We start from the raw sequence: 43,518 nt of genomic DNA on the forward strand, positions 1-43,518 counted from the left end.
CACCGAATTCCACATCCTGCTCGCCCACATGACGAACAGTCCGATCCTGGTACGCTATGTCAGCGAGGTCGCCTATCGCTGCTGTCTGACGCTGTCGCTTTACAGCCGGCCGCATTCTACCGAATGCGCCATCAATGAGCATCGCGCCATCATCGCAGCGCTCGGCAAGGGCGATGCCGCCAAGGTGATGGAATTGATGCATCATCACCTGGATTCCGTGGCCAATCGCGCATTGGTCGCTCCTACTCCGCAGCGTGGCCGCGACCTGCTCGACATCCTCGCGCCCTATGCTGACGAAGTGACGGGCGAGCGCATGGTCAAACTGACGAAGGTCGCTCGAAGAGGTTAGGCTTCGATGCCGCGCTGAACCAGGATGCGCTCGGCGCTGTCATTCCAGACGTCCATCTTCACGATCTGGCCGCCCTTGACGACGAAACGATCGACATAGCGATTACCCTCGAACGGCGTGCCGTCCATCCACTCGCCGTAGAGCGTACCGACGCTGTAGACCACGGTCTCGTCCTCGCCGGGGCAGACGTCAAACCGATCCATCCTCTTCTTGACCCAGCGATAGCGCTTGGCGTTGAAGCCCGTCGGCCCGCGCGGATGATCGAACTCGCGCCCACCGGTGAAGGTGATCACCGTACCCGGCTTCATGTAGGCCGCCGCCGCGTCGGGATCGGGAATCATCGAGGCGGTCAGGTAAGCCTCAACGATCTCGGCGTCGGTCATCGGGTGATCGGCTTTGGCGGGAGCTGACATGGCGGTTCTCCAGAGTACCTGCACTCTACAATTCAGAGCCCAAAGTGCATGCACATTTTTTGCACAATCTGATAGATCGATTGCACACAATCTGGTGCTGCCCGCGCTCACGGCTTCCGGTACGCTGCTTCAGCTGAATCCAATACCATGATCACGCCCGCCGCCTTCGACCTGATCCTCCGCAACGCGCTGTTGCGATCGTCCGCCGTACCCGTCGATATCGGCGTGAAGGGCGGCCGCATCGCTGCGATCGAGCCGCGGCTTGCCTGCGAAGCGGCCGAGGTCGACCTTGGCGGACACCTCGCCCTGCCCGGCTTCGTCGACACCCACATCCATCTCGACAAGGCCTGCCTGCTCGGCCGCTGCGGCCACGATCACGGCAGCGTCTCCGAGGCGATCCGCGCCGTCGCCGGCATGAAGAAGGATTTTACGGTCGAGGACGTCTACGCGCGCGGCGGAAAGGTGCTCGAACGCGCCATCGTGCACGGCACGACGCGCATGCGAACCCATGTCGAGATCGATCCGCGCATCGGCCTGCGCGGCTTCGAGGCGGTCAAGGCGCTCAAGCGCGACTACGCCTGGGCGATTGACCTGTCACTCTGCGTCTTCCCGCAGGAAGGCCTGACCAACGATCCCGGCAGCGACGAGCTGCTGGTGCAGGCGCTGCGCGACGGCGCCGAAGCGATCGGCGGCTGTCCCTATATGGACAGCGATCCGAACGCCCATCTCGCACGCATCTTCGATCTCGCGGAGCAGTTCGACATCGACATCGACCTTCACCTGGATTTCGATCTCGATCCGTCCTGGTGGCATCTCGACGAAGTCTGCTGGCAGACTGAGCGGCGCAACTATCACGGACGGGTCGCGATCGGCCATGCGACAAAACTCTCGGCCCTGCCGCCGGAGCGGATGAAGGCTGCCACCGCGCAACTGGCAAGAGCCGGCGTCGCCGTCACCGTGCTGCCCGCGACCGATCTCTATCTGATGGGCCGCGAGGCCACTCACAACGCGCCGCGCGGGCTGACACTCGCCCACAAGCTCGCGGGCGACGGCGTCGTGTGCTCGGTCGCGACCAACAACGTGCTCAATCCCTTCACGCCGTTCGGCGACGCTTCGTTGCTGCGGATGGCGAACTTCTACGCCAATGTCGCGCACGCCGCGGTGACCGATTTCGACACCTGCCTCGATCTCGTGACCGAACAGCCGGCACGGCTGATGAACCTCGCCGATTACGGCATCAAGGTCGGAAATCCCGCCGATCTCATCGTGCTCGATACGACGGATAGCCGCTTCGCTGTCGCCGAGCTGCCTGATGTCGTGATGGGCTTCAAGCGCGGCCGGAAGACGTTTGAGCGGCAGCGGCCCACCCTGTTCCGACCCGGAACCTGAACGCGCTTCCAGTCGAAACACCAATGGTAAAATCGTCGGGAAACGCAGCCGAGCACAGGACGTTTCGCGCTGATTTCACGGCCGATCTCCCCCCAAAATCCGAGCCCGGTAGAATCCCGGACCGTAGCTGTGCGCATTGAACAAGAGGCCGTCCGGATCATACTAAGGGGCGCTCTGAACCAGCCGGGTTCAGTGGGGAAGTCTGTCTATGTTCAACGCTTTCAGTAGCATCGATTATCGCTCCATTCGGGCCAACACACCTGCGGAAACCGCCGTCAAGCGACTGAACGGAATCGGCGAAGTCCTGTCGGACCTCGATATCTCGGCGATCCACACGCAGGACGACATGACTCGCGCACTCTGGACGCTCGATACCGCCGACAAGTGCATCCGCATGATCGTCTCGGAGTTCCGCACCGCGGCCGCCAAGGAGCAGGTTGTCCGCAAGGCCAAGAGCCTGATCGATGCGATCGAGCTCGCGCGCGACGAAATCTCGAACTATCGCGACGGCCGCAGGGTCTTGAGCTGAACGCAAGCGCGCGACGTCAGCGCTTGATCTTCGCCAATATCCGGTCTGCCTCGGTGCGCCAATCGGCGCTGCGGGCGAACTCCTTGGTGCCCCTGGCGCCGAACAGCCCTTCGTCGGCGAGATCGGCCACCCACGCCTGCCGTTCGGCCGTACCTTGCGCGGACCATGGTGTCAGCCCCGCCTCGCGCACTGTCTCGGCGACCTCCCGCACCTCTTCGGCACGCCGGCGGCCGTGCTCGATCACGCGCTGGAAGAAATAGGCGCCCTGCTTCTCCCAGTTGATCCCGGGAAACGTCTCCGCGAGCGAGGCCAGCACCGCATCCTCGACCCCATAGGCGCGCGCCGTGGTGAAGCTTTCGATGACCATGGCCTCGAGGCCTTTGATCATGATGCTGCGGCACATCTTCACCGCGGAGGACACGCCGAGCTCGTCGCTCGCAACCTTCGCTGCAAAGCCGATCGCATTGAGAAGCGGCTCGATCTCCCTCGCGCCGGGGCCGCCGAGCAGCAGCGGCACCTTGATGCGATAGGGCGGTACCGAGGTCATCACCGCGCCCTCGACGTAGCGACCACCTCCACCATCAATCAGCGCCGCCGCGCGCTGCTTGGCACCGGGAGAGGCCGAATTGAAATCGAGGAACCAGCTGCCCTGGTTGAGCGCGGCGGCACAAGCGTTCGCCACCGGCACGGCCTGGCTGGCGGTGACGGCGGAGATGATGAAGTCGGATTTCGCAGCCAGCTCGGCGTGCGAAGCCGCGAGCGCCACACCGAATTCTGCCGCATGCTGCTTCAGCGAGGCGCCCTGCTCGCTTCCGAGCTTGATGTCGTAGGCGGAGACCTTGATGTCCTGCTGGCGCAAATCCTCGGCCAGAATCCGGCCGACCTCGCCATACCCGACCAGCCCGATCTGCCAGCGCTTCGGATCCGCCATCAGTTCAATCCTCGTGTCGTCTCGTCGAACAGCTCCTCGACCCCATAGCGGCGGGGGATCAGCGACTGCTGGAAGGCGTAGTCGACGATCAGCTCGAGCGGCTTCCTGTTGGCCTCGATCCCGAACGGAACGAGATCGGGTGCCGCCGCAGGCCCCATCTGTTCCTTGTTCCGCTTGAGCAGATCATAAACGCCCGCGACCACGTCGCGACGCGACTTCGCGAGCTTCTCAGTCACCACCACGAGATGATTGACCGGCACGACGCCGCGCCGCGCGTACCATCTGGCGGCCTCCGCGGCCGGATCAGGGAATAGAGGCTTGAGCCTCGGATCATCCGTGGTCTCGCCAAGCACGGCATCGAGCTCGCCGTCGAGCAGCATCTGAAGGATCTTCTTGTCCTTGGGCGCACGCTCGGTGGTATCGACATATTCGGCGACGTGCGGATCCTCGAAGGTGATCCAGCGGATGTTGTCGAGATTGACGCCGTAATCGTTGGCGAGGATGCCCCTGATCCAGGCGCCTGTCGTCGTGCTGAACGAGCGGATGCCGACGCGCCTGCCTTCGAGATCGGTCGGCCCGAGCGATCCACGTGCGGGATCGTAGAGCGCGTAGGAATGCTGGAAACGGCCCAGCATGGTCGCCGGCAGCAGCACCAGCGGCTTGCCATGCGCCTTCGCCATCAGATAGGTGACGATCGCCATCTCGCAGACGTCGAAGGCCTGCTCGCGCACCATCGGCTTGAACGCCGTGTTGGTCGGTGTGTACTCGATGAAGTCGAGATCAAACAGCTCGGAGCGGAGCTCGCCGCTCTTGACCGCCTGCACATGGCGGTGGCTGCCGAGCACGGCCTTCAGCTTGAGACGATCCATCCGCCCGCTCCGCTTGTCTTCGCCTTAGACGTCCTCGGGATTGTCGACATAGACGAGCCCGGCCTTCGCCAGCGCCTCGCGCATATTGTACATGTCAAGGCCAAGCTCGCCCGCGGCGAGGCGCTTGCGCTTGCCGCCCTCGTCAGCGTTGCGCCTCTTCGCCTTCTCGGCGACCTCCGCCGCGTAGCGCTTCGGCACCACCACGACGCCGTCGTCGTCGGCGACGACGATGTCGCCGGGATCGACGTTGACGCCGGCACAGACCACGGGGACGTTGACCGAGCCGAGCGTCGCCTTGACCGTGCCCTTGGCCGAGACCGCGCGCGACCAGACCGGAAATCTCATCTTGTGCAGCGCTTTGACGTCGCGGCAGCCGGCATCGATGATCAGCCCTTGCACACCGCGCGCCTGGAGCGAGGTCGCCAGCAGCTCACCGAACATGCCGTCGGTATTGTCGGTGGTGCAGCCGACGACGAGGATGTCGCCCTTCCTGCACTGTTCGACGGCGACATGGATCATCCAATTGTCGCCGGGCTGCGCCAGCACGGTGACCGCGGAACCGGCTATCGCCGCGCCCGGCCAGACGGGCCGCAAGTAAGGCTTCATCAGGCCGAGTCGGCCATGGGCCTCGTGCACGGTCGAGACGCCAAACGCGGCCATGCCGGCAGGGTCGGCTCGCTTGATGTGGCGAACGACGACCGGCTTCATGCCAGCTCCTCCGCAACCGTCGGGAACAGGCGCTGATAGGCCTCGCCATAGGTCATGGGCACGCCGGTGTTGCGGCTGCCCTGGATGCCGCGATTGAGGGCGACGCGCTCGTAATAGCCCCACAGATGCTTCTGCGCGGCCAGGATCTGGAACGCCTCGTACTTCTCCTTCCAGACCTCGTCGATCTTGAGGAGGAGGTCCGGCTTGTAGTTGCATTGCTCCGGCTGGTGCGGCTCGAACAGAAACACCGGTGGCGCGGCATATTTGTACTGCGCGCCGGGCTTATGGCCCATCGCCTGCGCGACCACGCGCGTCTCCTGCGCGAAATGAGCCGCGTTCGGATGATCGAAATTATAGGGGTCCTCCAGCGCGTGCGTCAGCACGAAGCTCGGATTGAGCTCGCGATAGATGTCGACCATGCGGTCGAAATGCGCCTCGGTGAGCTTCAGTGGATAGTCGCCGCAGTCGAAGAACTCGATCTCGGCGCCCAGCAGCTTCGCCGCGCGCTCCGCCTCGTCCTTACGCCCCGCCTTGACCGATTCCAGCGTCGCGCCCTTCTCCTTCCAGGCGAACTGGCTCTCGCCGCGTTCGCCGAAGGACAGGCAGACGATCTTCATGCGATAGCCCTTCTTCGCATGCAGCGCGATAGCGCCGCCGGCGCGCCAGACGAAATCGCCGGGATGGGCGGTGACCACGAGACCTGTCTTCATGGGACGAACTCCCTTCTTTCGTTTGTAGGCATCAAATCGATCGCGGCCCCTTCATTGGTCGAAGCCAAACAGGCGCGCGGGATTGTCGACCAGAATCTTCTGCTGAAGCTCCGGCTCCGGCGCGAACAGCGGGATCAGATCGACGAGGTCTCCATCGTTCGGCATCACCTTGACGTTGGGATGCGGCCAGTCCGTGCCCCAGATGACGCGATCGGGCGCCGTCTCGACGATCTTCCGTGCGAACGGCACCGCATCGGTAAACGGCGGACCGGCCGAGGACACCCGCTCCGAGCCGCAGACCTTGACCCAGCATTTCTCGTCGCGCTGCATCAGCTCGATCAGGATCCTGAACGGGAGCTGGTCGAGCCCCTCGGCGGCTTTCACCCGCCCCATATGGTCGATCGTGTAGCTCAGCGGCAACTTTGCCAGCATGTCGGCATAGTCCGGCAAGTCGACCGCGTCGAAATGCAGGTCGATGTGCCAGCCGAGCGGCGCGACCATGGCAATGACGCGGTCGAACACGCCCTTGTCGGGCACGCCGCCGAGATGGCGGACGAAATTGAAGCGGCAGCCGCGGAAGCCGCCCTCATGCAACACGCGAAGCCCGCGCTCGGTGATGGAGTCGTCGATATTGGCGACAGCACGGTAGGCGCCGTTGCTCTCAGCGATCGCATCGAGCGCGACCGTATTTTCGGTGCCGTGCACGCTGGCATTGACGATGACCGCGCGCTCGACGCCGAGCTTGGCATGCAGCACCCTGAAATCCTCCAGCGGCGCGTCCGGCGGCGTGTAGGAACGATCCGGCGCATAAGGATATTTCGCGCCGGGCCCGAAGATGTGGCAATGCGCGTCGCAAGACAGCTTCGGCAGCTTGAACTTCGGCGTGCGCGTGTTGGGATCGGGCGGCGGAATGGTCGGCGTGTACATCATGGTCATCAGGTGAACCCGCCGAAGCGAGACCGCTTGTTTCAAGTCTTGCTGCTGACGACCGGCCGGCGCCGTGCCGGCGCGGCATGATCGAGCGGCGGCGCCTGGAACGCGGCAACCGTCGCCTGCACCAATTGCTCGATGGCCGTGGCGGCATCGCCGCCGTCGGCCTCGCCGCGCGACAGGCGCGAAACGCGGTCCGGCGTCACCAGTGAATAATAGAGCGCGCCGAGCAGGAAGTGGCTGCGCCAGACGATCTCGGTGCGCGGAATGTGCGGCAGGCTTTCGTGGACCGCATCGATGAAGGCGTGACTGGTGTCATCAAAGGTCTGCGCGATGATCTTTCGCGCGACCTCGTTGCCCTCCGCCGACATGACGGCGCGCAGCCGCGTGAAGCGCGCCCCGCCGCCGGCGAGATCGCTGCCCGAGGTGAAGGCCGGCACCACATAGGCGCGCACGATCGCTTCCAGCCGGTCCTGCAGATCGCGCACGCGCCTGGCGGCCGCGAGCAGCTCAGAACGGCGCAGATTCATCGGCCCGCAATGGCGCCGATAGATCTCCAGCAGCAGACCGTCCTTGGTCTTGAAATGATAGGTCACGCTGCCGGGATTGGCCCCGGCCGCGTGCGCGATGTCGCGCACCGAGACGGCATTGAAGCCGTTGGTGGCGAACAGCTCCTCGGCCGCGGCGAGGATGGCCTCGCGCATATTCGGCTTGCGCGCCGTTTCCTTGCTGGTGGGCTTGCGTACCATGTGATTTGTACTATCGTACAAAAGATCAGGTCTCGTCAACAAAAACCGGGGCGCGGCTCGTCCGCCAAGGAGTTTGACGCCTACATGCACGCCGAGGCGACCAAATGGGAGCCGGTGCTGAAGGCGGCCATCCGCGCACAGTGAGACGCATATGAGGATCTCCTCCGGACGCGCGTAGTCCCCGCTGCAGCACGCGTGCCGGGGCTCAGAGTGGGATGCCTCCAATACCTCCACGCATCTCGCGGCGAACTTCAATTCCTGTTGCTGCAAGTCAACGCAACAACATGGATAAAGCGTCATTTGTGTTTTGCACGGCTCTGCGCGAGCACGGTCTGGAAAGCACCGAGGACGACGAATGAGCAAACCCGCATTGTTGAGACTTCATCGCTGGATCACTCTGCTCTTCGCCCTTCCCCTGCTCGCGATCATCGTCACCGGCCTGATCCTGTCGATCGAGCCCCTCGTGCAAACGAGTAGCATGAGCGGTGCAGCGATCGAGGCCGGCCGTGTCGTCGAGCTGGTGAGGCGATACGATCCCGACGGCAAGGCGCGCGGGCTCTCCATCGACACGGGCAGCCACAGCATGACGCTCCGGGGCACCAACGTGCCGGCGATCGATCTTGCAACCGGCGAAGCCGCGTCGGTGGGTTCGACCCTGTCCAATGTCTTCCTCTGGGCGCGGTTCACGCATGAACGTCTCATGGGACAGGCCTGGCTGGTGACGGCGTCCACGCTGGCCATGGTGATCATCATGCTGCTCGGCATCGTCATGGGATTGCCGCGGCTGCGCAACACGCTGTCGGGATGGCACAAGGGGACCGCCTGGTTCATGCTGCCGCTGATCCTGCTCAGTCCGCTGACCGGCCTGTGCATGGCGTTCGGCCTGACATTCCAGAGTGGCGCTGCTCCGGCCGCAGCCGGCCGCCCTCTGGCCCTGCCGGACGCGATCCGCATGGTCGCGGCCTCGCACGAGCTGTCGCATGTGATCTCGATCGGCATGCGCGGCGGCCGCATGATGGCGAGACTTTATGACGGCGGCGAGTTGCGCGCCTATGCGGTCACGTCGTCCGAGGTCGCCCCCCTGCCGCGCAACTGGCCGCGCCTGATCCACGAGGGAAACTGGTCGGCCCTTATCGCCGCGCCGCTCAATGTCGTGACGTCGATCGCACTGCTGATCCTGCTATCGACCGGCCTCCTGATCTGGGCGCGGCGAACGTTGCGCAAGCGGCGACCGCGCGCGGAGGGGCCGGCCGACGCGGCAATGGTCGGCGCCGGCTGATCGCGCGGAGAGTCAATTGCGCGCGCCCGCCCGCACCTTCTCCGGTGCGACGCGCTGGAGGAGATCGCCATCGTTGTCGGCCGACGGGATCAGGATCGCGCGATCGCGCGGCAGCGCTTCCGGCATCTCGTCGCGAATGAAGGCCACGAGCTTTTCCCTGATCTCGCAGCGCAGATCCCAGGATTGCGGCGCGTTCCGCGCGCTGACCAGCGCGCGCAGCTCGATGGTGCGCGAATCCGCGTCGATGACTTGAAGATTGACGACGGCCCCGTCCCAGAGCTTGGACTGCTTCACCGCCTCCTCCAGCCAGCTCCGAATGCGCGGAACGTCGGCACGATAATCGACATGAAGCGCGATCACACCGATCAGGGATGCGGTGTCGCGAGTCCAGTTCTGGAACGGCTTCTCGATGAAATAGGACAGCGGCACCACCATGCGGCGCCAGTCCCACAGCCGGATCACGACATAGGTCGAGGCGATGTCCTCGACCCAGCCCCACTCGTTCTCGATGATCACCGCGTCCTCGATGCGGATCGGCTGGGTGATCGCGATCTGCAAGCCCGCGATCAGATTGCTCAGCAGCGGGCGCGCCGCAAGGCCGACGATGATACCGGCAGCACCTGCCGAGGCGAACAGGCTGACGCCGTATTGCCTGACGGAATCGAACGTCATCAGCGCGGTGGACACCGTGATGATGACGATGATGGTGTCGGTGACGCGCTTGAACACGCGAACCTGCGTGACGTGCTTGCGCGCGACGAAATTCTCGGTGACATCGCGAAAATTCTGCAGGTAGCGCGCCGCGCTCATGTCGACGATCCTGATCGAGATCCAGCCGATCAGGGCGATGACGGCGACGACGAACAGGCGCATCATCGGCGTGCGGATCGTGTCGTCGAGCGGCGCGAGCGGCAGGACCAAGGCGACGGCCGCCAAGCACAGCGCCAGCTGGGCCGGGCCGGAGGTCCGCTCGATGAACACGCTCAGCATTGGAAGGCGGGTTCCAAAGGCGCGGTTAAGCAGCCATTTGGCGATCCGGTAAAACGACAGGGCAAGGAGGATTGCTCCCGCAACGAGGCTGAGACCGATGAACCATGACGGTATCCAGCCGAACATCCTGTCGATGTCGGCCATCAAGGCCTGCCAATGCATCGCTTTTCCCCACGTTGCTCTGCGGTAGCCGGCTCAACGCCTCTCGGCCGGCTTCGCTCCCCCGCCCTGTGCAATGCAGCATTCCATAGGTGCAAGTGTTGCCGAACTGGGCTAATTTGGAGCGCTCATGACTCGACGTAGCGGCAGCGCCGATCTTCCCTTGCACACCGGCCGGGTTCCGCCCTGGCTTGCAAGCCGCATGGCCTCGCTCGGGTCGATCGTCACGCAGGCGATCGTGCATCATTATGGCCGCGATGCATTTCTGCAGCGGCTGTCCCATCCGTTCTGGTTCCAGTCGTTCGGTGCCGTGATGGGAATGGACTGGCACTCCTCGGGCATCACGACCTCCGTGATCGGCGCGTTGAAGCGCGGGCTGGGGCCGCTTCAGGACGAGCTCGGGATTTACGTCTGCGGCGGCCGAGGCCAGCATTCGCGCAAGACACCGGACGAGCTGATGCAACTCGCCGACCGCGTCGGATTCGACGGAGCAAAGCTGACCCGCGCCAGCCGCCTGGTGGCGAAGGTCGACAGCGCGGCCGTGCAGGACGGTTTCGACCTCTACCTCCACGGCTTCTTCGTCACCGCCGACGGCAAATGGACGGTGGTGCAGCAGGGCATGAACGGCGACAAGCGCCAGGCCCGCCGCTATCACTGGCATTCCGAGGCGCTGAAGAGCTTCGTCGATACGCCGCATAGCGCGATCGACGGCCCGCAACAGGGCAAGATCGTCAATCTCACCGACCATCGCGCCGAGATCTCACGCAGCGCGCAGCTCGATCTCCTGGGTGATCTCGGTCCCGATCGCATCGTCTTGGAATTCGAACGGCTTGTCGGGACTGTGTCCGAGCCGGCACAGGCCATGCTGCCGCATCTGATCATGCCGACGCATCACGACGTCAGGCCGAAGGACGTATTCGCGCGACGCCTGCACGGCACGCTGGCCGCGGCGGCCGAGCGCGGCCCAATCGACTTTCCGGAATTGCTGCTGACCCCCGGCGTCGGCGCCCGCACCGTGCGCTCGCTGGCGATGGTCGCAGAGGTCGTGCACGGCGCGCCCTATCGCTTCACGGACCCCGCGCGTTTTTCGCTCGCCCATGGCGGCAAGGACCGGCATCCCTATCCCGTGCCGATCAAGGTCTATGACGAGACCATCCGCGTGCTGAAGGGCGCGATCCAGAGCGCCAAGCTCGGGCGGGAGGAAGAGATGCAGGCGATGAAACGGCTCGACGATCAGGCACGGCGACTGGAGCGGACTGCGCGCGGGCCTTCGGTGGAGGCCTACATCGCCGGCGAGCGCGCCGCCTCGCCCGATCTCGACGGCCGCTCCGTGTTCGGCTGGGAACGCGACCTCGCACCCACAAAGAAGCGGACCGGCTGAACACCGGTCCGCGAGTTGGTCGGGAGGAACGCTCTTAGGACTCGTCGGCCTCCGGCTTCTCGTCGAGCCGGTTGGCGGCGTGGTCCTGATATTGTTCGGTCTGGATGGTCTTGCCGTCCATGCCACGAATGTCCGAATGCTGCTTCTTGTCGCGGTTGGACAGGACCATGTTGTCGCCGATCATGTCCTTCGGCACGTCGGTCAGTCCGCCGGTGCCGTCGCCCTTGCCGTGCATGCCGGATCTGAAATGCGTCTTGCTGCCGTGCCCACCTGGCATCGGTTTCTCCTCTTGCAGTGATCTTCCGAATCTAGCGCTTCTGTTGCGCCGGCGTCGGTTTCGGCGGCCTGTGGCCGCTCTGGCCGGAATCGTTGTGCTTGTTGTGGTCACTCTCCTGGTTGAGACCGCCGCGGCTCACGGGAAATTCGCTGTGCCGGGCTTCGGGCCGCGCGCGACGGACTGCGGCGCCTTCCGGATTGCGCCCGATCGCCTGATCGAGCTCGCGCGAGTCCGGAACATCGGGTTTGCGCTCGAGGATACGAACCTGTTGCTCGTGGGTCTTTCTGCCCTGCATGCGAGACCTCCAGTCTTCACCTGCCTCCGCCCTTGCCTGCCTCGTCGTGCGCGTGATGGGAGTCGTGCTCGCCTCCGCCACCAGAGACGCGGCTGTGGCTACGCCGTGAATCATCCGCAGGCGGCTTCTTCACCTGCAACGGCGCTTTGGCGTTCTCGTGTGATGCGCCGGGTCCGCCCTGGCGAATGCTGTTCGGTGTCTTGGTGGATGTCGACATGAATGCCGCCCTCCTTAGCGATCCTGCTGATAGCCTTGATTGGTCGTGTTCTGCTTGATGTTGCCCTGCTGTCCCTGCTGGTCCGGATTTTGCGCGCGCTGCTGGCCGTGCGGCGCCTGATCGGCGGACATTTTCTTATTGTCGCCGGTTCCCTTGCGGCTCTGATTGTCCGGCGGAACAGGTGGCATTTTGCTGGTCATGATCTTGTCTCCGGTTCAGACATCGACTTGCGACATCGACGGCCGTGGAACCCGTCGTCGCGTCCGATGTGCCAGTGACAACAGGACGAAGGGCACACCGTTCCTGATCGATTGCGCGCGAAGAAGATTTTCCGAAGGGACGCTTGTGAGTCAGCCGGCCGCGGTGAGGGAACGATCGATGCTCGCTTCTCTGTGTGCAGTCGCCGGTGTTCCACGCGTCTCTGTCACGGGAAGTTTCGCGATCGCACGCAAGCCCGGCCGCTTGCGCCAGTGGACCTCGGCGGGATCGACGGCCAGTCCAAGTTTCGGCCATCGTACGAACAGCGCTTCCAGCGCGCAGGCCGCCTCGATGCGCGCGAGTTGATGGCCGAGGCAGAAATGGATTCCTGTTCCGAACGAGACGTGACGGTTCGGCTTGCGTTCGAGATCGAGCCGCTCCGGGCGCTCATGGATCGCCGGATCCATGTTTGCGGCGGCGAGCATCGCCATGACGCGATCGCCCTTGTTCAGACGTACGCCTTCGACCACGACATCCTGTCGGACATAGCGCGGCTTGGAGAACTGCACTGGCGAGACGAAGCGCAGGAACTCCTCGACGGCGAGCCCAACGCGGCTCCAGTCCTGCTCCAGCCAATCGCGCAAGTCCGGACTTCTGAGGAGCTCGTAAGCGGAGCCGCTGATGAGATGCGTGGTGGTCTCCGACCCCGCCGCGAGCAGCAGAAAGACCATCGAGACCATTTCATCCGGCGTGATCTGGCCCCCCTCGCGCTCGACCTGGACCAGCTCTGCGATCAGGCCCTCGCCGCCCCGTTCGCGCGCGACCTGCAATTGTCGGCCCAGATAGGCACGCATCTTGCGGAACGCGAACAGCAGGCGGAAGAAGCTGACGACATTGGTCAGCGAGGACATCGTATTGGCCCAGGCGATGAAGCGAGGACGATCGGCCAGCGGCAACCCGAGCAACTCCGAGATCACCGCGAGCGGCAGGATACGCGCGTAGCGCTGGACCAGATCGGCCGGACTTCCCGCCGAGAACAGCTCGTCCGCGAGACCGTCGGCGATGGCGCGGATGCGGGGCTCCATAGCGACGATCGCGCGGCGGCGAAAGGCCTCATCCACGATGCTGCGCAGCCGGGTGTGATCCGGTTCGTCCATCGTCAGCATGTTGTTGGCGATGGTCCTGACGTATCGCGGCATCCACCAGCGCAGACCGGCGACGTCGCCATCTTCCTTTCGCAACGTGAAGGTCGCGCTGTCCTTCAGGACCCGCGCGGCGGCGTCATGGGTCGTGGTGACCCAGACGTCGCCGACGAGAGGGAATCGTGTCGCAACCACGGGCCCGGACATGCGCAACGTCGCGATGGCCTTGGGTGGATCGCGAAAGAAGGCCTCGCTGGTGAAATCGAGGCGCACAATCATGGGATCACCGGACTGATTGCTGGCGTCTCACCCAGATGGTGCGCGGCGCGGCCGAAGCAAGGGGCCTTCCCCCTTCGGAAACGAGCCGCGTCTATCCGCGTTCCGGCGAACGCTGCCCCGTCTTGCGCTGCTGTTGGGTATAGGCGTCCCAATGGCTCCAACTGCCATTGCTGAGACTCTGCAGGTCGGTTGCGAGCGGACGGCGTGTGCGCTTGTCGTAATCGGCGATCACGCGCTCGGACTGGGCGATCTTGCGCTTGATTTCCGCGACCGCTTTCTGAGTCTGGCCGTTCCGCTTCGACGAGGCGATCTCCCCCATCGTGAAGCGCGCGGTCTCGAGCGCCTTCAACTCGGCGCGATTCTTCTTCAACTGAACCCGGTGCCAGGCGATGTTGCTGTCGCTGTCCGCAACCATGTGGGAACTCCGCTGATTCGCTCCCACAGTGTATCAAGCGGCGAATCGGCGCCGCAACGCCCGCCCGACGGCGAAAATACGGTCTTTCTGCGGACTTAGCGCTCGGCGAAGGCCTTTTCGACCACGAATTGGGCCGGCTCGCCGTGATTGCCCTCGACGAAGCCCCGCTCGCCGAGGAGCACGCGGGTGTCCGCCACCAGCGCGGGGCTGCCACAGATCATGACGCGGTCATGGGCGGCTTCCAGCACCGGCAGGCCGATATCGCTGAACAGCTTGCCCGAGGTGATCAGATCGGTGATGCGGCCGCGATTGCGGAAGGGATCCCGAGTCACGGTGGGGTAGTAGATCAGCTGCTCGCGGATGTATTCGCCGATCAGCTCGTCCTTCGGCAGGGTCTGCGTGATCATCTCGCCATAGGCGAGCTCCTTGACGTGCCGGCAGCCATGCAGCAGCACCACCTTCTCGAACCGCTCGTAGGTCTCGGGGTCCTTGATCACGCTCAGGAACGGCGCAAGGCCGGTGCCGGTGCCGATGAGGTAGAGGTTGCGCCCCTCCTCCAGATTGTCGATCACCAGCGTGCCGGTGGCCTTGCGGCTGACGATGATCTCGTCGCCTTCCTTCAGGTGCTGGAGGCGCGAGGTCAGCGGTCCGTCCGGCACCTTGATCGAGAAGAACTCCAGCGTGTCCTCGTAATTGGCGCTGGCGACGCTGTAGGCCCGCAGCAGCGGCTTCTCGCCGACCTTGAGCCCGATCATGGTGAACTCGCCGTTGCGGAAGCGGAAGGTCGGGCTGCGGGTGGTCTTGAAGGAGAACAGCGTGTCGGTCCAGTGATGGACGCTCAAAACGCTTTCCTGATTGAAATTGCTCATCTCACCTTCCCTGTCGCGTCAATTGCGGTTCGAGGCGGTCCAGCTATGCGTCGTTTGTACACGATCATTCGTATACTAATGAATAATCCCGCTTGATCCCGAGGTCAAGGCTGCCCAAGATCGAAAGCGTTGCAGTTAGGAATAAGGAGCCCCTTCCATGGCGCATGACGCACCCCAGGCCACCGGACCCTCCAAGCTCGTGATCCGGAATATCGGCCTGATCCTGTCCGGCGCTCTGGAAAAGCCGATCCTGGACGGCGACACCATCGTCGCCGAGAACGGCAAGATCACCGCGATCGGCCGCTTCAAGGACGTCGACATCGAGGGCGCGACCACCATCGTCGACGCCCAGGGCACCACGGTGGCGCCGGGCCTGATCGACAGTCACGTTCACCCCGTCGCCGGCGACTGGACGCCGCGCCAGAACCAGATCAACTGGATCGACAGTTACCTCCACGGCGGCGTCACCACCATGATCTCCGCCGGCGAAGTGCACATGCCCGGCCGCCCCCGCGACGTGGTCGGCCTGAAGGCCATGGCCGTGTTCGCACAGCGCGCGTTCTGGACCTTGCGTCCCGGCGGCGTGAAGGTTCACGCCGGCGCGCCGGTGATCGAATGCGAGATGGTCGAGGAGGATTTCAAGGAGATGGCCGCGAACGGCGTCAAGCTGCTCGGCGAGGTCGGTCTCGGCGGGGTCAAGGACGGCCCGACCGCGCGCAAGATGGTGGGCTGGGCGCGCAAATACGGCATCCAGAGCACGATCCACACCGGCGGCCCCTCGATCCCCGGCTCCGGCCTGATCGACAAGGACGTGGTGCTGGAGGCCGACACCGACGTCGTCGGCCACATCAACGGCGGCCACACGGCGCTGCCCGACGACCAGATCCGCTGCATCTGCGAGGGCTGCAAGCGCGGGCTCGAGCTGGTGCACAACGGCAACGAGCGCTCGGCTCTGTTCACGCTACGCACCGCGCGCGAGATGGGCGACCTGCACCGCGTCATCCTCGGCACCGACGCGCCGGCCGGCTCCGGCGTGCAGCCGCTCGGCATCCTGCGCATGGTCTCGATGCTGTCCTCGCTCGGCGAGCTGCCGGCCGAGATCGCGTTCTGTCTCGCCACCGGCAACACCGCGCGGATGCGGCAGCTCGATTGCGGCCTGATCGAGGTCGGCCGCTCCGCCGACTTCGTCATCATGGACAAGGCGCAGCACTCGCCCGGCAAGAACATCCTGGAGAGCGTCCAGCTCGGCGACCTCCCCGGCATCGGCATGACCATCATTGACGGCATCGTGCGCACCCAGCGCAGTCGCAATACCCCGCCGGCGGGGAAAGTGCCGGAAGTGGTGACGAAGTAGGCCCGGGCGGAGCGGCCAACCGCTCCGCATCGTCCCTCGAAGGGTTTGAACAGGTTTGCGGCCTGCTGCGTCTAACGCAGGCAGCCCTCGGCGGCGGCAGTTCATTGCTGGACCATCGAGGGAGACATGAAAAGCTCATCGCGAATAGCCGTCGGCGTTGCCGGCGCGGTGGCGGGCTATATCGCCACTTTTGTGCTGTTGTCCTTTGTCGATTTCGGCAACCGGGCGGACCCGATCACATCGGGTCTGCTGGGACTGTTCGTCTACTCCCCCATCGGCGCAATCGCCGGCGCGGTGCTCGCAAGCTGGCTGGTGACGCGCCCAGAGACGGACGCAAGCAACGGAAGCGTCGCCCGCACCAGTCTGAAATCCCTTGGTATCGTCGCACTCTTCTGCGTCGCAGCTGCCGCCACTTACCTCGCCTACGCCTATGCGACCGCGACGCCGTGGCTCAATCCGAACGCGGCCAATCCTCTTCTCGTGTTCGAGGTCCGTTTTCCGGCAGGAGTAACGGTGCCGGCATCAGCACAGGGCATCACCATCGAATTGCAGACCGACCTCAACACCATGCCCGCCGAATTGACCCCGGCCGCCTTCCATCGCGACGGCGACCAGCCCGTCATCGCAGGCGAAGTTGAACTCGCCTTTCGAACCTCGCACCGTCAACTCGCTGTGAGCATCCAGGGCCAGCCGACCCGGATCTACCCGATCGACTTGACGGCCCGTGCGCCGCATACGCCGGAGTTCGGAACGTGGCGGCGGCTCGCTGACGGCAGCGAAATCCGCTACCGCGCCAAATGGCCGGGCAAGACATAAACGTTGAGAACGGCACTCTTTTGGAACTTCACGACGCGCATAGATCTGCGCTCCTTGTTCAACTGAAGGATGGGAAAGGGGCGAAGCGCCGTGCCCACGATCTTTTACTGATTGAGAAAGATGGTGGGCATGCTCGCGCCTTCGCTCTGCGAGCTACGGCGGACAAGTCGCTTTGCCCACCCTACGGCACCGTCGTTACCGTAGCTTGTTCAAGAGCGTCATCAGCGTCTCGCGCTCTTTCGCATCAAGCGGCGCCAGCGTCTCACGCGTGATCGCCAGTGCATTCGGCGCGACCTTCTCCGCGAGCTGCTGGCCGGCCCGCGTCAGACTCACCAGCAGACGCCGTCCATCCTCGGGGTCCTGACTGGTCTCGGTCAGGCCGCGCGCCGTGAGGCGGTCGATCACGCCCTTGATGGTGGCGACATCCATCGCGGTCAGGCGGCCGAGCTGGTTCTGCGAGCACGGACCGGTCTCGGCGAGCTTGGACAGCGCCGCCCATTGCGTCGGCGTCAGATTGGTGCCGATATCGCGGGCGAAGATCGAGCTGTGGCGCTGCCAGACCTGGCGCAGGATGAAGCCAACCTGCTCGTCGAGCACGTAAGGCGGTTTTGCCGGTTTGATGTTCTTCTTCGCCGTGACGCTTCTCGCCATCCGCTCGCAGCCCTTCCCTTTGCCCTCACAACGACAGATGCGCGTCGCGGATATCAGGACGCGCGTCGAGCTCGGCCATGGTGCCGCCGAAGCAGATGCGGCCGCGCTCGATGATGTAGGCGCGATCCGAGATCAAGCGCGCGAAGTGCAGATTCTGCTCGGAGACGACGATGCTGACACCCTCCTTCTTCATGGTCAGGATGGCATCGACCATCTGCTCCACGATCTTCGGCGACAGGCCTTCCGAGGGCTCGTCGAGCAGTACCAGCGAGGGATTGCCCATCAGCGTGCGGGCAATGGTGAGCATCTGCTGCTCGCCGCCGCTCATGCGGCCGCCCGGTCGGTTCTTCATCTCACCCAGATTGGGAAACAGCGCGAACAGCTTTTCGCGTGTCCAGTACGGCGCGTTCGCACGCTTCGGCTGCTTGCCGACTTCGAGATTCTCTTCAACCGTCAAATCGGTGAAGATACGCCGCTCCTCCGGCACGTAGCCGAGCCCCTCGCGCACGATCTCGTGGGTCGGCTTTGCCGAGACATCCTTGCCCTCGAACATGATGCGGCCGGTTCGCTGTGCGACGAGGCCGACGATCGAGCGGAACGTGGTCGACTTGCCGGCGCCGTTGCGCCCCAGCAGCGCCACCACCTCGCCCTCACCGACCTCGAAGCCGATGTCGAACAGGATATGCGCTGGGCCGTAATGGCTGTTGAGGTCCTGCACCGTGAGCTTCATGCCGAGGTTCCCTCGCGGTGGCGGGCATCGTAGACGAGGCCCTCGCCGAGATAGACTGCCTGCACCTGCGGATTGCCGCGAACTTCCGCGGGCGAGCCCTCGGCGATCAGCGTGCCGCGGTTGAGCACGATGATGCGGTCGGCATGCTCGAACACCACGTCCATGTCGTGCTCGGTGAAGAGCACGCCGATCGACTTCTCTCGCGCGATCTGCGCCGTGAGCCGCATCAGATCGACGCGCTCGCGCGGCGCCATGCCCGCGGTCGGCTCATCCATCAGCAGCAGCTTCGGCTGGTTGGCGAGCGCGACCGCAAGCTCGAGCCGCTTGAGGTCGCCATAGGCGAGCTCGCCGCAGGGGCGATCCGCATAGCCGCCCATTCCGACCAGTTCGAGCAGGCGGCCGGCTTCGTCGCGGTCGAACTTGGGTGCCGAGCCGAACAGATTGAACAGCTGCTTCCCGTGTGAGATCAACGCGACCTGCACGTTCTCGCGCACGGTCATGGTGGCGAAGGTCGCGGTGATCTGGAAGGTGCGCCCGACGCCGAGCCGCCAGACATCGCGCGGTTTCCTGCCGGTGATCTCTTCACCGAGCAGGCGAACATGGCCGCTATCCGGCTTGTTCTGGCCGTTGAGCATATCGAAGCAGGTGCTCTTTCCCGCGCCGTTCGGCCCGATCAGCGCAAGGATTTCGCCGGCTCGCAGCGAGAACGACACGCCGCGCACGGCGTGGATGCCGCCATAGGATTTGGTCAGACCTTCGACCGCAAGAAGTGGGGGTGCAACGCTCATTCGGCAGACTCGATCGGCTTGGCAAGCAGGGGTGAGGCCGGCGGCGCCACTTTCCTGCGGCGTTGTGCCAACGTTTCCAGCATGCCGACGATGCCCTTGGGGAAGACGACGACGATCAGCATGATGAAGCCGCCGAGCACGAGCTTCGACAGATCGGTCTGGCTGACCAGCCAGATGTTGAGCGCCTTGTAGACGATGGCGCCGATCACCGCGCCCGACACCGTCTCGACGCCGCCGAGCAGCACCATGACGAGCGCATCGACCGACAGCGAGATGCCGAGATTGTCAGGGAAAACGCTGCCCTTGAGGTAAGCGAACAGCGCGCCGCCGATACCGGCGGTCGTGCCTGCGATCACGAACGCCGTCCACTGGATGCGTTTGGCGTCGATGCCGATCGCTTCGCTGCGCAGCAGCGAGTCGCGCGTGGCGCGAAGCGCGTAGCCGAATGGCGAGAACACCATGGCCCGTAGCGCGATGGTCACCAGCGCCGCAACGCCGAGCGTCAGCCAATAAAAGTGCGACGGGCTCGCCGCCCACTTTTCCGGCCAGACGCCCAGGATGCCGTTGTCGCCGCCTGTTACGCTCACCCATTGGAACGCGATCGACCAGACGATCTGTGCAAAAGCCAGCGTCAGCATCGCAAAGTAGACACCGGACAGCTGCACGGCAAAGAAGCCGAATATCGCGGCGCCCATGCATCCGAGCAGCGGCCCGAGCAAGAGGCAGACCACCATCGGCAGCCCCGCCATCTTGGCAAGGAATGCGATGCCATACGCACCGAGGCCGAAATAGGCGGCGTGGCCAAACGACGCCAGCCCGCCGACCGACATCAGGAAATGCAAGGAGACCGCGAAGATCACGAAGATTGCGATCTCCGAGCCGACGGTCAGCGCGTAGTTGCCGGCGAACAGCGGCAGCGTCGCCGCGATGACCAGCGCCGCAAGCGCGGCCAGCCGCTCGTTCGACGTCAGCGGCCGCCACGGATTGACGGTGAGCCCCGGCGTCTTGCGCGCGGGCGCCTCCGGCTTTCCGAACAGGCCCCAGGGGCGCACGATCAGCACCACCGCCATCACCAGGAAGACCAGGATGATGGAGATCTTCGGGAAGATCAGGATGCCGAAGGCATTGAGCTCGGAGACCAGCACCGCCGCGACGAAGGCGCCGATGATGCTGCCGAGGCCGCCGATCACCACGACGACGAAGACCTCGACGATGATGCGCAGATCCATGGCGTGATGCACGGCATCGCGCGGGATCTGGAGAGCGCCGCCGAGGGCGGCGAGGAAGACGCCGACCGCGAACACCGATGTGAACAGCCATTTCTGATTGACGCCGAGGGCGGCAACCATGTCGCGGTCCTGCGTCGCGGCGCGCACCAGAACGCCCCACCGCGTGCGTTGAAACAGCAGCCAGAGGATGCCGAGCACGACCGGCCCGAGCACGATCAGGAACAGATCGTAGCTCGGGATGTTCTGGCCGAAGAAATCGATGGCACCCCTGAAGCCCGGCGCGCGGCGGCCGACGAGATCGTCGGGCCCCCAGACCAGCACCACGAGATCCTCGACCATCAGGGTCAGGCCGAAGGTCGCGAGCAGCTGGAACAGCTCGGGTGCGTGATAGATGCGGCGGAGCAGCACCATCTCGACGATGATGCCGATCATCGCCACGGCCAGCGCGGCCAGCACGATGCTGCCCCAGAAGCCGAAGGCGCCCGACAGCCTCTCGGTGAGCGTAAAGGCGATGTAGGCGCCGATCATGTAGAAGGCGCCATGCGCGAAATTCACGATCCGCGTCACGCCGAAGATGATCGACAGGCCCGAGGCCACCAGGAACAGCGACGCCGCGCTGGCGAGACCGGTCAGAAACTGTACGACATAAAAGGCCATCGGCGGTCCGGGTTGGTTGGATCTCAGTGCTGGGCTTCATCCTTCGAGACGGCGCTCCGCGCCTCCTCAGGATGAGGTCCGGGACCCTCATGGTGAGGAGCGCGGCGACGCCGCGCGTCTCGAACCATGGAGGCCCCGGTCTCTCTTGCTTCAATCCTTCGGCCGCAGCTTCTCGACTTCGGCGTCACCAGGCAGATAATCCGCTCCCTTCTTGTAGGACGAATCCACCATCACGCCCTTGCCGTCCTTCAGCGCGGTCTTGCCGACGAAGGCACCGAGTGTCGACTGGTGATCGATCTTGCGGAAGGTGATCTCGCCGAACGGCGACGGCACGGAGAGGCCTTCCGCCGCGGCAATCAGCTTCTCCGGATCGGTCGAGCCGGCCTTCGCGAGAATGGCGGCGGCCGATTTGATGGTCTGGTAGCCGACGATCGAGCCGAGGCGCGGATAATCGTTGTACTTGGCCTGGTAGGCCTTCAGGAACGCGTCATGCTCGGGCGTCTTGATCGAGTACCAGGGATAGCCGGTGACGATCCACCCCTCGGGCGTCTCGTCCTTGAGCGGATCGAGATATTCGGGCTCGCCGGTGAGGAACGAGACGACCTCGCGTCCCTTGAACAGGCCGCGGGTGTTGCCTTCGCGCACGAGCTTGACGAGGTCGGCGCCGAAGGTGACGTTGAGGATCGCTTCCGGGTTGGCGGCGGCAACCGCCTGCACCACGGGACCCGCGTCGATCTTGCCCTGCGGCGGCCATTGCTCGTCGACCCACTGGATGTCCGGACGCTTCTCCGACATCAGCTTCTTGAACACCGCGACCGCCGACTGGCCGTACTCGTAATTTGGCGCGATCGTCGCCCAGCGCTTGGCCGGCAGTTTGCTGGCGGCTTCCACCAGCATCGCGGCCTGCATGTAATTGGAGGGGCGCAGGCGGAAGGTGTATTTGTTGCCCTTCGACCAGGTGATGGCGTCCGTCAGCGGCTCGGCCGCGAGGAAGAACACCTTCTTCTGGTTGGCGAAGTCGCTGACGGCAAGGCCGATATTGGACAGGAACGTGCCGGCGAGCATCGCAACCCCTTCGCTCGACACCAGCTCGTTGGCCGCGGTCTGCGCGTCCGCCGGCTTGCCGCCATCGTCCTTGGAGATGACGACGAGCTTCTTGCCGTTGATGCCGCCGGCCGCGTTGACCTCCTCGACCGCGAGCTGCCAGCCCTTGCGATAGGGCTCGGTGAACGCCGGCAGCAGCGAATAGCTGTTGATCTCGCCGATCTTGATGTCTTGCGCCAGGGCCGAATGTGCCATGCCGCCCGCCAGAAGCGCGAAGGCCGCTCCCACAAAAGTGTTTCTCGCTCGCATCCCAACCTCCAGTTTTTGAACTCTTGACGTCTTCAGCGTGACCTTGTCGGAGAAGCTGTGCCCGCCTCCCCGGTTCGAACCTATCTCAGACCGTCTTCGCCCTTGATCTCCGCGACCGTGAGCCCGCCGACGCGTGGCAGCGGACGACCGCTGTCGGTGACGGCGACGGCGACCATGATCTCGTTGGCCCGCGGCGCATCGTTGATCTGCACCTCCATGCCGTCGAAATGGCTGCGCACGAAAGCCGCATCCTTGTGCCCCAGCGGAATGTCGAGCGTCGTGCCCGGCCCGCTGCGCTTCTTCGACGACGGGATCAGCGCCGCGCCCTTGCTCAGGACTTTGCGCACCGGCGCCCCCATTTTCGGGTGCAGGATCGCGGCGGCGTGCTCCAACTCGCCGTTCTCGCCGACGGCCGCGGCCTTGCCATAGCTCTGCGCCTTCGCGCCATCGATGCCGAGAGCAGCCACCGCACGCTTCGACAAAAGCTCGCCCAGCTCCTCGCCGATCGCGATCAGCGGCGAGAGATCCTCGACATATTGTCCAGCGAAAGGATTTTCGATCACGGCGATCGCAGCCGCACGCCGGGTCGGCGGCGAGACCTGGCGCCCCATCTCCATCTGCGTTTCTTCGACGACGGTGACGATCTTGCGGATGATCGCGCTCATGGTTCGCTTCCCTGTTCAGGCACAGACCGCGTTCTCCGGCAGACGCGGGCGCGTTCGTTGCTCTTCGATATCCTTAGGTCCGATGACAAGCATATCACCACAAAGCTGCAATACGGCACCCTCGATCAAGCCGCGATCGAACAATTGACGTGCACATTCCGCGCCAGATTCGAGGGCGGCTGCGATCTCATTCTGTGACAATTCACCGACATGCCGGGTGACAAGACGCGCGCCGAGATCGCTGTCGGGCTGAAGCTCGCAGGCCGGCTGCCTGACGATGGCAGGATGCCCCGGAAGATCGACGGCATTGGCGATGACCGTCGCCGCGGCATCGGCCTGCGACGCCGTTGCGGCCAGCACCGTTACCGCGTCGGCAATCCCGAGCGAAAAGCTGCGGCCGTGGCGTCCGCTGGTCGCGACGCCCCCTACCTGGTCATCCGCATCGACCCGCATGGCCCGCATGACGCCGTCACGATCGGGACGATCCATCAGGCCAATCGAAAAATGCTCGCCTCTGCCGAGATGAAGGGCGATATCGCCGCCATTGTTGACATAGGCGCGATCGAGCGCCGCAGCGCCCAGCATGGCGCCGAGAATCTCCTCCGCCACACTGCCGGCAACGGCGGCCATCGGCGTGATGAAGCCATCAGCGGCAAAGGGCGCGACCGCCGCGTGCATCCGGCGCGCCACCACGCCCCTCAGCGAGGTCCGCGCCGCGGCCGCGGCGCGCAGCTCCGGCAGCTCCGCGCAGAGCTCGTCGAGCAATCCGGTGAACCGCTGCGCCGCGGCCGCATAGGCCGCACGGACCGCGTCCGCACGCCCCCTCGCCTCGATGATCAGGTCGATCGGTCCATCCTGCAAATGCAGCCGCCGGCCGTCGGACAGCAATGCGATTTGCGGCAGCCTCGTCATGCCCGTGGCCCAGGGATCGGGTTCTGCCACGGCAGCTGCCGCACATCGTCGCCGTTCTGCACCTCGGACAGCGGCTTCACGTAATCCATGTGGCCGCCGAGCGCGGCGTAATCAGACAGCTTCATCGTGAACTCGATCGGCGCGACCAGCGCCGGGGTCGGAACGTAGCCGAACGCGCCCGCCGGCATCTGCGTCACATCGACCATGTAGGTGATGCCGCCGCCGGGCCAGACATAAACCGGCGCACCGCCGCTGGTGACGCGCGTCAGCGCGTCCTTCACCGAGCGCGTCAACCGCACAGGATTGTCGGTGACGCCGGCGCGCAAGGAACCACCCGCACCCGCCATAAACAGCACCGTGCACAGCGCCGGCTCGCAATTCTCCTGGATGCGCTCGACCGAGAACTTCAGATCGGCCGGCATCGCGGTCTCGACCGGCTTCAAGGCCTCGTCGAGCACGTAATAGGACGAGTGCTCGCCGGTCGTGGAGACCATCAGCATGGTCAGACCGGGTCGCGCCTCCTTGGCATCGAACGGCCCCAGGATCGCCAGCGGATCGGAAATGTTGGTGCCGCCCCACCCCGTGCCGGGATCGGCGACCTGGAAATAGCGGCCCGGCGTCGAGCGCCGGCCCTTCATCTTGATGCCGGTGTCGGCGATGTCGAGCAGCTTGCCGGCCTGGTGCTCGCTCAGCACGCCTGTGATGTGGTCGTCGACCACAACGACTTCATCCACCTTGCCGTGCCATTGCTTGGCGAACATGCCGATCGTCGCCGAGCCGCAGCCGACCCGCATGCGCTCTTCCCGGATGCCGTTGACGATCGGCGGCTGCCCGGCCTGCACCACCACGGTGGCGCCGCCGTCGATGGTGAGCTCGACCGCCTTGCAATTGGCGAGGTCCATCAGCGTGTCGCAGGTGACGCGGCCCTCCTTCTTGGAGCCGCCGGTCAAATGATGCACGCCGCCGAGCGACAGCATCTGCGAGCCGTATTCGCTGGTGGTGACGTGACCGACCGCCTCACCCTGGGCGCGCACGGTCGCGGTCTCCGGCCCGAGATAGCGGTCGGTGTCGATCTTCACCTTGACGCCGCAATAGGAGAAGATGCCCTCGGTGACCACAGTCACCATGTCGACGCCGTCAACCTCGGCGGAGACGATGAAGGGCGCCGGCTTGTAATCGGGGTAGGTCGTGCCCGCACCGATCGCGGTGACGAAGGTCGAGGGCTCGTGGACGATCTTGCCGTCCCAGTCTTCGGTGCGGCTGAACGGAACCAGCTTGCCGCCATGCGAGACAGTGCGCTCCAGGATCACGTGCGGATCGACGCGGACGAGCTTGCCGTCGTGGTTGGCGTAGCGGTCGCAGGCACCCGCCGCGCCCGGCTTGATATAGCACATCACCGGACACGCATCGCAGCGGATCTTGTCGATGGCGGCGCTCGTCGTTTCAGTCACCATGTCGGACCCAGCTGGCGCGGGTTATCATTCGTATACGAACGATGTTGCGCGCGGTCGCCTCCGGCTGTCAAGCGGCGGTGCAGTGCAAAAGATGCAGCTGCCGCATAAAACCTCATTTGCCTATCCGCTCTGTCCACTAACAAGGCAGTCGCGCTGCACTGCGGCATGCACGGCTTGCACGTTTGTGTACAAACGGTATCGTCGCGATGTCGAATTTGATGCGGGCTTGGACCCAAGACTTGGACCTAAGGATGACGCAGACACCGATCCGCCTCACCGTGAACGGCAGGATCCACGAGATCGATGCGGCGCCGGAGACGCCGCTGCTCTACGTGCTGCGCAACGATCTCGCGCTCAACGGCCCGAAATATGGATGCGGGCTCGGCGAATGCGGCACCTGCACTGTCCTGATCGACGGAGCCGCAGCACGTGCCTGCGTGATTCCCGTCAGCGGCTGCGCCGGCCGCGACATCGTGACGCTCGAAGGTCTCGGCACGCGCGATAGGCCCGATGCCGTGCAGCAGGCCTTCATCGACGAGCAGGCCGCGCAATGCGGCTATTGTCTCAACGGCATGATCATGACCACCAAGGCTTTGCTCGCGATCAACCCGCGGCCGACCGAACAGGAGGCGCTGGCGGCATTGCGCTACAATCTCTGCCGCTGCGGCACCCATGTCGAAATCCTGCGCGCCGTGATGCGGGCGTCGGGCCAGCTCACCGAGGCGGCTGACTGATGGCCTCCCCTGTTTCGAACGGAGCCGACCGGTCATCGGGATCGCTTGTCGTCGTCCGCACCGTGGACGAGGTTACATCCGAGACCTTCGTCCGCATCACCGCCGACGGTTCGGTCACGGCCTATAACGGTCATGTCGATCTCGGCACCGGCATTCGCACGGCACTCGGTCAGATCGTCGCCGAAGAGCTCGATGTATCCTTCGCGCGCGTCGTGATCGTGCTCGGCGACACTGCCTTGGTGCCGAACCAGGGCGCGACCATCGCCAGCGAGACCATCCAGATCACCGCCGTGCCCCTGCGCAAGGCCGCAGCGCAGGCGCGACACTTTCTGATCGCGCGCGCGGCGGAGCGGCTGGAGCTGCCGGAGGCCGATCTCAGGATCGAGGACGGCCTCGTGCGCGGACACGACAACCGCAGCGTCAGCTATGGCGAGCTGATCGGCGGCGAAGAGATCCGGCTCGAGCTTGCCGACGATGTCGCGGTCAAACCCGTCGGCGACTACGCCATCGTCGGCCAATCCGTCCCGCGCGTCGACCTGCCGGCCAAGGCCTCGGGCGAGTTGACCTTCGTCCACGACATCCGCGTGCCCGGCATGCTGCACGGCCGCGTGGTGCGACCGCCCTATGCCGGCGTCGATGCAGGACCCTTTGTCGGCACCAGCCTGATCGCGGTCGATGAAGCATCGGTCCGCGGCATTCCTGGGCTCGTTGCCGTGGTGCGCATCGGCGATTTCGTCGGTGTCGTCGCCCAGCGCGAGGAGAATGCGATCCGCGCGGCGGAGCAGCTCAAGGTGAGCTGGAAGCCGACGCCCACCCTCACCGATCTTTCCGACGTCGAGACCGCACTGCGCGCCAATCCATCGACCCCGCGCACACTGATCGACAAGGGCGATGTTGGCGCGGCGATATCAGGCGCGGCCAAGCCGATGCAGCGCACTTATGTCTGGCCATATCAGATGCACGCCTCGATCGGCCCGTCCTGCGCGGTCGCGGATTTTCAGGACGGCAATATCCGGGTCTGGTCGGGCACGCAGAACCCGCACGTGCTGCGCAGCGACCTTGCGCTCCTGATCGAGCGGCCCGAGAGCGAGATCGAGGTCATCCGCCTCGAGGCCGCGGGCTGCTACGGCCGCAACTGCGCCGACGACGTCACCGCCGACGCGTTGCTGCTGTCGCGCGCGGTCGGCCGTCCCGTGCGCGTGCAGCTGTCGCGCGAGCAGGAGCACGCCTGGGAGCCCAAGGGCACCGCGCAGCTCATCGACGTCAATGGCGGGCTCGATGCCGACGGCGGCATCGCCGGTTACGACCTCGCCACGCGCTATCCCTCGAACGCCGCGCCCACGCTGGCCCTGCTGCTCACCGGCCGCATCCCGCCAGATCCCGCCGTGCTCCAGATGGGCGATCGCACCGCGATCCCGCCCTATGACTACGAGCACATGCGCGTTGTCGCCCACGACACGCCGCCGATCGTGCGCGCATCCTGGTTTCGCGGCGTCTCCGCGCTGCCGAACACCTTTGCGCACGAATCCTACATCGACGAGGCTGCCACCGAGGCCGGAATCGACCCGATCGAATATCGCCTGCGTTACCTGAAGGACCAGCGCGCCATCGATCTCGTCAATGCCGTGGCGGAGCGCGCCGGCTGGACGCCACGCCCTGTGAGGCAGGACAAGGGCGGCGAGATCGTGCACGGGCGCGGCTTTGCTTATGCCCTCTATGTGCACAGCAAGTTTCCCGGCTACGGCGCGGCGTGGTCGGCCTGGGTGACGGACGTCGCCGTGAACAAGACCACCGGCGACGTCAGCGTGACCCGCGTCGTTGCCGGACAGGATTCCGGCCTGATGATCAACCCGGACGGCGTGCGCCACCAGATCCACGGCAACGTGATCCAGTCCACCAGCCGCGCGCTGATGGAGGAGGTCTCGTTCGAACGCGGCGCCGTGGCGGCGCGGGAATGGGGCGCCTATCCGATCATCCCCTTCCCCGACGTGCCCAAGATCGACGTCCTGATGCTGCCGCGGCAGGACCAGCCGCCGCTCGGCGTTGGCGAGTCCGCCTCGGTGCCGAGTGCGGCGGCGATTGCCAATGCGATCTTCGATGCCACCGGCGTGCGCTTCCGCGAGCCGCCATTCACGCCCGAGCGCATCCTGAGGGGGCTTCACGGCGAAACATCGTCCGCGCCCCAGCCCCTGCCCGCGCCCACGGCCCCGCCGCCATCTCGCATCTGGGAAAATCCGTTGGCCAAGCGCGCCGGCATCTTCGCAGCAATTACGGCGGTGTGCACCGCTGCGATCGGCATTGGCGCCGCGCTGCTGCCAGGGCGCGCCATCGCGCCGATCGCGCGACCGGATGCATCGGTCTATTCCGCGGCGACGATCGCCCGCGGCGAGCAGCTCGCGGCGCTCGGCAATTGCGCGGAGTGCCACACCACGCTTCGAGGCGCGCTCAATGCCGGCGGCCGCGCGCTGGAGACCCCGTTCGGCACGATCTACAGCACCAACATCACGCCCGATGTCGACACCGGCATCGGCGCATGGTCCTATCCCGCCTTCGAGCGCGCGATGCGCGACGGGCTGCACCGTGATGGGCGGCAGCTCTATCCGGCCTTTCCCTACACGCACTTCGCCAAGACCAGCGACGCCGACATGCAGGCGCTCTACGCTTATCTGATGGCGCAGCCTGCGGTGCGCGCGACGCCGCCGACGAACGAGCTCGCCTTCCCGTTCAATCTCCGGCCGCTGCTTGCAGGCTGGAATGCACTGTTCCATCAGACCCAGGAGTTCAGGCCCGATCCCGCGAAGTCGGAAGCTTGGAATCGCGGCGCCTATCTCGTCGAAGGTCTTGGCCATTGCAGCGGCTGCCATTCGCCGCGCAACGCGCTCGGCGCCGAGCAGCGCAATGCCTATCTTGCCGGCGGCTTTGCCGAAGGCTGGGAAGCGCCGCCGCTGACCGCGCTCTCGCACGCGCCGATCCCATGGAGCGAGGACGAGCTGTTCGCGTACTTGCGCACCGGCCATTCGCGCTATCACGGCGTCGCCGCCGGTCCGATGGCACCTGTGGTCAGGGACCTCAGAGCTCTGCCGGATCAGGACATTCGCGCGATGGCGGTCTATCTCAACTCCTTCAACGCCGCCGCCGCCGATGCGCCTGCTCTCGCCGCGAAACTGGAGAGCGCAACGCAGGTCACCGTCGCCTCGTCCATCGGCGCGCGACTCTATCAGGGCGCCTGCGCCGTCTGCCACGAGGTCGGCGGCCTGCCGCTGTTCGGCAGCCGCCCCTCGCTCGCGCTGAACAGCAACCTGCACAGCGCGACGGCGGACAATCTGGTCCAGGTGATCCTGCATGGGATCGCCGAACCGGTCACAAGCGATCTCGGCTACATGCCCGCGTTCAGGAACAGCATGAGCGATGCGCAAATCGAGGAGCTCGTCACCTTCCTGCGCAAGCAGTTCGCACCGGACAAGCTGGCATGGTCAGGCGTACGCGATATAATCGCGCGGGTGCGTGGGTCGATGCACTGAGGTAAGACGAAGGAAGGCGTAAAGCTCGCCTGCGTCCATCCTTCGAGACGCCCGCCTACGGCGGGCCCTCAGGATGAGGACGGAGTGCTTGGCAGCAGTAACAATAAGGCAAAGCTGCCGCTTAGCCTCATCCTGAGGAGACCGCGAAGCGGTCGTCTCGAAGAGGCGCTTGCCCAGACCTCGCCCAGCTCACATGCTTTAACTCTATCCGTGCTGCTTCATCTCCACCGGCGGCGTGCCGTGGGTGTGGAACGACTCGATCGTCTTCAGCCCCCACGCCTGGCCCTTCTTGCGCTCCTCCTCGGTCCACACGATGGGCTTCCAGTCGGGCGCGAGAATGAGGCGCGCGCCGGCATTGGCGACCTCGACGCGGTTGCCGCCGGGCTCGTAGACGTAGAGGAAGAAGGTCTGCTGGATCGCATGCTTGTGCGGGCCGGTCTCGATGTGGATGCCGTTCTCGAGGAAAATATCGGCCGCGCGAAGAATCTCCTCGCGGCTGTCGAGCGCGTAAGTGACGTGATGGAAGCGGCCCGGCACGCCTGAATGGTCAAGCGAATAGGCAAAATCGTAGCTCTTGTTCGACATCGTCAGCCACATCGCAGCTTCCCGGCCGTCGTTGAGTACGATCTGCTCCGTGAGGCGGCAGCCGAGGTAATTCTCGAAGAATTCGCGGTTGGCCTTGATGTCGACGGCGAGGCAATTGAGGTGATCGAGACGCCGGACATTGACGCCGCGCGCGGGAAAACGCTGCGCCTGGTTCTTCAGTGCGGGCTTCAGCTCCGGCGGCGCCTGATACCACTCGGTCTCGTAATAGAGCTCGACGATGTGACCGTCGGGATCGCGGCAACGGAAGGTCGGGCCCTGCCCCATGTCGCCGTCGATCCAGCCAATGTCGAAGCCGGACCCTTTCAGCGCGGCGACGCGGCGCTCCAGCGCCTGCTGGCTGCGTGCGCGCAGCGCCATGTGCTCCATGCCCGAGGTTTTCGACGCCGTCAGCTTCAGCGAGTAGCGCTCGTAATCGTCCCAGCCGCGCAAATAAACCGACTCGCCCTTTTGGCCGCTGACGGTCATGCCCATGACGTCGACGAAGAATTTCAGGCTCTCATCGGGCTTGGGCGTCAGCAGCTCCATATGGCCGAGATGAGCAAGATCGAGGATCGGTTCGGGCTGCATGTCTTCCTCCAGCACGGCCAGCGATCCGCCGGATCGCGCGATCGGGTACAGGGTTGCACCACGCTCACCCGCCCGAAGGCGACACCGAGGCCGCCGATTCATTTGTACTAATGTACAAATGATTAGGTCCCGTCAACAAATCAAACGCCACCGCGGAACCGGATGACTTCGTTGCGCGCGGGCCAACATCCCCGAAAACGGGGAACCGAGTGGCCGGATGGTAAAATATTCCTTAACCGCTTTTTGCGCCAACGGCCGTGGAATTGCAGCATTTTCCTGCCGTTTCCGCCCATAAGTCTGCGTTCGGAAACAAATCTCACAGCCGAATTGTCGCGGATTTAACGAAGCGGGCGCGCCTGGCGCTTAACCGTTTGTCCAGCGACGGCCGCGCATAGTCCGGGACAAATCCCTCGCTCTTGCCAGGTTCATTGATCGTGACATCCTTTGGACGCGTGATTTCGGTTCGCGGATCGCTCGCCCGGGTCGGGCTGCTGGCGGAAAGCCAGATGCCCATCTCGGAAGTTCGGGCAACCGTCGGCCGCTTCGTCAGCATTCGCAGCGCCAGCTCGGTCATCGTCGCGATGATCACCGAGGTGTCCTGCGAGAACCTGTCCAGCAGCGACAGCTATATCGCGGTCGCCTCGGTCGACCTGCTCGGCGAGATCCTCAACGCCAGCGACAAGCCGAAATTCCAGCGCGGCGTCACCAATTATCCGACCATCGGCGATGCCGTCGACCTGATCACCAGCCAGGAGCTGCGCACGATCTACGCGCCGACCGGCTCGGACCAGATCAATGTCGGCTTCCTCCAGCAGGACCGCTCGGTCGTCGCCTATGTCGACGTCGAGGAAATGCTGTCCAAGCATTTTGCGGTGCTGGGATCGACCGGCGTCGGCAAATCGACCGGCGTGTCACTGCTGCTCAACGAGATCCTGAAGGCGCGCCCGAACCTGCGCGTCTTCCTGCTCGACGTGCACAACGAATATGGCCGCTGCTTCGGCGACCGCGCGCTGGTGCTCAACCCGCGGAACCTGAAGCTACCGTTCTGGCTGTTCAACTTCGAGGAAATCGTCGACGTGCTGTTCGGTGGCCGCGCCGGCGTGCCCGAGGAGCTCGACATCCTCGCCGAGGTGATCCCGCTCGCCAAGGGCGTCTACACCCAATACCAGAACGCCGACCGCATCGGTCTCAAGCGCATCGATCCCAAGCAGATCGGCTACACCGTCGACACGCCGGTGCCCTATCGCCTGGTCGACCTGATGTCGCTGATCGACGAGCGCATGGGCAAGCTCGAGAACCGCTCCTCGCGCATCATCTATCACAAGCTGATCTCGCGCATCGAGGCGGTGCGCAACGATCCGCGCTACGCCTTCATGTTCGACAACGCCAATGTCGGCGGCGACACCATGGCCGAGGTCATCAGCCATCTGTTCCGCCTCCCGGCGAACGGCAAGCCAATGACCGTGATGCAGCTCGCCGGCTTCCCGGCCGAAGTCATCGATTCCGTCGTCTCGGTGCTCTGCCGCATGGCCTTCGATTTCGGCCTGTGGAGCGACGGCGTCTCGCCGCTGCTGTTCGTGTGCGAGGAAGCGCATCGCTACGCCTCCGCCGACCGCAATATCGGTTTCGGGCCGACCCGCAAGGCGGTGTCGCGCATCGCCAAGGAAGGCCGCAAGTACGGCGTCTATCTCGGCCTCATCACCCAGCGTCCGGCCGAGCTCGACGCCACCATCATCTCCCAGTGCAACACGCTGTTCACGATGCGTCTTGCCAACGAGCGCGACCAGGCGCTGCTGCGCGCTGCGGTATCGGACGCCGCCGCGAACCTGCTGTCCTTCGTGCCCTCGCTCGGCACGCGTGAGGTGCTGGCCTTCGGCGAAGGCGTCGCGCTGCCGACGCGCTTGCGCTTCAAGGAGGTGCCGCCGCATCAATTGCCGCGCGGTGAGGCCACCATCTCGAGCGTGCCGTCGGTTACCTCCGGCCACGACATGCACTTCGTCAGCGCCGTGCTCGAGCGCTGGCGCGGCGCCACCTCGCAGCGTGACGTGCCGAACGATCCGGTGTTCTCGGCCCCGCCCGCCAAAACGCTCTCCAACGTCGAGGCCCCGATGCTGCAACCCTCGATGGGGCTCGATCCGGACCGCTTCTCGCTCCTGAAGAAGCCGTTGCGGTAACGACTCTCGCCTCCCGAACGCGCTGCAGCGTGAAAGCTGCTGCGCAGAGCCGGCAAGGAAGATTCGCATCCGGCGGTGGCTTCGAAGACGGGCTCTCCGGGCGGCAGTCAGAATCGCAGCCGCCTTGCCCATATCGGTTTCAGCAATTCGAGCACGGTGAGCACCAGCAAGCCTGCGCCGAACGTGACCATGAGATCGTCCAGGTGCAGGGGACCGAAACGAAACAGGCTGGACGCCGGCGGCCAGAACAGAGCCGCGGCGAGAACAAGCGCGATCGCCAGGAATATCCAGAGCAATGCCGGGTTCGGACGGAAGAAGGCGGACAGGAACGACGCGCTGAAGGACCGGTTGACCAGCACCAGCGTAACGATGCAGACGACGAGCGCGATGAAGGCGAGCGTGCGTGCCTCATCGGGAGGAACGCCGGAACGAAGCGCGACGATGAAGATCGCGGCGATCAGCGCGAACGCCAGAACACCCTGAAGAACGCTCCAGCCGACCAACGCCCACGAGAACAGCTCCGCATCGGCGCGCCGTGGCGGACGCGCCATGACATCGCGTTCCTCCCGCTCGGCTTCGAACACCAGCGAACAGACGGGGTCGATGATGAGCTCCAGAAACGCAATGTGAACGGGGCCGAGAATCACGGGCAGCCCGAACACCAGGGGAAGCAGGGCCAGCCCCGCGATCGGAACGTGGACGGCGAATATGAAGGCCATCGCCTTGCGGAGATTGTCGTAAATCCGGCGCCCGAGGCGGACGGATGCGACGATCGAGCCGAAATCGTCGTCGAGCAGAACGATCGAGGATGCCTCGCGGGCCACATCGGTGCCGCGGCCGCCCATCGCGACCCCGATATGGGCAGCCTTCAGGGACGGCGCGTCGTTGACGCCGTCGCCGGTCATCGCGACGATCTCGCCGTTGCGCTTCATCGCCTGCACGATCCGCAGCTTCTGCTCGGGCAGGACCCGAGCGAACACGTTCACGTTCCTGACGAGCGCTTCCAGCTCGCTCTCGTTCGCGAGCTTGATCTGCGCACCGGTTACGACCTCTTTGACGTCGAGCCCGGCCTGCGCGGCGATCGCCATGGCGGTCGCAGGATAGTCGCCCGTGATCATGACGACGCGAATGCCGGCCGACCGACATTCCGCCACTGCCTCGGGGACGCCAGGGCGAAGCGGATCGGCCAGCCCGACGAGACCGAGGAAGCGAAACGAAAAGCCTTCCTGCGAGGTCGGCAGATTCTCGCCGTCACAGGTCGCAGCGGCTACGCCCAGCACGCGAAGGCCATTCTTTGCCATCGCCGCGACCGAATCGCGCATCGCCTCCTGCTGCGCACCATCCAGCTTGCAGAGGCGGGCAATCGCCTCGGGGGCGCCTTTCGCCGAAGCGAAGACGTCCTGGCGATGCGGCAACCGCCAGACCTGGGTCATCGCCAGCAGCTCGGGTCGCAGGCCGTAGGTGCGTATCAAGGTCGGAGCGCCGCCGGCTTCCTGATCCTTCGGCAGCTTCTCCTGCACGAACGTATGCAGGGCCTTCTCCATCGGATCGAACGGTTGCGGCGAGCTCGCCAGCACGCTGCAACGCGCCAGCTCGAAGAACTCTGCTCCCACAGGAGCGGGCTGCGATGAGGCAAGGCTCATGCTCGTCCCGTCGCGCAGCCTCAGTTCCGCAACCGACATCCGGTTCTGCGTCAGCGTGCCGGTCTTGTCGGTGCACAGCACCGTGGCGGAGCCAAGCACCTCGATCGCGGCGGCGCGCCGCGTCAGCACGCGCGCCTTCGAAATGCGCCAGGCGCCCATCGCCATGAACACCGTGAGGACGACGGCAAACTCCTCGGGGAGCATCGACATGCCGATCGCGATGCCTCCGAGCAGCGCCTGCAGCCAATCCCCGCGCAACGTTCCGTAAAGCAGGACGGCGGCCAGGCTGATCACCGCGCCGCCGAGAAAGCAAAGCCGCACCAGCCGCGCGGTCTGTTGTTGCAACCGCGGCGGCTCTGCCTGCAAGCCATGCAGCGACAGTCCGATCTTCCCGATCTCGCTGCGAGGGCCGGTGGCCTCGACCTCGGCCAGGCCCTCGCCCCGCACGACCAGCGAGCCCGAATACACAAAAGGCTGATCGTCGCCGCCCGGGCGATGCTCGGCCAAAGCGGCTTCGGGCGTCGGCGTTTTGACGGCCTGCTTGCGAACCGGGACCGACTCGCCGGTCAGCAGCGACTCGTCGACCGCCAGATCATGCGCGCTGACGAGCACCGCGTCTGCCGGCACCCGGTCGCCTTCGGCCAGGACGAGAAGGTCGCCACGGACGACCTCCCTGCCTGCGATCCGCCGCCGCTCCCCATCCCTGACCACGAGCGCGCGCGGACTGGTCAGCTCCCGCAGGGCTTCCAGCACCCGTTCGGTGCGGGTCTCCTGCACGATGGTGATCACGACGGAGATGCCGCCGAATGCGAGGAGCAGCAGCGCCTCGCGGAGGTCGCCGAGCAGGAGGTAAACCAGCCCGCCGCACAGAAGCAGCGCGAGCATCGGTTCGCGCAACACTTCGAGAACGATGCGCAGCGGCGTGCGCCGTTCCGCCCGAGGCAGCTCGTTGTAACCGTCCTGTTGCAGCCGCAGCCGAGCCTCGGTTTCGCTCAGCCCGCCGGAAATGCCGCGTTCTGCCTTGCTCACGTCTTCCGCCGCAGGCTCCAGAGACTTCCAGCCCCCACGATGGCTGTCACAAGCAGGACAGCGACGAAGGTCTGAATGATGGTGAAGTTCAGGGCATCACGCGCCACGAACAGCGCGGTGATTGCGCCGGCAATGACAAAGAGGATGCGGAAGATGATGCTCATGGTCGTGTCTCCAGTTGGCATGACCTTGAGCCCACCTCACCCGTCGACTTCAGGGCAGAACGCTGCTTCGGCAATCATGCAGGCGGACAGTACCGGCGGGCCTCCGCACGCATTTGCGGAATGTCAAACCGTTGCCTGAGACGCGATGTCGCTGATCCCGCGAACTCCGTCGCTTGCTTGCTGCTTTGCATGTCCATGACAAGCGCGGCCGAACGAGGGGCGTGTCACTCGCATGCGAAAATGACGCCGCCGGCGGGAAATAAAGTTCCCGCCCTGCGAGAACCGGAATGATTCCACAATCGAACACGTTTTATTAAGAATCTCGCCCCCTATTAGCACAAACACTTCGGCACAACCTCCACGATTTCCGTCAAAGTCCACGGACGGAGACGCGGACGAGTCGTGCCTGCTAAAGGGCGCCATCTCATGAACCTGCGAGCATCCATCGTCGCGACGTGCGTCGGCGCAGCATTCTTCGGGGTTGGCTACATGTGGAACTACCAGCCGGACATGGTCAGTCCCGATGAAATATGGAGCATCTTTCAATCCGAGCACCGCAAGGCCCGAGCGGCGGTCTCTCGCGTGCTGATCGAGCCGCATTCAGCTCACTTCAGAGGCCTGCGAACGGTCGAGGCAGACGCTGCGAGATACGTGTGCGGCGTTGTGAACGCGAAAAACAGGGCCGGCCACGCGATCGACGCCGCGTTCGTCTACACCGTGGCCAGCGACTTCGCCCGGGTCGACGACGACGGCCGGATTACCTCCCAACACTTTGCATACAAATCGTGCCCAACGGCGACCGAGGTCAGGACTGCCGAACAACAAATGCCGGTAACACCGGGCGCGCTGGCGGTGGCCAAGGCCGTCGGGAAGGTCATTCCCCCATCCAGTGGCGGCACGATGGAGCAACAGCTTGGCCAACTCGCGGCGCGGACAGCAGCAGTCGCACCGGGAGCGGCGGGCTCGCCCGGTCCGGCGAGGACAGGACCGGCCGGGACGGGACCGGTGCCGGCAGGGCAACCTTCTGTTTCGCCGGTGAAGCCTGTACCGGACAGCGAACCGATCTGGCAGGCGGATCGGCCGCCGGTCGCATGGCCGGCGCCGCCCTCAGGCCAGTGCCCGGCTAAATCGACGCAGGAACGGACGGCCGCTGAATCCTTGGCTGTCGCGAAGGAGATCGAAGCGCGTTGGGAGCAGTCGAGAACATTGGAGACGAAGCGTGTGTCGTCGGAAGAGATCAAGAGAGCACGCTGCGCGCTGCTTGCGATCGATCCCGCCGACAAGGACTATCCGCAGGCTTGGGTAGCCTTCGTGCGGCTGCGCAACATCGAGCGAGACCTGGCCGGTTGAGGCGCGACGTCTTCGGCCGTCGCCAGCGCGTTGTTGCAACGCAAGCCCCGCGTCCTGCCGCCGACATGACGGCCGGTCCCACGATCGCTCCGCACGGTCCATGTACAAATAGAGCGCGCGCCAGATTACACGCGGACATTGCGAAGATTTTCTGCAACGCGTTCATCACGTGTGCTATCTAAAAGCGCTGCTTCGGAGTGATCCCCGCCCTATGACGACCCAGCGGCCCATAAGCTCTGACGACGAGCATCGGGTGCTCCAGTTCAGGCCGCGCACCTCGCCTTCCCCTGCGGTCCGCCGCGGTAGCGGTACCGTGCAGCCGATGCGCGTTGCGCCCGAACCGCTCGACCTGTCACGCTACGAGCAGCCTCGTGCCGAGCCGGGCGATTACCGTCATCGCATGCTCGCCAACATCGCGGCGCTGGCCTTCACGATCGCGTTGACCGCAATCGGAATTTGGCTCGCGGTCAGCATCGCCGACCTGCGCCGGACCCAGGATTGCGTGCTGATGGGCCGTCGCGACTGCGTCAAGATCACGACGCCGCATATCTAGGCCCGATCCGCCGGCCGGAGGGAGCTCCGGCGGGCATCCCCAGCCCCGTCCCCTCGCCTGTCCGGCTCCATTGAACTCAGGGCGGCGCTCCGATATACGGGCTTTCGACCCGGCCAGAGCGGGGGTTGAGGGCGTCATCAGGGGCGCGATGCCCACCCACCGTGCCACTCTGGACAATCTGACAAATACCCGCAATATATCAAAGGCTTAGTGATGTCCTCCACATTCGATCAGGTCGCCACGATCATCGCTGAAACTTGCGACATCCCGCGCGACACGATCACGCCGGATAGCCATGCCATCGACGATCTCGGCATCGACAGCCTCGATTTCCTGGACATCGCGTTCGCGATCGACAAGCAGTTCGGTATCAAGCTGCCGCTGGAAAAGTGGACCCAGGAGGTCAACGACGGCAAGGCGACCACCGAGCAGTATTTCGTGCTGAAGAACCTGTGCGCCCGCATCGACGAACTGGTTGCGGCCAAGGGCGCGAGCGCGTAAGCGCGCGGCCATGCAACTCGAATACTTCCACATGATCGATCGCATCGTCGACCTCAAGGTCGACGAGAAGACGATCGTCGTCGAAGCCCAGGTCCCGAAGGAGAGCACCGTCTTCGAGGGGCACTTCCCGGGTTACCCCTTGATGCCCGGCGTGCTCCTGATCGAATCGATGGCGCAGGCCTCGGGCTGGCTCCAGCTCGGCGTATTCAAGTTCGAGCGCATGCCGATCCTTGCCGCCGTGAAGGAGGCCAAGGTGCGCGGCTCGGTCTTCCCCGGCGACCTCATGAGCATCGAGGCGAGTCTCACCTATGAAGGCTCCGGCTACGCCATGACCGAATCCAAGATCAGGGTCGGCGGCAAGCTGCGGGCGAACTCGACGCTGACCTTCACGCTGATCCCCTTCCCCAATGCGGATATGCGCGGATACATGGCGAAAGTCGCCGAGCGTGTCGGCTTTCCCCAACAGGCCGTCTCGCCATGATTGACACTGCTGCGAAGCCCGGCCAGACCGAAGTCTGGATCACCGGCATTGGCCTTGCGACCTCGCTCGGCGAGGGCCTGGACGCCAATTGGGCTGCGCTTCAGGAGAAGCGCATCAACGTCGACGAGAAGGGCTTTGCGCCCTACATCGTGCATCCCCTGATGCCTGTGACCTTCGACAGCCAGATCCCGAAGAAGGGCGACCAGCGCCAGATGGAAGCCTGGCAGCGCATCGGCACCTATGCCGCCGGCCTTGCGCTCGACTCTGCCGGGATCAAGGGCAACAAGGACATCCTGTCGAAGATCGACATGGTGGTGGCCGCCGGCGGCGGCGAGCGCGACCTCAACGTCGACACCGGCGTCCTGACGGCCGAGGCCAAGGGAGCGAACGCGCCCGGCTTCCTCAACGAACGGCTGATGAGCGATCTGCGGCCGACTTTGTTCCTGGCGCAGCTCTCCAACCTGCTCGCCGGCAACATCGCCATCGTGCACGGTCTTGGCGGCACTTCGCGCACCTTCATGGGCGAGGAAGTCGCGGGAGCCGATGCCGCCCGCATCGCGCTGGCGCGCATCGCCTCGGGCGAGAGCGACATTGCCCTGGTCGGCGGCTCGCACAACGGCGAGCGCAAGGACCTGATGGTCCTCTACGAATTCGGCGACTTCAACCTGAAGGACAAGTTTGCACCGGTGTGGGCGCGCAAGGACCACGCCGGCTTCGCGCTCGGCTCGGCCGGCGCGTTCCTGGTGCTGGAATCGAAAGCCCACGCGCAAGCGCGCGGCGCAAAGCCGTTCGCAAGATTGTCGAGCGTCGTGGCCGATCTCGCCCGACGCAAGCAGCCCGGCGACATGGCCGCGACGCTGGAGCAGCTCTGGGCCAAGCTGCCCAAGCGCGAGGGCAAGGGCGCGATCATCACGGGCGCGACCGGTGCGGAGCCGGCGACGAGCGAAGAGCGCGGCTTCCTGAAGGCTCACGCCGACTTTCCGGTGCGTTCGACCGGCACGATGTTCGGCCACACCATGGAGACGCAATTCCCGCTCGGCATCGCGCTCGCCGCGCTGTCGATCTCGCGCGGTGCGCTGTTCCCGCCGAACGATTCCACCGGCACCGAGATTGAAATGCAGGGAGCACCCACCCAGATTGTGGTGGTGGGAGCCGGACACTGGCGCGGCGAAGGCATGGCGCTGGTCGAGGCAGTTGGCTAGCTCACCCGGGGGATCGACATGACTGCACCACGCGACAAACTCGGGCGTCCCGTCGTCGTCGTCACCGGCATGGGGATCATGACCTCGCTCGGTGCCGGCAAGGCCGACAATTGGGCCAAGCTCGTCGCCGGCGAATCCGGCATCCGCACCATCACCCGCTTTCCGGTCGATGGCCTGAAGACCACGATGGCCGGCACTGTCGACTTCGTCGGCGTCGAGCCGTTCTCTTCCACCGGCCTGTCCGAACGGATGGCTGAGCTCGTCACGCAGGAAGCGCTCGATCAGGCCGGCATCGGCGCCAAGGCCGATTTCCCGGGTCCGCTCTTCCTCGCGGTCGCGCCGGTCGAGGTGGAATGGCCGCAGCGCCGCGAACTCGGCCGCGCCGTCGGCAAGCCCGACTTCACCTATGACGATTTGCTGCGCATCTCCGGCGGCGGCAAATACGCCGCTTATCATCACCGTTTCATGTTCGGCTCGGTCGCAGCTTACCTCGCCGAAACCTTCGGCACCAAGGGGTCGCCGATCTCGCTGTCGACGGCGTGCGCGTCCGGAGCCACTTCGATCCAGCTCGGCGTCGAGGCGATCCGACGCGGCGAGACCGATGCCGCGCTGTGCGTCGCCACCGACGGCACGGTCAACCCCGAGGCCATGGTGCGCTTCTCGCTGCTCTCGGCGCTGTCGACCCAGAACGATCCGCCGCAGGCGGCCTCCCGCCCCTTCTCCAAGAACCGCGACGGCTTCGTGATGGCCGAGGGCGCCGGCGCGCTCGTGCTCGAAAGCTACGAAGCCGCCACCGCGCGTGGCGCAAAGATCCTGGGCGTGATCGCCGGCTGCGGCGAGCTCACCGATTCCTTCCATCGCACCCGCTCCTCGCCCGACGGCAAGCCGATCATCGGCTGCATGAACAAGACGCTGGCCGACGCCGGCATGACTCCGGATCAGATCGACCACATCAACGCGCACGGCACCGCGACGCCCGAGAACGACAAGATGGAGTACAACACGACATCGGCCGTGTTCGGCGAGCTCCTGCAGAAGATTCCGGTCACCTCCAACAAGTCGATGGTCGGCCACACCATCTCGGCCGCCGGCGCGGTCGAGGCGATCTTCTCGCTGCTCACGCTCGAGCATCAGCGCATTCCGCCGACGATCAACTACGACACCCCGGATCCCACCATCCTGTTCGACGTCGTCGGCAACAAGGCGCGCGATGCCCGCGTCACCGCCGTGATGTCGAACTCGTTCGGCTTCGGCGGCCAGAACGCCTCGCTGATCCTGACCCGCGAACCGGCCTGACCGGACGCATGGCGCTACTGACTGCGAGCACGAAGGCCCGCGCGCGGCAGGCTGCCAAATCGATCGGCGGCAGCCTGATCGGCGCCGCCACGGTCGGCATGTTGCGCACCACGCGCTATTTCGACCCGGTCAAGACTTCGGACTTTTTCGCACGCGTCGTGAAAACGATCGGCCCGCGCCTGCGCGAGCACCGCATCGGCCGCGCCAATCTCGCTGCGGCCTTTCCCGAGAAGTCGCCGGAGGAGATCGAACAGATCCTGATGGGCGTGTGGGACAATCTCGGCCGCGTCGGCGCCGAGTTCGCCCATATGGACCGTGTCTGGGATTACGACCGTGCCCATGCGGAAAACAGCCGGATCGAGCTGCCCGAGAGCAGCATCGAACAATTCGACCGCATCCGCGACGACGGCAAGCCGGCGCTGATCTTCGCCGCGCATCTGGCCAATTGGGAATTGCCGGCGCTCGCGGCGGTCGCGCACGGGCTGGATACCGCGATCCTCTACCGCCGCCCCAACATCGCCTCCGCCGACCGCATCATCCAGGAGATGCGCCAGGTCAACATGGGCACGCTGATCCCCGCTGGCCGCGACGCGCCGTTGCGGCTCGCGCAGGCGCTGAAGGACGGCAAGCACGTCGCCATGCTGATCGACCAATACCTGACCGGCGGCGTCGAGGTCACCTTCTTCGGCCGCAAGACCCGCGCCAATCCGATGCTGGCGCGCCTGCTCCGTCAGGTCGAATGCCCGATCCACGGCGTGCGTGTCATCCGCCTGCCCGGCTTTCGCTTCCGTGCCGAGCTGACCGAAGAAATCCCGCCGGTGCGCGACGCCGAGGGCGGGATCGACATCCAGGGCACGACGCAGGCCATCACCAACGTGGTGGAGCGCTGGGTGCGCGAGCATCCCGAGCAGTGGCTGTGGCTGCACAGAAGGTGGCGGTAGCTCGTCGTCATTGCGAGGAGCGAAGCGACGAAGCAATCCAGAGTGCCGCCGCGGAGAGATTCTGGATTGCTTTGCTTCGCTTCGCTCGCAATGACGAAGGGCGGCCCCTACCGCCCCGTCTTCACCTTGATCCAGAGGCGGTTGAGTCGACCGTGAAGAACGTTGATCATGAGGTCTGTTGACGGGATGACCAGGCGCCGGCGAACAGGAAGGCGCAGCAGATCCGGACAAACAAAGTCGTGAGCCAGAGGATCAGAATCCGGAAGTTGTAGCCCGCGGCGGCAAGGACCGCGTTGGCGGCGTCGCCGCGGGTGCCGGCGAGATGATTTCGGTTCATCCGGTGCTCATTCTTGAGATGGCCTATCACCGGTTCGACCGCGGATCGGCGTCGGAAGGCGCGTTTGATTGCTGCGGTCACGCCACGCTTCTGGCCGGCGACATAGACCTTGAAGATCTTGTCTTTCGGCGCGCTGTGACCGCGATAGCCAGCATCGGCAACGATCCTGGTCAGGCAAGCGCCGACGCTGGCCTCGATCTCGGGAATGACAGTCGCGAGCGTGTGTCCGTCATACGGATTGCCCGGCAACGCTTTCACATGGGCGACAAACTGGCCGCCCTTGCAGCGATCAACGGGCGTGGCGACACTCACCTTCACGCCGAACTCGTAGGGCTTGTGAGCTTTTCCCTTACCGATGCATTCGACCTCCGGCGCGTGCAACGAATAGATTTTCTTGCCGCGCTGCCGTTGCCGCTGTTCGCGGACCTGCCGGGCCAGCGACAGCGGCAACGCAAAGACGTCCTCCAGCTGCGGCCGATCCGCGATCTTGCGACCAATATCGCGGATCACGCGGCCCAGCATGGTCCTAATCGTGCGCAAGGCGCGGTTCGCCCGCTTGAAGTGCTTGGCGTGGGCGTAGCGCTGATGTCGGATCAGTGCGATCTTGCCGACGCGGACGTAGGATTGGCGCAGCTCAACGCCGGTCGCCTTCGCCAACCGCACCAACCTCTCGCGCGCCCGATGCATCAGTCGAGCATCGGTCGGGAATGCGATCGCCTTCTCCTGCACCGT

At 64.9% G+C, this 43,518-nt stretch carries 44 protein-coding genes (1 of these 44 running past the window's edge); 17 read left to right on the forward strand and 27 right to left on the reverse strand.

Going from position 1 to position 43,518, the window contains the following annotated elements; genetic code table 11:
* A protein-coding gene (locus tag D6B98_RS33020; protein WP_126261193.1) for a GntR family transcriptional regulator crosses the window boundary here: on the forward strand, nt 1-349 show its end. The gene continues 410 nt to the left of window position 1, outside the view; the window shows 349 of its 759 coding nt (coding positions 411-759); its start codon lies beyond the left edge, outside the window; its stop codon occupies nt 347-349.
* On the opposite strand, the gene D6B98_RS33025 is transcribed toward D6B98_RS33020, so the two are convergent.
* Complete coding sequence (locus tag D6B98_RS33025) at nt 346-762, reverse strand: nuclear transport factor 2-like protein (RefSeq protein ID WP_126261194.1); 417 nt, start codon at nt 760-762, stop codon at nt 346-348. The two genes, D6B98_RS33020 and D6B98_RS33025, sit on opposite strands and share 4 nt — an antisense overlap.
* A gap of 147 nt (nt 763-909) precedes the next feature.
* On the opposite strand from D6B98_RS33025, the gene D6B98_RS33030 reads away from it, so the two are divergent.
* Together D6B98_RS33030 and D6B98_RS33035 are read left to right on the forward strand one after the other, a co-directional pair.
* On the forward strand, nt 910-2,151 hold the full coding sequence (locus tag D6B98_RS33030) for an amidohydrolase family protein (protein ID WP_126261195.1): 1,242 nt from the start codon (nt 910-912) through the stop codon (nt 2,149-2,151).
* A 208-nt stretch (nt 2,152-2,359) separates the two neighbouring features.
* Nucleotides 2,360-2,680, forward strand: coding sequence for a hypothetical protein (locus tag D6B98_RS33035; protein WP_126261196.1), 321 nt, complete (start codon nt 2,360-2,362; stop codon nt 2,678-2,680).
* A gap of 16 nt (nt 2,681-2,696) precedes the next feature.
* On the opposite strand, the gene D6B98_RS33040 is transcribed toward D6B98_RS33035, so the two are convergent.
* From D6B98_RS33040 to D6B98_RS33065, 6 genes are read right to left on the reverse strand one after another with little or no spacing between them, the layout of a single operon-like run.
* Nucleotides 2,697-3,611 (reverse strand): DUF1932 domain-containing protein, encoded by a 915-nt coding sequence (locus D6B98_RS33040; RefSeq protein WP_126261197.1) that lies wholly within the window; start codon nt 3,609-3,611, stop codon nt 2,697-2,699.
* Complete coding sequence (locus D6B98_RS33045) at nt 3,611-4,480, reverse strand: substrate-binding domain-containing protein (RefSeq protein ID WP_126261198.1); 870 nt, start codon at nt 4,478-4,480, stop codon at nt 3,611-3,613. The genes D6B98_RS33040 and D6B98_RS33045 overlap by 1 nt, the downstream gene beginning before the upstream one ends.
* Nucleotides 4,481-4,504: 24 nt before the next feature.
* Nucleotides 4,505-5,188: a 4-carboxy-4-hydroxy-2-oxoadipate aldolase/oxaloacetate decarboxylase gene (locus D6B98_RS33050; RefSeq protein ID WP_126261199.1), complete on the reverse strand. Its 684-nt coding sequence runs from the start codon at nt 5,186-5,188 to the stop codon at nt 4,505-4,507.
* Nucleotides 5,185-5,898, reverse strand: coding sequence for a PIG-L deacetylase family protein (locus D6B98_RS33055; RefSeq protein ID WP_126261200.1), 714 nt, complete (start codon nt 5,896-5,898; stop codon nt 5,185-5,187). Before D6B98_RS33055 ends, D6B98_RS33050 begins: the two co-directional genes overlap by 4 nt.
* 51 nt (nt 5,899-5,949) lie before the next feature.
* The gene (locus D6B98_RS33060; protein ID WP_126261240.1) at nt 5,950-6,834 is read right to left on the reverse strand and encodes an amidohydrolase family protein; all 885 of its coding nucleotides are present in this window, start codon (nt 6,832-6,834) and stop codon (nt 5,950-5,952) included.
* 32 nt (nt 6,835-6,866) lie between these two features.
* Nucleotides 6,867-7,577 (reverse strand): TetR/AcrR family transcriptional regulator, encoded by a 711-nt coding sequence (locus D6B98_RS33065; RefSeq protein WP_126261201.1) that lies wholly within the window; start codon nt 7,575-7,577, stop codon nt 6,867-6,869.
* 355 nt (nt 7,578-7,932) lie between these two features.
* Here D6B98_RS33065 and D6B98_RS33070 point away from each other — a divergent pair, with 355 nt between their 5' ends.
* Nucleotides 7,933-8,856 carry a PepSY domain-containing protein gene (locus tag D6B98_RS33070; RefSeq protein ID WP_126261202.1) on the forward strand — a complete coding sequence of 308 codons (924 nt, stop codon included), beginning with the start codon at nt 7,933-7,935 and terminating at the stop codon, nt 8,854-8,856.
* Between the two features lie 12 nt (nt 8,857-8,868).
* Here D6B98_RS33070 and D6B98_RS33075 read toward each other — a convergent pair whose 3' ends face one another.
* On the reverse strand, nt 8,869-10,008 hold the full coding sequence (locus D6B98_RS33075; RefSeq protein ID WP_126261203.1) for a mechanosensitive ion channel family protein: 1,140 nt from the start codon (nt 10,006-10,008) through the stop codon (nt 8,869-8,871).
* 127 nt (nt 10,009-10,135) lie between these two features.
* Between D6B98_RS33075 and D6B98_RS33080 the strand changes: the two genes are divergently transcribed.
* Nucleotides 10,136-11,386: a DUF763 domain-containing protein gene (locus tag D6B98_RS33080; protein WP_126261204.1), complete on the forward strand. Its 1,251-nt coding sequence runs from the start codon at nt 10,136-10,138 to the stop codon at nt 11,384-11,386.
* Nucleotides 11,387-11,420: 34 nt separating this feature from the next.
* On the opposite strand, the gene D6B98_RS33085 is transcribed toward D6B98_RS33080, so the two are convergent.
* The 7 genes from D6B98_RS33085 to D6B98_RS33115 all read right to left on the reverse strand — a co-directional run bounded on the left by D6B98_RS33085 (nt 11,421) and on the right by D6B98_RS33115 (nt 15,078).
* A complete protein-coding gene (locus D6B98_RS33085; protein WP_126261205.1) occupies nt 11,421-11,663 on the reverse strand; it encodes a hypothetical protein in 243 nt (80 codons plus the stop codon).
* 31 nt (nt 11,664-11,694) lie between these two features.
* Nucleotides 11,695-11,958 (reverse strand): hypothetical protein, encoded by a 264-nt coding sequence (locus tag D6B98_RS33090; RefSeq protein ID WP_126261206.1) that lies wholly within the window; start codon nt 11,956-11,958, stop codon nt 11,695-11,697.
* Nucleotides 11,959-11,974: 16 nt separating this feature from the next.
* Complete coding sequence (locus tag D6B98_RS33095) at nt 11,975-12,175, reverse strand: hypothetical protein (RefSeq protein WP_126261207.1); 201 nt, start codon at nt 12,173-12,175, stop codon at nt 11,975-11,977.
* A gap of 14 nt (nt 12,176-12,189) precedes the next feature.
* Nucleotides 12,190-12,375, reverse strand: a complete 186-nt coding sequence (locus tag D6B98_RS33100) for a hypothetical protein (protein ID WP_126261208.1) — start codon at nt 12,373-12,375, stop codon at nt 12,190-12,192.
* A 150-nt stretch (nt 12,376-12,525) separates the two neighbouring features.
* Entirely contained in the window at nt 12,526-13,794 is a 1,269-nt protein-coding gene (locus D6B98_RS33105) for a cytochrome P450 (RefSeq protein WP_126261209.1), read from the reverse strand.
* 91 nt (nt 13,795-13,885) lie between these two features.
* On the reverse strand, nt 13,886-14,209 hold the full coding sequence (locus D6B98_RS33110; protein WP_126261210.1) for a hypothetical protein: 324 nt from the start codon (nt 14,207-14,209) through the stop codon (nt 13,886-13,888).
* Nucleotides 14,210-14,304: 95 nt separating this feature from the next.
* Nucleotides 14,305-15,078, reverse strand: coding sequence for a ferredoxin--NADP reductase (locus D6B98_RS33115; protein ID WP_126261211.1), 774 nt, complete (start codon nt 15,076-15,078; stop codon nt 14,305-14,307).
* Between the two features lie 157 nt (nt 15,079-15,235).
* Here D6B98_RS33115 and D6B98_RS33120 point away from each other — a divergent pair, with 157 nt between their 5' ends.
* Nucleotides 15,236-16,432 (forward strand): amidohydrolase family protein, encoded by a 1,197-nt coding sequence (locus D6B98_RS33120; protein ID WP_126261212.1) that lies wholly within the window; start codon nt 15,236-15,238, stop codon nt 16,430-16,432.
* Nucleotides 16,433-16,558: 126 nt separating this feature from the next.
* Nucleotides 16,559-17,248 carry a hypothetical protein gene (locus tag D6B98_RS33125; protein WP_126261213.1) on the forward strand — a complete coding sequence of 230 codons (690 nt, stop codon included), beginning with the start codon at nt 16,559-16,561 and terminating at the stop codon, nt 17,246-17,248.
* Between the two features lie 195 nt (nt 17,249-17,443).
* Here the strand turns inward: D6B98_RS33125 and D6B98_RS33130 are convergent, their stop codons facing one another.
* From D6B98_RS33130 to D6B98_RS33165, 8 genes are all read right to left on the reverse strand, one after another.
* Nucleotides 17,444-17,899 (reverse strand): MarR family winged helix-turn-helix transcriptional regulator, encoded by a 456-nt coding sequence (locus D6B98_RS33130; RefSeq protein WP_126261214.1) that lies wholly within the window; start codon nt 17,897-17,899, stop codon nt 17,444-17,446.
* A 25-nt stretch (nt 17,900-17,924) separates the two neighbouring features.
* Nucleotides 17,925-18,629, reverse strand: coding sequence for an ABC transporter ATP-binding protein (locus D6B98_RS33135; RefSeq protein WP_126261215.1), 705 nt, complete (start codon nt 18,627-18,629; stop codon nt 17,925-17,927).
* Nucleotides 18,626-19,417, reverse strand: a complete 792-nt coding sequence (locus D6B98_RS33140) for an ABC transporter ATP-binding protein (RefSeq protein ID WP_126261216.1) — start codon at nt 19,415-19,417, stop codon at nt 18,626-18,628. The genes D6B98_RS33135 and D6B98_RS33140 overlap by 4 nt, the downstream gene beginning before the upstream one ends.
* Nucleotides 19,414-21,303: an ABC transporter permease gene (locus D6B98_RS33145; protein ID WP_126261217.1), complete on the reverse strand. Its 1,890-nt coding sequence runs from the start codon at nt 21,301-21,303 to the stop codon at nt 19,414-19,416. The genes D6B98_RS33140 and D6B98_RS33145 overlap by 4 nt, the downstream gene beginning before the upstream one ends.
* A gap of 150 nt (nt 21,304-21,453) precedes the next feature.
* On the reverse strand, nt 21,454-22,656 hold the full coding sequence (locus tag D6B98_RS33150) for an ABC transporter substrate-binding protein (RefSeq protein ID WP_126261218.1): 1,203 nt from the start codon (nt 22,654-22,656) through the stop codon (nt 21,454-21,456).
* Nucleotides 22,657-22,736: 80 nt separating this feature from the next.
* Nucleotides 22,737-23,321 carry an amino acid synthesis family protein gene (locus D6B98_RS33155; RefSeq protein ID WP_126261219.1) on the reverse strand — a complete coding sequence of 195 codons (585 nt, stop codon included), beginning with the start codon at nt 23,319-23,321 and terminating at the stop codon, nt 22,737-22,739.
* Between the two features lie 15 nt (nt 23,322-23,336).
* Nucleotides 23,337-24,233, reverse strand: a complete 897-nt coding sequence (locus tag D6B98_RS33160) for a UPF0280 family protein (protein WP_126261241.1) — start codon at nt 24,231-24,233, stop codon at nt 23,337-23,339.
* Nucleotides 24,230-25,687, reverse strand: a complete 1,458-nt coding sequence (locus D6B98_RS33165; protein WP_126261220.1) for a 6-hydroxynicotinate reductase — start codon at nt 25,685-25,687, stop codon at nt 24,230-24,232. The genes D6B98_RS33160 and D6B98_RS33165 overlap by 4 nt, the downstream gene beginning before the upstream one ends.
* A gap of 251 nt (nt 25,688-25,938) precedes the next feature.
* On the opposite strand from D6B98_RS33165, the gene D6B98_RS33170 reads away from it, so the two are divergent.
* Nucleotides 25,939-26,421 carry a (2Fe-2S)-binding protein gene (locus tag D6B98_RS33170; protein ID WP_126261221.1) on the forward strand — a complete coding sequence of 161 codons (483 nt, stop codon included), beginning with the start codon at nt 25,939-25,941 and terminating at the stop codon, nt 26,419-26,421.
* Nucleotides 26,421-29,942, forward strand: coding sequence for a molybdopterin cofactor-binding domain-containing protein (locus tag D6B98_RS33175; protein ID WP_126261222.1), 3,522 nt, complete (start codon nt 26,421-26,423; stop codon nt 29,940-29,942). The genes D6B98_RS33170 and D6B98_RS33175 overlap by 1 nt, the downstream gene beginning before the upstream one ends.
* 204 nt (nt 29,943-30,146) lie before the next feature.
* On the opposite strand, the gene D6B98_RS33180 is transcribed toward D6B98_RS33175, so the two are convergent.
* Nucleotides 30,147-31,115, reverse strand: coding sequence for a catechol 2,3-dioxygenase (locus tag D6B98_RS33180; protein WP_126261223.1), 969 nt, complete (start codon nt 31,113-31,115; stop codon nt 30,147-30,149).
* 434 nt (nt 31,116-31,549) lie between these two features.
* On the opposite strand from D6B98_RS33180, the gene D6B98_RS33185 reads away from it, so the two are divergent.
* Nucleotides 31,550-33,289 (forward strand): ATP-binding protein, encoded by a 1,740-nt coding sequence (locus tag D6B98_RS33185; protein ID WP_126261224.1) that lies wholly within the window; start codon nt 31,550-31,552, stop codon nt 33,287-33,289.
* A 107-nt stretch (nt 33,290-33,396) separates the two neighbouring features.
* On the opposite strand, the gene D6B98_RS33190 is transcribed toward D6B98_RS33185, so the two are convergent.
* Together D6B98_RS33190 and D6B98_RS40230 are read right to left on the reverse strand one after the other, a co-directional pair.
* Nucleotides 33,397-35,961, reverse strand: coding sequence for a cation-translocating P-type ATPase (locus D6B98_RS33190; protein WP_126261225.1), 2,565 nt, complete (start codon nt 35,959-35,961; stop codon nt 33,397-33,399).
* Nucleotides 35,958-36,125: a hypothetical protein gene (locus D6B98_RS40230; protein WP_164719030.1), complete on the reverse strand. Its 168-nt coding sequence runs from the start codon at nt 36,123-36,125 to the stop codon at nt 35,958-35,960. The genes D6B98_RS33190 and D6B98_RS40230 overlap by 4 nt, the downstream gene beginning before the upstream one ends.
* A gap of 426 nt (nt 36,126-36,551) precedes the next feature.
* Here D6B98_RS40230 and D6B98_RS33195 point away from each other — a divergent pair, with 426 nt between their 5' ends.
* From D6B98_RS33195 to D6B98_RS33225, 7 genes are all read left to right on the forward strand, one after another.
* Nucleotides 36,552-37,475, forward strand: coding sequence for a hypothetical protein (locus D6B98_RS33195; RefSeq protein ID WP_126261226.1), 924 nt, complete (start codon nt 36,552-36,554; stop codon nt 37,473-37,475).
* 211 nt (nt 37,476-37,686) lie between these two features.
* Nucleotides 37,687-38,028, forward strand: a complete 342-nt coding sequence (locus tag D6B98_RS33200) for a hypothetical protein (protein WP_126261227.1) — start codon at nt 37,687-37,689, stop codon at nt 38,026-38,028.
* Nucleotides 38,029-38,241: 213 nt separating this feature from the next.
* Nucleotides 38,242-38,529, forward strand: a complete 288-nt coding sequence (locus D6B98_RS33205) for an acyl carrier protein (protein ID WP_007592476.1) — start codon at nt 38,242-38,244, stop codon at nt 38,527-38,529.
* A gap of 10 nt (nt 38,530-38,539) precedes the next feature.
* Entirely contained in the window at nt 38,540-39,010 is a 471-nt protein-coding gene (locus tag D6B98_RS33210; protein ID WP_126261228.1) for a 3-hydroxyacyl-ACP dehydratase FabZ family protein, read from the forward strand.
* Entirely contained in the window at nt 39,007-40,212 is a 1,206-nt protein-coding gene (locus D6B98_RS33215) for a beta-ketoacyl-ACP synthase (protein ID WP_126261229.1), read from the forward strand. The genes D6B98_RS33210 and D6B98_RS33215 overlap by 4 nt, the downstream gene beginning before the upstream one ends.
* Nucleotides 40,213-40,230: 18 nt before the next feature.
* Complete coding sequence (locus tag D6B98_RS33220) at nt 40,231-41,508, forward strand: beta-ketoacyl-ACP synthase (protein ID WP_126261230.1); 1,278 nt, start codon at nt 40,231-40,233, stop codon at nt 41,506-41,508.
* A gap of 8 nt (nt 41,509-41,516) precedes the next feature.
* Nucleotides 41,517-42,449: a lipid A biosynthesis lauroyl acyltransferase gene (locus tag D6B98_RS33225; RefSeq protein ID WP_126261231.1), complete on the forward strand. Its 933-nt coding sequence runs from the start codon at nt 41,517-41,519 to the stop codon at nt 42,447-42,449.
* 166 nt (nt 42,450-42,615) lie between these two features.
* Here the strand turns inward: D6B98_RS33225 and D6B98_RS33230 are convergent.
* On the reverse strand, nt 42,616-43,518 hold a 903-nt coding region (locus D6B98_RS33230), incomplete at its 5' end, for an IS5 family transposase (RefSeq protein WP_126261232.1).

The sequence above is a fragment of the Bradyrhizobium sp. LVM 105 genome, assembly GCF_003957705.1.
In the GTDB taxonomy this organism is placed as follows: Bacteria; Pseudomonadota; Alphaproteobacteria; order Rhizobiales; family Xanthobacteraceae; genus Bradyrhizobium; species Bradyrhizobium frederickii.

What these genes read in the sequence shown, in the direction of transcription:
- D6B98_RS33025 (WP_126261194.1), bottom strand. Translation starts at nt 762, where the DNA reads ATGTCAGCTCCCGCCAAAGCCGATCACCCGATGACCGACGCCGAGATC.
- D6B98_RS33030 (WP_126261195.1), top strand. Translation starts at nt 910, where the DNA reads ATGATCACGCCCGCCGCCTTCGACCTGATCCTCCGCAACGCGCTGTTG.
- D6B98_RS33035 (WP_126261196.1), top strand. Translation starts at nt 2,360, where the DNA reads ATGTTCAACGCTTTCAGTAGCATCGATTATCGCTCCATTCGGGCCAAC.
- D6B98_RS33040 (WP_126261197.1), bottom strand. Translation starts at nt 3,611, where the DNA reads ATGGCGGATCCGAAGCGCTGGCAGATCGGGCTGGTCGGGTATGGCGAG.
- D6B98_RS33045 (WP_126261198.1), bottom strand. Translation starts at nt 4,480, where the DNA reads ATGGATCGTCTCAAGCTGAAGGCCGTGCTCGGCAGCCACCGCCATGTG.
- D6B98_RS33050 (WP_126261199.1), bottom strand. Translation starts at nt 5,188, where the DNA reads ATGAAGCCGGTCGTCGTTCGCCACATCAAGCGAGCCGACCCTGCCGGC.
- D6B98_RS33055 (WP_126261200.1), bottom strand. Translation starts at nt 5,898, where the DNA reads ATGAAGACAGGTCTCGTGGTCACCGCCCATCCCGGCGATTTCGTCTGG.
- D6B98_RS33060 (WP_126261240.1), bottom strand. Translation starts at nt 6,834, where the DNA reads ATGACCATGATGTACACGCCGACCATTCCGCCGCCCGATCCCAACACG.
- D6B98_RS33065 (WP_126261201.1), bottom strand. Translation starts at nt 7,577, where the DNA reads ATGGTACGCAAGCCCACCAGCAAGGAAACGGCGCGCAAGCCGAATATG.
- D6B98_RS33070 (WP_126261202.1), top strand. Translation starts at nt 7,933, where the DNA reads ATGAGCAAACCCGCATTGTTGAGACTTCATCGCTGGATCACTCTGCTC.
- D6B98_RS33075 (WP_126261203.1), bottom strand. Translation starts at nt 10,008, where the DNA reads ATGCATTGGCAGGCCTTGATGGCCGACATCGACAGGATGTTCGGCTGG.
- D6B98_RS33080 (WP_126261204.1), top strand. Translation starts at nt 10,136, where the DNA reads ATGACTCGACGTAGCGGCAGCGCCGATCTTCCCTTGCACACCGGCCGG.
- D6B98_RS33085 (WP_126261205.1), bottom strand. Translation starts at nt 11,663, where the DNA reads ATGCCAGGTGGGCACGGCAGCAAGACGCATTTCAGATCCGGCATGCAC.
- D6B98_RS33090 (WP_126261206.1), bottom strand. Translation starts at nt 11,958, where the DNA reads ATGCAGGGCAGAAAGACCCACGAGCAACAGGTTCGTATCCTCGAGCGC.
- D6B98_RS33095 (WP_126261207.1), bottom strand. Translation starts at nt 12,175, where the DNA reads ATGTCGACATCCACCAAGACACCGAACAGCATTCGCCAGGGCGGACCC.
- D6B98_RS33100 (WP_126261208.1), bottom strand. Translation starts at nt 12,375, where the DNA reads ATGACCAGCAAAATGCCACCTGTTCCGCCGGACAATCAGAGCCGCAAG.
- D6B98_RS33105 (WP_126261209.1), bottom strand. Translation starts at nt 13,794, where the DNA reads ATGATTGTGCGCCTCGATTTCACCAGCGAGGCCTTCTTTCGCGATCCA.
- D6B98_RS33110 (WP_126261210.1), bottom strand. Translation starts at nt 14,209, where the DNA reads ATGGTTGCGGACAGCGACAGCAACATCGCCTGGCACCGGGTTCAGTTG.
- D6B98_RS33115 (WP_126261211.1), bottom strand. Translation starts at nt 15,078, where the DNA reads ATGAGCAATTTCAATCAGGAAAGCGTTTTGAGCGTCCATCACTGGACC.
- D6B98_RS33120 (WP_126261212.1), top strand. Translation starts at nt 15,236, where the DNA reads ATGGCGCATGACGCACCCCAGGCCACCGGACCCTCCAAGCTCGTGATC.
- D6B98_RS33125 (WP_126261213.1), top strand. Translation starts at nt 16,559, where the DNA reads ATGAAAAGCTCATCGCGAATAGCCGTCGGCGTTGCCGGCGCGGTGGCG.
- D6B98_RS33130 (WP_126261214.1), bottom strand. Translation starts at nt 17,899, where the DNA reads ATGGCGAGAAGCGTCACGGCGAAGAAGAACATCAAACCGGCAAAACCG.
- D6B98_RS33135 (WP_126261215.1), bottom strand. Translation starts at nt 18,629, where the DNA reads ATGAAGCTCACGGTGCAGGACCTCAACAGCCATTACGGCCCAGCGCAT.
- D6B98_RS33140 (WP_126261216.1), bottom strand. Translation starts at nt 19,417, where the DNA reads ATGAGCGTTGCACCCCCACTTCTTGCGGTCGAAGGTCTGACCAAATCC.
- D6B98_RS33145 (WP_126261217.1), bottom strand. Translation starts at nt 21,303, where the DNA reads ATGGCCTTTTATGTCGTACAGTTTCTGACCGGTCTCGCCAGCGCGGCG.
- D6B98_RS33150 (WP_126261218.1), bottom strand. Translation starts at nt 22,656, where the DNA reads ATGCGAGCGAGAAACACTTTTGTGGGAGCGGCCTTCGCGCTTCTGGCG.
- D6B98_RS33155 (WP_126261219.1), bottom strand. Translation starts at nt 23,321, where the DNA reads ATGAGCGCGATCATCCGCAAGATCGTCACCGTCGTCGAAGAAACGCAG.
- D6B98_RS33160 (WP_126261241.1), bottom strand. Translation starts at nt 24,233, where the DNA reads ATGACGAGGCTGCCGCAAATCGCATTGCTGTCCGACGGCCGGCGGCTG.
- D6B98_RS33165 (WP_126261220.1), bottom strand. Translation starts at nt 25,687, where the DNA reads ATGGTGACTGAAACGACGAGCGCCGCCATCGACAAGATCCGCTGCGAT.
- D6B98_RS33170 (WP_126261221.1), top strand. Translation starts at nt 25,939, where the DNA reads ATGACGCAGACACCGATCCGCCTCACCGTGAACGGCAGGATCCACGAG.
- D6B98_RS33175 (WP_126261222.1), top strand. Translation starts at nt 26,421, where the DNA reads ATGGCCTCCCCTGTTTCGAACGGAGCCGACCGGTCATCGGGATCGCTT.
- D6B98_RS33180 (WP_126261223.1), bottom strand. Translation starts at nt 31,115, where the DNA reads ATGCAGCCCGAACCGATCCTCGATCTTGCTCATCTCGGCCATATGGAG.
- D6B98_RS40230 (WP_164719030.1), bottom strand. Translation starts at nt 36,125, where the DNA reads ATGAGCATCATCTTCCGCATCCTCTTTGTCATTGCCGGCGCAATCACC.
- D6B98_RS33195 (WP_126261226.1), top strand. Translation starts at nt 36,552, where the DNA reads ATGAACCTGCGAGCATCCATCGTCGCGACGTGCGTCGGCGCAGCATTC.
- D6B98_RS33200 (WP_126261227.1), top strand. Translation starts at nt 37,687, where the DNA reads ATGACGACCCAGCGGCCCATAAGCTCTGACGACGAGCATCGGGTGCTC.
- D6B98_RS33205 (WP_007592476.1), top strand. Translation starts at nt 38,242, where the DNA reads ATGTCCTCCACATTCGATCAGGTCGCCACGATCATCGCTGAAACTTGC.
- D6B98_RS33210 (WP_126261228.1), top strand. Translation starts at nt 38,540, where the DNA reads ATGCAACTCGAATACTTCCACATGATCGATCGCATCGTCGACCTCAAG.
- D6B98_RS33215 (WP_126261229.1), top strand. Translation starts at nt 39,007, where the DNA reads ATGATTGACACTGCTGCGAAGCCCGGCCAGACCGAAGTCTGGATCACC.
- D6B98_RS33220 (WP_126261230.1), top strand. Translation starts at nt 40,231, where the DNA reads ATGACTGCACCACGCGACAAACTCGGGCGTCCCGTCGTCGTCGTCACC.
- D6B98_RS33225 (WP_126261231.1), top strand. Translation starts at nt 41,517, where the DNA reads ATGGCGCTACTGACTGCGAGCACGAAGGCCCGCGCGCGGCAGGCTGCC.